We start from the raw sequence: 57,671 nt of genomic DNA on the forward strand, positions 1-57,671 counted from the left end.
GATTTCCGGCTCGAAGGCGGGTGCCCCCGGCCGGGGCCGCTTCTTCCAGGCGGCGTAGGGGCGCGCCAGGGTGCGCAGCGCCTTCAGCTTCCACTCGTACGGGTCGAGCCAGCTCTGCTCCGGCGCCAGCTCGCGCCCTTCCTCGGGCTGGACGACGAGGGAGACCTTGATGTTCGGGAGGATGCCGACGGCGAGCCCGGCCTTGCGGGCCGCGGTGTACTGGTAGGCCATGACGTCGCGCATCTCGTCGGGGTCGGGCGAGGGGAGGTGGGCGAGGTTGCTCCCGGCGAGGGGCCGGAAGATGCACACGGTCGGGAAGCCGCCGGCCGCGACGATCCGGTCGATGGCCCTCTTCGTCGACTCTGCCGGCTCGAGGCCCGCGATGATCTCGCCCGAGACGCGGCCCCGGCCGAGCTTGCCGGCGGTGTACTCGAGCGCCTCGAAGAAGGCGTCCTGTCCGACGGTCGTCGCCTTGCCCGGGCAGATCTCTTCGAACCACTTCTTGTCGAGGAGCTCGACGCAGAAGGAAAAGTGGTCGCACCCCAGCTCGATCAGCTCGTCGTACTCGTCCCAGCACTCCTTCAGGACGGGAACGGCCTGCATGCCGATGAATCCGCCGACGTTCCGGCGAATGGCCGAGACGAAGGGACGGGCCTGCACGAGACCGTGCATCGCTCTCTTTTTCGGGTCGTCCTCGAAGTGGTAGCCGGTGTTGAAGTGGGTGAAGGTGACGCCCGACTCCTCGCGCGCGACCTTCGCCACCTCGACGACGTCCTCGACCTTCTTGGCGAGCTCCTCGTTCTTGCCGACGTTCACGCCGGTCGTGCAGAACTGGCAGTTCGCGGAGGAGGGGGTGTTGTACCAGTACATGCAGGTCTCGGCGAAGTAGACGCCGAGGTAGGTCCCCTGCAGGACGCCGACGCGGGTCATCGGAACGCCCCGGCTCGTCGTTCGCGCGTACCAGGCGGGCGGGTCGGGAAGGCGGACCGGGTAGACGACGTCGGGATGGCGCCTGTCGCGGACGGCGAACGCGTCGCCCTGCCTCACGAGTGTGAGGGGCGAGGTGGCGACGAAGGGCTCGTCGAGCGGGACGTTGACCCAGATCCCCTGGCGGGGGCCGGGGATGACCAGCTCGAGGCCCGAGCCGAGCCCGGCGCGGGTGCGGGCGACCCGGCGCGCGTCCACTCCGGCCCGGGCGGTGTCGTCGACCAGGAGCCCCCTGCAGAAGAGCTCGACCTCGAGCTCCACGGGGTTCCAGGGGGTGTCGGGGCGGGTGCTCATCGGCCGATTCTCGCAGGGTCGGCGGGAGGGGGCCCGGGACACCCCGTCCGGGCCCGATCCGGCAGGGAAACCCGGCGTCCGATATCGTTCCGGGCCATGAGCGAGGCCCGCCTCCCCGAGTCGACCCGTCGCCCCCTCGGCAAGCTCCACGCGCCCGTCTCCCCCGTCGGGTTCGGGTGCTACCGCGTCGACGACCGGGTGCCGCGGCACCGCGAGGCGCTCCGCCTCGCCCTCCTCTCGGGGGTGAACCTCGTCGACACGTCGACGAACTACGGCGACGGCCACAGCGAGATCCTCGTGGGGAAGGTGCTGAAGGAGCTGGCCGCCTCGGGCGAGGTGGCGCGTGAAGACGTGGTCGTCGTCACGAAGGCGGGATACGTCCAGGGGCAGAACCTGCGCGAAGCGCACGAGCGCCGGAAGCTGGGCGACCCCTGGCGCGAGATGACCGAGTATTCGCGCGACTGCTGGCACTGCATCTCCCCGGAGTTCCTCGCCGACCAGCTCTCGGCCTCGCTCGGGCGGCTCGCGATGCCGCGCGTGGACCTCCTCCTCCTGCACAACCCCGAGTACTTCCTCTCGGACGCCGAGCACCGGAGGATGCCGCTCACCGAGGCGCGCGACACGTTCTACGACCGGATCGGCCGCGCCTTCGGGCAGCTCGAGAAGGAGGTCGCCGCGGGCCGGATCGGCGCCTACGGCATCTCCTCGAACACGTTCGTCGTCCCGCACGACAAGGCCGACGCGGTCGACCTCCTCCGCGTCCTCGAGCTCGCCGGCCCCGGTTTCGCCGCGATCCAGCTCCCGATGAACCCGGTGGAGCTGGGCGCCCGCGAGCCGATCCACACGGTCGACGGCCGCAGCGTCCTCGACGTGGCCCGCGAGCACGAGCTCGCCGTCCTCGTGAACCGGCCGCTGAACGGGTTCAAGCAGGGTCAGCTCCACCGTTTCGCGACGGTCGGGGCGCCGTTCGCGCCCGTCCCCTCGCCGTCCGCCGACGCGCTCGCACGCCTCCGGACGGCAGAGGAGGAGTTCGCGCAGGCGTTCGCGCCCCGCCTCTCCGTCGAGAACGGCGTCGCGCCGCCGGAGGAGCTGATCGCGATCTCGCCGCTCCTGGCCGAGTTCGAGAAGCGCGGCCTCGACCTCTCGACCTTCCGCGAGGTCTGGGACGACGTCGTCGAGCCGCGGCGGACCGAGCTCCTCGCGGAGCTGCGGGAGGTCTTCTCCCGCGACGCCGACTTCCGCCGCTGGGCCGACGGGTGGGACGCGGCGATCCTCGACGCGGCTTCTGGGGTGGTGGAGCGGTTGGCGCCGAGGGAGGAAGCGCGATTCGCCGAGCTCTCCGAGATCGTCACGAAGACGCTCCACGAGTCGCTCGAGGGAACCCTCTCGCAGCGGACGATCAAGGGGCTCCTCGACGTGCCGGGCGTGACGAGCGTGCTGCTCGGGATGCGGCGGCCCGAGTACGTGCGGGACGCCGTGAGGGCGTTCGGGGGGTAGGACCGGGGCGGAGAACGGGGACGGATGACCGGGGCGGGGCCGACTCCCGTCTCGTTCTTCCCGCGGGCGGGAGGATGGGGGGGGGGGGGGGGGGGGGGGGGGGGGGGGGGGGGGGGGGGGGGGGGGGGGGGGGGGGGGGGGGGGGGGGGGGGGGGGGGGGGGGCCGGGGGGGGGCGGGACACCCCCAACGGATCTGCCTGCGTCGAGATAGGCGGTGCGGCGCCGCGGATACGGTGCCAGGCGTGAAATCGTGTATTACATCGTCGGTGGGAGACGAAGTGCGGCATGCCGTCAAGGCAGGCGTCGATCTCGAGGGATGCACGCCCGCGCCGGCGAGAGCCAGCTCGCCGGGACCGGCCGACGGAGCCGGAGCCCCCGCCTGCACGGTCCGGGTAATCTCCGCCCACACCGGCGCGAGGTTCCACGAATGTCAGGCATGCTTTTCATCCTCTTCATCGAGTTCGTCGGCGGGTTCTTCGCCTGGATCGGCTTGAAGGGCATCGTGACGACCTGGGTCCGGCGCTGGACGTGGCTCCGGGTTGAGGGATTGGTCACCGGCTTCGAGAAGTCCCGAGCCCGGGCACCGCACTCGCTCTACCGCCCGTACTACCGCTACTTCGTCGAGGGAAAGAAGCACGTCGGCGTCTCGGACACGGGTTCGGCTTTCAAGCGGTACCGGGTCAGAGGTCCGATCCGGCTTCTCGTCAATCCGAAGAGCCCGGGAGAGTCGATGGTCCTCGATCTCGGAACCTGGCTGTTCTCGTGGGGGATCTTCCTGGTCGGACTGTTCCCGATGGCCGTTGGCGTCTGGCTCGCCATCGAGATCTTCACCGGGAAGGGGAAGGTAGCGCGAAAGCCAGGGAACCTCCGTGACCCGTTCCCCCGGGACTCGTGCCAGGCGTGAAATCGTGTATTACAGATCAAGATGCTCCCGGAGGGCGCCTGGCCCACGCCGGGGAAAGGATGAGTGCATGACCGCGAAACGACTCGCCCTGCTTCTCGCCTCCTTCACGATTGCCGGTTGCTCCTCGACGTCACCGCAGGGGCCCACGGCCGGCCTTCGGCAGCAGGTCGTCGAGACCGAGCGGGCCTTCGCCCGGACGATGGCCACGCGCGACCACGCCGCGTTCGTCTCGTTCCTTTCGAAGGAGGCCGTCTTCTTCTCGGGGCACACGCCCCTGCGTGGCGCCGAGGCGGTGGCCGCGTGGTGGAAGCGTTACTACGAGGGCTCTGCCGCCCCGTTCTCGTGGGAGCCCGAACAGGTCGAGGTCCTCGACTCGGGGACGCTGGCCCTCAGTTCCGGCCCTGTCCGCGACCCGGCAGGAACACTCGTCGGCACGTTCACCTCGATCTGGCGGCTGGAGAACGGGCGCTGGCGCATCGTCTTCGACAAGGGTAACGAGGCCTGCCCGAAGGCGCCGTGATCCGCCGCCGTGCGCGCTGTCGGTATCCGCCGGCGGCGCCGATACCGCCTATTTCGCGGGCGGGAGCCCCAGGCCCCAGTAGTTCTCCTCCATGAAGGGCCCGTAGTCCTTCTTCGTCACGGCGTTCAGGATCTGGGTGACGAGGCGGGTCGTCCCGAACTTCCAGGTGAGGTTCGACTGGAGGGTGGCGAGGAGGACGCGGAAACGCTCCTCGCCCAGGTCGCGGTGGAGGGCCTCGAGGAGGACCGGCCCCTTGGAGTAGAGGAGCGCGGTCCGATGCCGGGACGACGTGATGACGTCGTTCTTCGCGAAGGCCCGGTTCGCGAAGGGAATCGGCGCGACGTCGCGCGACTCGTTCGCGGCCCGCCGCCAGTGCGCGACGAGGCCCTTGTAGTCGCTCTTGCCGCGGAGGTCGCGGATGAGGAGCGCCGCCGACATCTCGGCGAACGACTCCGAGAGCCACTGCTCGTCGCCGCCCGGCATCTTCACGACGTGGCCCCACCACTGGTGGGCGATCTCGTGCGCGACGCGTTCGTTGATCCCCTGGGAGAAGAGCTGGTTCAGGTCACCCTGGATCGGGTTGAAGGCCTCCGTCGTGATGAACATGAAGGCCGGGGGGGCCTGTCCGAACCCGTACGAGTTGATCTCGACGATGTTGAACTCGTCGAACGGGAAGGGGCCGAGGAACGGGGTGTAGTACTCGATGCTCTTGCGCGCCAGACCGAGGAGCTTCTTGTACGCGCCGCGGTTCTCGCCGCCGTAGGAGGCGACGCGAATGGTGAGGCCGTCCTTCGTCTCCTCGTCCCACTCGTACTTGCCGGCGAGGACGACGAAGAACTGGACCGGCTTGTCGATCCGCGTCTCGAGGAGGTTGTAGTCCCCCTCCTCGACCCGGCGGACCGTCCGGCCCGGAGCGAGAGGCTTGAAGGGCTTCTTCACCTTCACCGTCGAATGCACCGTGTAGTACTGCCCCCCCATGTCGGGCTGCGGGAACCACGGTTCCGTGCCGAGCTCCCAGTAGTTGTCGCCGTTCGGACGGTGGAGGAGGTCCCCTTCGATCTCGAAGCGCACCTTCGCCGGCCTCCCGGGTGCGAGGGGTGTCCGCAGGGCCACGGCGACGGAATCGTCCCGGTGGTCGAATTCGAGGCGGTTGCCCTGCTCGTCGAGGACGGCCCCGAGCTTCAGGCGCCCCTTCTCCATCTGTCCGACGCCGTTCCAGCGCCTGAGGACGTCGTAGAGGTCGAGGAGGAGGACGCCGGGCGTTCCGCCTACTGGCTGAAACGTCTCCGTCACCGTCAGCGCCGCCTGCGTTCCCTCGGAGGCCGTGAGCGCGAGGTCGACGTCGGAGAGAATGAAGAGCGGGCGGAGCGGTTCCCGGCGGTCGCGGCCGACCGGCTGGTCGGAGAGCGTCACGAGGAACTTCCGGTCGTCGCCGGCCTCGGCGAGCCACCGACGACGGTCCGCCACGAGGAGCGACTCCGAGCGCGCCTCCACGCCGTCGAGGAGATAGACGAGGTCGTCCTTCCCGCCGCCGGCCTCGACGCGGACGTACGGGCTCGTCGGGGCGTCCCGGCGGGCGCGCGCGAAGAGCTGCGCGACGGGTCTCTGGGCGACGTTCCCGAAGCGCTTCCGGTGCTCGAGGAACTCGCCCGCGAGTGAGCCGCCGTCCGGCGCCTCCGGGAGGGCGGGGAGCGCCGTGCCCGACGCGAGCCAGAGCGCCCCGTCGAAGGCTTCCGACAGGAGAAGGCCCGGCCCGGCCTCCGTCACGTCGAGGCCTGTGTTCTTCTTCGCGTTGTAGCGGACGACCGGGTGCTCGACGGGGTCGTCCGAGAGGTACGCGACCGTTCCTTTTCCGGAAAGGAAGAGCCCGACCGGCTCGCTTCCGGCACGCACGACGGCCGCCCGGCCCTCTGTGAGCCGGAGCGTCAGGCGCCCCGACTTCAGCGCCAGGCCGCTCGCGGCACGGCTCGACGAGTCGATCGAGATCCCGTCCCACCGGTCCAGCAGCGCGCGGAAGGTCTCGGCCCTCGCGGGGAGAGCCGCGACGAGGATGATCAGGAGCGCCAGGGCGAAAGGTGTCCGGTTTCCAGGTTTCAACGAATCCTCCCCTGGGTCTGGCCGGGTGCGGCAGGCTATTGGGCGGGCGTTCGCGATCCGTCCCTCACGAAGCCGTCGAGGGAGAGGCCCTTCTCCGTCCGCCGGAAGAGGACGAGGTCGACCTCCGTCCACGGCACGATCGCCCTTCCGGCCGCCCAGGCGGCCGATTCGCGGGCGAGCGCCGCGTCGTCGAGGAGGAGGAGGCCGTCCCTCGCGAGACCCCGCGCCGCCAGGCCCGCGAGGACCTTCTCCCAGCCGGCGTCTCCGCCCGCGGGGGCTGGCGCGACGACGAGACCCGCGGCGTCGATCTCCTCGAGACCCCGCATGTGGGCGAGGTCTCCGACGTCGGCGAGCGCCGCCCCGAGAAGGCGCATGCCGTCGCCCGCAAACGACCGGGGCCGGACGAAGGCCAGGTCCGCGGTGAAGGGAGGGAGACCGCGCCCGCCGTGGACCGTCGCGCCGCGAAGGAGAAGCTCGACGAACCGGCCCCGGACGTTTCGCGGAAGCGCCTCGTACGAAGGCGCGTCGAGCGCCTCCTCCCCGCGGGCGAGGGCGTGGAGGGCCGACAGGAGAACGACGAAGTTGAGGCGGACGAGCCGCTCCTCCTCGCCGGGCCCCTGCCAGCCGCCGGTCTCGACGAGGACCGTCGGCGTTCCCCAGCGGGACATCGAGTCGCCGAAGGCGCGCTCGGTGTAGTCCGAGCCGTACCGGGCGACGCGCCCCGGGGCGAATACCGCGGCAACCCTGGCCATGTGCGCGGCAAGCCCCTTCTTGCGGGCGAGCGCCGGGCCGTCGGGCTCGCTCTCCGAGCTCGAGACGGCCAGGACGGCGAGCGCGACCTGCAGGCCCGCCTCCCCGGCCCCCACGAGCGGGCTCTGGTTGTGGAGATTGAAGCCCGCGCCGGGCCTGTGGCGCGCGCGGACCTCCCGCAGAAACCGCCCCTCGGGTGACTGGAGGCGGAGCGCGTCGCGATTGATGTCGATCCCCTGGGCGTTGCGCCGGTCGTTCCTCGCGGCGCCGTCGGGGTTGAGCATCGGGATCGCGAGGATGGTCAGCCGGGAGAGGAGCTGCCGGGTGGCCGGCTCGGCACGGGTAGCGACGAGATGCGAGAGGAGGTCGACGAGGGCGCAGGTGGCCGTCGGCTCGTCCCCGTGCATCTGGGACCAGAGAAGGACCTTCTCGGGACCGCTCCCGGTCGCCAGGAGGAGGATGGGTCGCCCCTCGGCCGACACGCCCTTCTCTTCGATCCGGACGAGACCCTCGCTCCGCGCGGCGAGCCGCTCCAGATCGGCCACGAGCGCTTCCGGCGCGTACGAGCCCGACGGGGGAGAGACGCGAGCCGGTGCCCAGGCCGCCTGGAGCGCTTCCGGCGGTGGGGCGGGCGCCTCGGACGGGGGAGGGGCGGCGGTGGCCAGGAGGGTGGCGAGGAGGAGCGCGCCCGGCATCCCCCGAAGGTACCAGCGAATCGGCCGGGAGGGGTACGGTCCGCCTTGACACTTCCGCGTCTAGTGGCAAGCTGCCCCTGCCCGTGACGGAAGGGAAAGTCGCCATCACCTGCCGTTCTGCAGGACCCGTCGAGGTGGTCTCTCTCTCGGGAACCCTCGACGCCTGGTCGGAGCCCGAGGTGCGTGAGGCGCTGAAGGAGGTCCTCGGCAGGGGGAGGGCGCGCCTCGTCCTCGACCTCCAGGCCCTCCGCCGGATCGACTCGTCCGGCCTGTCGGCGCTCCTCTCCGTTCTCAAGGCGGCCCGTGCGGCAGGAGGGGATGTCGTCCTCCTCTCGCCCTCGGCCACGGTCGCGTCGATTCTCCGGCTGACCCGGCTCGACCAGATCCTCGAGGCGTACGACGATGAAGGAACGGCCCTCGCGCGACTCTGGGCCTGAGGCGCCGAACCGGCGAACGGAGGAACGATGAACCTGACGATCGAGCCCCAGGAATCCTTCATCCTGGCCCGGATCGAGGACTCCCGCCTCGACGCGCTCTCCGCCCCCGACTTCAAGGCACGCATGACGGGCGCGCTCACGGGCGGCGCGCCCAAGATCGTCCTCGACCTGTCTCCGGTCGCCTTCATCGACAGCGCCGGCCTCGCGTCGATCCTCTCGCTCGTCAAGGGCCTCCCCGAGGGGGGCGAGCTCAGGATCGCGGGGACGCGAGACGCCGTGCGGGCCGTTTTCCGGCTCACGCGGCTCGACAAGGTCCTCCCGCTCCACGACACGCTCGAGGACGCGGTGGCGGCGATGGGGTCGAAGTGAGCGTCGCCGCCCCGCCGCTCGCCGCGACGGCGGAACAGCTGAAGGACGGCTCTGCGCTGGCACGTCGCCCACTCTCTCGGCAAGGCCTGGGAAGACGCCACCGAAGGCGACCTCTTCCAGGCCCTCGGCCTCGCCGTGAGGGACCTCGCGTGGGAACGCCTCCTCGCCACCGAGAAGCGCTACAAGGAGGCCGGTGCCCGGCGGGTCTACTACCTGTCGATGGAGTTCCTCATCGGACGCTCCCTCGGCGACTCGCTCCACAACCTCGGCATCTACGACGCGGTGCGGGAGGCGCTCGAGGGCCTCGGCCACGACTTCGACGAGGTGCGCGAGGAAGAGGTCGACGCCGGGCTCGGCAACGGCGGCCTCGGCCGCCTCGCGGCCTGCTTCCTCGACTCGCTCGCGACGCTCCACCTCCCCGGGTTCGGCTACGGCCTCTTCTACCAGTACGGCCTCTTCCGGCAGGAGATCGACAACGGCTACCAGAAGGAGCGGCCCGACCGCTGGCTCCACGCCGCGATGCCCTGGACGGTCGAGCGCCCCGAGGAGGCGGTCCTCGTCCCGGTCTACGGCCGCATCGTCGACACGATCGACCGCAAGAGCCAGTACAACCCGATGTGGATGGACTGGAAGATCCTCGTCGGCGTCCCGCACGAGATGCCGGTCGTCGGGTACGGAGGCGAGACGGTCAACGCGCTGCGTCTCTACTCGGCCCGCGCCTCCGACGACTTCGACATGGAGAACTTCAACTCGGGCGACTACGTCCAGGCGGTGCAGGAGGCCATCGGGTCGGAGACGATCTCGAAGGTCCTCTACCCCTCGGACAAGGTCCAGAAGGGCAAGGAGCTGCGGCTCCTGCAGGAGTACTTCTTCGTCGCCTGCGCGCTGCGCGACATCCTCCGGCGCTTCCTGCGCGAGGGACACTCCATCGACCGCTTCTCCGACAAGATCGCCATCCAGCTCAACGACACGCACCCCGCCCTCGCCGTCGCCGAGCTGATGCGCCTCTTCGTCGACGAGCACGACATCGTCTGGGAGCGGGCGTGGGAGATGACGGTCGCCACGCTCGGCTACACGAACCACACCCTTCTCCCCGAGGCGCTCGAGAAGTGGCCGCTGCCGCTCGTGGAGACGGTCCTCCCGCGGCACCTCCAGATCATCTACGAGGTGAACCGGCGCTTCCTCGACGAGGTCGCTCACCGCGCGCCCGGGGACCAGGAGATCCTCGCCCGCGTCTCGATGATCGAGGAGGGGGAGCCGAAGCAGGTGCGGATGGCGCAGCTGGCCGCCGCCGGGAGCCACTCGATCAACGGCGTCGCCGCGCTCCACTCGCGCCTCATCACCGAGAACCTCTTCCCCGACCTCTACCGCCTCCACCCGGAGCGGTTCAACAACAAGACGAACGGCGTCACGCCGCGGCGCTGGCTCCTGAAGTCGAACCCCGGCCTCGCCGCGCTCCTGACCGAGGTCGCCGGTCCGGGCTGGGTCACCGACTACGGCCTGCTGCGCGAGCCGCTCGACCGTCTCGCCGGGGACGCGGCCTTCCGGGAGCGATTCCGCGACGTGAAGCGGGAGAACAAGAAGCGCCTCGCGCGCGTCATCGCCGACCTGACCCGCGTAAAGGCCGATCCCGATTCGCTCTTCGACATCCAGATCAAGCGGATCCACCTCTACAAGAGGCAGCTCCTGAACGCCCTGCACGTCGTCCACCTCTACTTCCGGATCGTGGAGGACGGCATCGAGCCGAAGGCGCCGCGGACGTTCGTCTTCGCCGGGAAGGCGGCCCCGGGCTACTGGGTCGCCAAGCAGGTCATCAAGCTCATCCACTCGGTGGGCGAGCGGGTCAACCGCGACACGCGCGTGCGGGGCCTCCTCAAGTGCGTCTTCCTCCCCGACTACCGTGTCTCCCTCGCCGAACGGATCATCCCCGCCGCCGACCTCTCCGAGCAGATCTCCACCGCCGGCATGGAGGCCTCCGGGACCGGCAACATGAAGCTCTCGATGAACGGCGCGCTGACGATCGGGACGCTCGACGGCGCCAACGTCGAGATCATGGAAGAGGTGGGCGAGGAGAACATCTTCATCTTCGGGCACACGGCCGACGAGATCGAGGGACTGAAGGGCTCCGGCACGTACTCGGCCCGGCAGGTCTTCGAGACCGACCCCCGGGTGAAGCGGGTCCTCGATGCGTTCCAGACGCCCCTCTTCGCGCCGTTCGAGCCGGGGATCTTCTCGTGGCTCTTCGAGCACGTCGTCGAGAACCACGACCCCTACTTCCACCTCGCCGACTTCGACGCGTATGCCGCGGCGCAGGAGCGGGTGTCGTCGCAGTGGGCCGACCCGGCGGGCTGGACCCGCAAGGCGGTCCTCAACGTCGGCCGGATGGGCAAGTTCTCGTCCGACCGGACGATCCGGGAATACGCCCGCGACATCTGGAACCTGACGCCCGTCCCGCCAGGAGGGAACGCTCCGCGTTAGCGCGGGATTTCGAACCGGGGGGCGTTCAAGGCACAATCGGGTGCCCCGGAGGAGTCCCATGCCGAAACCGACGCCCCGCCGCCGCCCGGCGGCCGCTGCACCCGCCTCGAAAGCCCCCGCCGCCCCCGTGAAGCGGCCCATCGCTTCGAAGGCCCCCGCCGCCCCCGTGAAGCGGCCCGCCACCAAACGGCGGAAGCCCGTCGCCACGCCGGGGGTGCCGGCCGCCGCACCGAGAAAGGCCCCCGCGGCGCGGGCCGGGGAGCCGATCGCCGACTGGAGCCCCCAGGTGAATCCCGAGGGAGAGTTCCTCTGGAGGAGCTCTCCCTCGCGCTACATCGCCCGGATGAGCTCGGTGACGGGTCGCGAGGTCCTCCGCCCCATCGAGCCCGACGAGCTCCTCATCCAGGCCCACCGCGACAAGAACCCGCTCGAGGTGACCGCCCAGTTCCTGGCGAGCCGCCTCATCCAGGTGACCGGCAACGAGGACTCCGTCCGCGACGCGATGAAGAAGCTCAACGAGCTGGGAGTCCGGATGGCCGGCAGGCTGGGGCAGGTGACCGGCTCGAAGGCGATCGAGCGGGGCGCGCGGCAGGCGATCGGCGTCGTCGATCGCGAGTTCTTCTTCCAGTTCCGGGAGGCGACACGCCTGTCCGAGCGGGAGGTCAAGGCCCGGATCGCCCGGCTCAAGGACGACGCCCGCGCGGCGCTCGCGGCCCGTGGGCGCAGCCCCGGACTGCGCGTCCTCCTCACGGGCGCGACGGGATTCCTCGGCCAGGAGATCCTCGCCCAGGCCGCGTCCGACAGGCGGATCGCCGAGATCGTCTCGGTCGTGAGACCCCAGACGGTGCGGGACCCGAAGACGAAGGAAGTGGTCCGGATCCTGTCGCCCACCGACCGGGGCCTCCTCCTCCTCTCCCGCATCGGCATCGGCGGACGCGCCGCGCGGAAGTTCCGGTTCATCGACGGCGACATCGAGAAGCCGTTTCTCGGGATCGGCGAGAAGGACCTGGCGACCCTCGAGAAGACGGTCACGCACGTCATCCACTGCGCGGCCTCCGTCTCCTTCGACGACACCTACGAGAGCTCCTTCAGGGCGAACGTGCTCGGCTGCAAGAACGCCCTCGCCTTCTCCCTCCGCCTCCAGCGGGCGAAGGGATCGAGGTTCATCCTCCACGTCGCCATCGAGACCTCCTACATCCACGGCCGCAAGAAGCGGTCGATGGCGCAGGAGAACGCGCTCGTCTTCCCCAAGAACTTCTACAACAACTTCTACGAGCTGACGAAGGCGATGGCCTCGATGGAGACCGACCAGCACATGGTCGTGGACGGCCTCCGCGTCGTCCAGCTCCTCCCCGCCATCGTCATCGGCGACTCGCGCACCGGCAACAACCGGGGCGACACGAAGGTCGTCAACGCCCCCGTGAACGCCTTCGGGCGCGCGCAGGAGGCGCTCGACGCGCTGAAGTCGACGCCGTTCGGCGAGTCGAAGGCCGCGGCCATCGCCTCCGTCGCGATGGTCTTCCCCGCCGACCGCTCCGCCGAGCTGAACCTCGTCACCGTGGACCGGGTCGTCGAGGGGATCCTCGCCGCCCTGACACGCCCCGAGGCGATCGGCGAGCGGGTCCACCTCGCGACGGACAACCGGATCCGGACCGAGGAGATCATCAAGGTCGAGAAGGAAGAGCTCGGCGTGAACGTGCGCCTCACCGACCCGACCCTCTTCCGCAACGTGACCCTCCCCCTCATCACGACGATCCTGAAGAAGGCGAACGAGCCGCGGCTCGCGAACGCGCTCGAGAAGCTCGGGACGATCTTCGGCGGCTACGGGGAATGGGGTCAGCCCATCCACAGCGTCGGCAACGACGTGCGGGTCCTCGGCCTTCCCCTGCGGCGGCCCAACACCTACTACGCGTTCCGGATGCTCTGCCGGCACAACAAGCTCGTACAGGAGTTCGGGAAGGTGAAGGACCCCGACGAGATCGCCCGCCGCGAACGGGTCTGGACCGACGCGCTCGCGCGGATCGAGAAGGAATCGGGCCGGCAGGCCGCCTCTCTGGAAGCCGAGGAGTTTCGGAGACGGATCGCCGAGGTCCTCGACCTGAGGGCGTTCCAGCTCAAGTAACGCGGAGCTTGAGGCCGAGAGGGCTCGGGATCCGGCGGGGCCTCGCCGGCGGTCCGCCGTGCCGGCGCGTCAGGGTCCCATCCCCTCCGAGACGAGCTGCCATCCCGCCCACGCGACCTTCCAGCGCCCCTCCTGTGGGACGAGGTTCATCTCGAACTTCACTTTCGCCGTGCGCGGGAGCATCGCGTCGAGCGTCCCGATCTTCCTCGGAGCGCCGTCGAACGTCGCGGTGAACGTCGCCCTTGCGAGATCGGGCTTTCGGTCGATCTGGACGTCGGAGAACGACGCGGAGATCCGCTCGTACGCCGCGAAGTAGCGGCGGATCGTCAGGAGAGCCGCGGCGCGGTCGGCATGCTCGGCGTCGGTGTAGGCCGCCGCGAGGACCTCTCCCGCGGCGTCGGCGTCGCGGTCGTCGGCCGCCGCGGCAAGGGAGTCGATCGCCGCTCGAACGGGGTCCGCCTCCTTTCGGCAGGAGAGGAGAGGGACGAGGAGGAGGCGACGAGGAGCACCCGCTGGAGTCGTTTCATGGCTTTCCTTCTTCGGCCCCGACGTGGGGCGTGGCCGTCCGCGAGAGAAGGATGGCCGAAAGGAGGCCCGCGAGGAAGGTCCCCGCCCAGAGCGTCGGCCCGCCCCAGGTTTCGAGGATGGCCGTTCCCGCCCACGGCCCGATCGCGAAGGCGAGGTTGAAGGCCATCATGTAGAGGCCCATGTACTCGCCCCGCCGCGCCTCCGGCGCGAGGTCCGCGACGGCCGCGTTCAGCCCGGGAAAGAGAACGATCTCGCCGAACGTCCAGACGACGACCGACACGACGACCATCCCCGGCGCGTGGGCGAAGGCGAGGAGGCCGAAGCCCGCGCCCGTCAGGACGGAGCCGAGCGCGAGGGTCTTCCCCGTCGGCCAGCGGGCCATCGCCGCGTTGAGCGGGACCTCGAAGGCGACGACGAGGAGCGTGTTGAGCGTGGCGAGGAGGCCGTACGAGGCTTCCGAGAACCCGAGGTCGCGGACGAGAAAGAGGGCCATAGCGGCGACGTGCTGGAAGAAGACGACGGCCACCGGCAGGACGCCGAGGAGGAGCACGAGGAGGCGGCGATCGCGGTGCGCCGGGCGGCTTTCGGGCCTCGCAGCGGCGGGCGTCTCCGCCGCGTGCACGCGGTCCGGCCGTCCCGCCTTCGCGAGGATCGCCGCGGCGGCGAGAGACGTCAGGCCGTCGGCGATGAAGAGCGCGCCGTACGACCAGGTCGCCAGGAACCCGCCGAGCGCCGGCCCGAGGCTCATGCCGAGGTTGATCGCGAGGCGGTTCACGGCGAAGGCGGTCTTGCGCTGCTCGGGGCCGACGGCCGACGCGATCGCCGCGAGGCTGGCGGGGCGGAAGACCTCAGAGATCACGGCCCAGAGAACCGTCGCGACCGCGACGGCGAGCGGCGTCCGCGCGACGGGAAAGGCGAGGAGGACGAGGCCCGACAGGAGGAGCGAGGCCGTCATCATGCGGTGCGTCCCGACCCGGTCGCAGAGGTGCCCCGCGAAGGGGGCCGTGACGAGGGCCGTCGCGCCGTACAGGGCGACGATCGCCCCGGCTGACGAGGGCGAGAGGCCCAGGTCACGCGTCAGGTACAGGAGGAGGAATGGCAGGACCATCGTCCCCGCCCGGTTCACGAGGGTCGCGGCACACTGGACCCAGACCGCGCGTGGAAGGGCGCGGAGGTCGGCGCGGAGCGACACGGCGGGAGATTAGGCCATGAAGGCCGTGCCGACGCGGAAGGCGACGAAGGCGCCGACCCAGGCGAGGACGCCCATGTAGGTGAACTGCACGATGGGCCAGGTCCAGCCGCCGGTCTCGCGTTTGACGACCGCGATCGTCGACATGCACTGCATGGCGAACGCGAAGAAGACGAGGAGGGCGACCGCGCCCGCCGGCGTCAGGTCGTGCCGGAGCGCCTCCTGCAGGCTCGCGCCCGTCTCGTCGCCTTCGATGCCGTAGATCGTCCCGAGCGTGCCGACGATGACCTCGCGGGCCGCCAGGGAGGTGACGAGGCCGATGCCGATCTTCCAGTTGAAGCCGAGCGGCGCGATGACCGGCTCCACGGTCCGCCCGATCGTCCCCGCGAAGCTCTCGGCGATCTGGGGAGCCGTGCCGTCTTTCAGCGGGACGTGGGCGAGGACCCAGAGGGCGATCGACATGCCGAGGATCACCGTTCCCGCGCGGCGCAGGAAAACCTTGGCCCTGTCGAGGAGACGGAGGCCGAGACCGCGGAACGTCGGCGCCCGGTAGGGCGGCATCTCGAGGACGAACGGGGTCCGTTCGCTCTGCAGGACCGACGACTTCAGGGCGCGTGCCGTGGCGACGGCCGCGACGAAGCCGAGGAGGTAGAGGCCGAGGAGCGCCGCCGCGCGGGTGCCGAGGAAGGGCCCGAGGAGAGGCTTCTCCGGCAGGAACGCCGCGATGATGAGCGTGTAGACGGGAAGCCGCGCCGAGCAGGTCATGAACGGCGCGATGAGGATCGTCGCGATCCGGTCCCGCTTGTTCTCGATCGTCCGCGTCGCCATGATCGCCGGCACGGCGCAGGCGTAGGCCGAGAGGAGCGGGATGAACGACTTCCCCTGCAGGCCGACCTTCGCCATGGTCCGGTCGGCGATGAGCGCCGCGCGCGCGAGGTAGCCCGAGTCTTCCAGCACGCCGATGAAGAGGAAGAGCAGCAGGATCTGCGGGAGGAAGACCAGGACCGACCCGACTCCCGCCCAGACGCCTTCGACGAGGAGCTGACGGAGGACACCGGCGGGAAGGACCGTGCCGAGCCACGCGCCGGAGGCTCCGACGGCCTGGTCGACGAGGTCCATGAGGGGCGTGGCGGCGCTGAAGATCGTCTGGAAGACGGCGACGACGACCACGAGGAACGTCAGCGGGCCGACGACCGGGTGAAGGAAGACGCCGTCGAGGCGTCGTGTCCAGATTGGAGGCGCCGGGGCCTGGTACTTCGCCGCCTCGCCGAGGCGCGCGGCCCACTCGCGGCAGCGGGGGATGTCGGAGAGGACGGGAAGGAGGTCCATCGGGCGCGGGATGCCGATGCGGCCGCGCAGGAACTGCAGGACCGTGTCGTACCCCTCGCCGCTGGCCGCGCTGATGAGGGCCACCGGCGCGCCGAGGCGCTGGGCGAGAGCCTCGGCCTCCACGTCGCCGCCGCGCTTCTCCAGCTCGTCCGCCATGTTCAGGACGACGAGGGTCGGCAATCCCAGGGCGAGGATCGGCGCGGCCAGGACGAGGTGACGGCCGAGGTTCGTGACGTCGAGGATGAGGAGGATCGTGTCGGGCTTCGGAACCCCGGGCATCCGCCCCATCAGGACGTCGTGCGTCACCTGCTCGTCTTCCGAGCGCGGCGTGAGGCTGTAGACGCCGGGGAGATCGATGATGTCGAGCTCGGCCGCGTCCTCCATCCTCAGCTTCCCGAGGTGCTGCTCGACGGTGACGCCCGGGAAGTTCGCGACCTTCTGGCGGAGCCCGGTGAGGCGGTTGAAGAGGGTCGACTTGCCGGAGTTGGGGGGGCCGACGACCGCCACCACGCGCGCGGGGCGGGGGCCCGCGGCGGGCAGGGCGTTCGCTCCGGGCGGTGTGCCCGTGAGCGCCGGGAGGCCGTCCGGGGTCGTCACGACGGGCTCGCGGCGCCTTTCTTGGCGGCCGGACGAAGATGGAGGCAGGCGGCGGTCTCGCAGCGCAGGGCCACCTCGGTGCCGTCGACGCGGAAGACCCGTGGATCCCCGCCCGGCGCGCGGAACGAGGCGGCGATCCGGCTCCCGGGAAGGAACCCGAGCTCCATCAGCCGCTGTGAGATGTCCGCGGGCAGGTCGATCCGGTCGAGAACGGCCTCCTCTCCCTTTCGCAGGTCGAGGAGTGTGGCGGGGTGTCGTGTGTGAGGCATGTTCAGGGCCGGCGAGAGATGAAACCCGATCTCAGCCACCGGGCAGCATGCGCTCACTGCGGCGGCACGTCAAGATGCGGGACCACCGTCGCGGGGCCGGTCTGCCGGCCCCGCGACGCAGGGACTACTTCTTCGGGGCGGCGGCCTTCGCCACGATGTCGAGGAGCTCGACGTCGAAGATGAGCGTCGCGCCCGGCTTGATCTTCGGGGGCGAGCCGGCGTCGCCGTACGCGAGAGCCGACGGGCAGACGAGCTGGGCCTTGCCGCCCTTCTTCATGAGCTGGACACCCTCCTGCCAGCAGGGGATCACGCCGCCGAGCGTGAATTCGGCGGGCTGGCCGCGCTGGATGGAGCTGTCGAAGACGGTGCCGTCGATGAGCTTGCCGGTGTAGTGGACCTTCACCGTGTCGCTCGGCACGGGGTTGGGCCCGCTGCCGGCCGCGATCTCGGTGTAGACGAGGCCGGAGGGCTTCTTCTGGGCCCCCTTGTCCGCGGCCGCCTTCGCGAGGTATGCCTCGGAGGCCACCTTCTCCTTCGCGGCCACGGCGCCGACGCGTCCCTGCGCAAAGGCCTGGATCTTCGGGCCGAACTCCTCGAGCGAGACCTTCTTGTCCTTGCCGAGGGCTTCGTCGGTCAGCCCGATCTTCAGCATTTCGAGGTCGGTCGCCGAAAGCTCGAGACCGGCGAGGTTGCGGCCCATGACGATTCCCATGGCGTAGAGGGTCTTCTCGTCGTCGGTCTTCGGCTCGACGGCGGCGCGGGGGCGGCTGCCGGAGCGGTTGCGCCGGCGTCCTTCTGGCACCCGGCGAGGAGCAGGGCGAGAGCGAAGGCCGGAACGGCCGACGTGCGGTTGCGGAACATCGAGGACTCCTTTCTAGTGGGCTCGGGGTCCGCAAGAGAAAGCCCGAACGGGCCGCCCGCGGGCGAGCGTCGGCGGATGCTACGCGGAATAGGGCTCGGCGTGAATTCAGGTTTCTCGCGAAAGAACGAACGGTCGTGCTATTTTATGGCCATGGGAAAGGGCGACACGACCCGGGAGGCCATTCTCCGGCACGCCGTCGGGCTCGCGAGCCGTGTCGGTCTCTCGGGTCTCTCGATCGGGCGCCTCGCCCAGGAGCTCGACCTCTCCAAGAGCGGGCTCTTTTCACACTTTCACTCCAAGGAAGCGCTCCAGATCCAGGTCCTCGAGTACGGCGGCGCGCGCTTCGTCGAGAACGTGGTGAAGCCGGCCCTCGAGGCCCCGCGCGGCACCCTGCGCATCCAGGGACTCTTCGACCGCTGGCTGGCCTGGTCGCAGTCGGACCCCTTGTCGGGCGGGTGTTTCTTCATTGCCATGGCGACCGACCTCGACGGACGCCCCGGGCCGAGCCGCGACCTTCTGGTGAAGCTCCAGCAGGCCTGGATGGACTTCCTCGCCGACCTGGTGAGGTCGGTCGTCCGGGAAGGCCAGTTCCGGCCCGAAACGGACCCCGAGCAGTTCGCCAACGACATGTACGGCGTGATGCTCGCCTACCACCACGCCTCCCGCCTCCTGGACGACCCGGCCGCCGAGACCCGCGCCCGCCGCGCCCTCGGCGCGCTGGTGGACGCCTGCCGCACGGCGGATTCCTGAAAGGACACCCATGAGCGCCGAACTGCCCGACCCCGGGATCCGGTCGAACGTCCCCGCGCGCAAGCGGTTCCGCTTCGCCCTCCCGTTCTTCCGCCGGGCGGGCGGGACGCCCCCCGCGACACCCCGGGTTCCCCGGCGCGTCGCGTGCGCGCGGGCGGGCTGCACGAACACCGTCCTGGACGAGTGGGAGGAATCGGGCCTCCTCTGCGGCGAGTGCGCGCTCGAGGAGGACCTCTGCGATCGCGAGGCCCGCTGGGACCGGATGTACCCTGGCCGCTGAGCCCGCCCCCCCTCGCCAGCCGCCCTCGTTCCTGACACACTTCCGCCCTCTCGACCGGATTTCGAAGCGAAGGGTGCCCGGGCCAGGCCCGCGGCCAGGGAGGGTCAATGAACGTCAACTGGGACCAGATCCTGCAATCCGTCACGCAGACGGCCACGAACGTCGGCCTGAAGCTCCTCGGGGCGCTGGCCGTATTCATCGTCGGCCGCTACCTCATTCATCTCGCGGTGCGGCTCGTTTCGGCCGCGCTCGAGAAGCAGAAGATCGACCCGACGATCCTCCGGTACGTCGCCTCGATCATCAACGTCGCGCTGAACATCCTCCTCGTCGTCGCGATCCTGGGCTACTTCGGCGTCGAGACGACGTCGTTCGCGGCGCTCGTCGCCGGCCTCGGCCTCGCGGTCGGCGCGGCGTGGGCGGGCCTCCTCTCCAACTTCGCGGCGGGCGTCTTCGTCATCGTCCTCCGGCCGTTCAAGGTGGGCGACTTCATCCAGGCCGGCGGAGTCACCGGGACGGTCGTGAGGATCGGCCTCTTCGCCACCGAGATCCTGACCCCCGACAACGTCCACACGATCGTCGGGAACGCGAAGGTCTTCGGCGACAACATCATGAATTACTCCGCCTCGGAGTACCGGCGCGTCGACCGGACGGCCCAGCTCGCGCACGGCGTCGACCCCGCCGACGCGGTCGCCCGGCTGAAGACCCGCCTCGCCGCGATCCCGAACGTCAACGCCACGCCCGCGCCCGACGTCGAGATCCTCGACTTCAACCCGATGGGCCCGGTCCTCGCCGTGCGCCCCTACACGCACACCGACCACTACTGGCAGGTCTACTTCGACACGAACCGCGTCATCAAGGAGGAGTTCGGGGCCGCCGGCTACCCGGTCCCCGAGCAGCACCTGGTGCTGCGGCAGGTGGCCGCGAAGGCCTGATCGTCCCCTCGCGACCGGGGCGGGCGTCAGCCGGCCCCGGTCGTGCAGCGCCAACCGGCGGCGAGCCTGCTATCGTCCGCCGCCCGCATGATCTCCTTCTCGAAAGTCTCCAAGCAGTACGGCCGGCAGATCCTCTTCGTCGACGCCTCGTTCCAGCTCAACCCGGGCGAGAAGGCGGGGCTCGTCGGCCCGAACGGCGCCGGCAAGACCACCGTCTTCCGGATGATCACCGGGGAGGAGCACCCCGACGACGGGGACGTCTCCGTCCCGAAGAAGCTCTCCATCGGCTACTTCCGCCAGGACGTCGAGGAGATGTCGGGGCGGTCGGTGCTCGAGGAGGCGATCGCCGGGAGCGGCCGGCTCGGCGACCTGCACCACGAGCTGATGGACCTCGAGCACGCCCTCTCCGACCCGGAGCGCGCCGACGAGATGGAGAAGGTCCTCGAGCGCTACGGCGAGGTGCAGCACGAGTACCAGCAGCGGGGCGGGTACGAGCTCGAGGCGAAGGCGAAGGAGATCCTCCAGGGGCTCGGCTTCCCCGACGAGGTGGTCGACGGCGACGTCGGGGCCCTCTCGGGCGGCTGGAAGATGCGCGTGGCGATGGCCCGCATCCTCCTCGGCAGGCCCGACGTCCTCCTGATGGACGAGCCGACGAACCACCTCGACATCGAGTCGATCCTCTGGCTCGAGCGGTTCCTCCACGACTACCCCGGCGCGCTCCTGATGACGAGCCACGACCGCGACTTCATGAACCGCGTCGTCGACCGGATCGTGGAGGTGGACGGCGGCGAGATCTTCACCTGGACCGGCGACTACGACTTCTACGAGCGCGAGCGGGGCCTGCGCGAGGCGCAGCGCGAGGCCTCCTACGCGCGGCAGCAGGCGATGTTCGCCAAGGAGCAGCGCTTCATCGAGCGCTTCTCGACCCACGCGGCCAAGGCCGCCCAGGTGCAGAGCCGCGTGAAGAAGCTCGAGAAGATCGAGCAGCTCGAGCTCCCCCGCCGCCGCAAGGTCGTGCGGTTCGACTTCCGGCAGCCGCCGCGCTCGGGCGACGACGTCGTCGCGCTCGCCGGGGTCGGAAAGCGCTACGGCTCCCGCGTCGTCTACGACGGCTTCGACTTTCTCGTCCGGCGCGGCGAGCGCTGGTGCGTCATGGGACGAAACGGGGCGGGCAAGTCGACGCTCCTGAAGATGGTGTCGGGGGCGCTATCCCCCGACTCGGGGACCGTCAAGCTCGGCGCCTCGCTCAAGCTCGGCTACTTCGCCCAGCAGTCGCTCGACCTCCTCGACCCCACGCTGACGGTGATCGAGCAGCTCCAGAAGGACTTCGCGATGGAGGGGCTCGGCGTCCTCCGGACCCTGGCCGGGGCGTTCCAGTTTTCCGGGGACGACATCGACAAGCCGGTGCGCGTCCTTTCGGGGGGCGAGAAGTCGCGGCTGGTCCTGGCGCGGATGCTCTTCGACCCGCCGAACTTCCTCGTCCTGGACGAGCCGACGAACCACCTCGACCTCGCCACGAAGGAGATGCTCGTGGAGGCGCTCCACGGCTTCGAGGGGACGATGCTCTTCGTCTCCCACGACCGGACGTTCCTCCGGGGCCTGGCGAACCGGGTCCTGGAGATCGGCGGCGAGGACGGCTCGGGCCGGCCCGTGACGTACGACGGCTCCTACGAGGAGTACGTCTCGCGGTCGGGGCACGAGGCGCCGGGCGTCCACGCGTAGGAAGACCCACACTCGGGCCAGTGGACCGTCCCGGTCCAGAGCGGGACGGAGACGTCGATCAACCCCGGGCGAGGCGAGGTTCGCTTCGTGATCACGCCACCTCGACGACGGTCTTTATCCCCGCGGGGGGTGTCAGGACCGCCTCGACCGCCCCGTCGAACGGGACCCGGGCCGTCACGAGGGCGTGGACCGCCTCTGGGAAACGCTCGACGAAGACGCCGAGGTCCGCGACGGCGGCTTCGAAGTCCGAGCGGCCCGCGTTGACCGTGCCGACGACGACCTGGTTCTTGAGGACGAGGTTGCGCATGATGAGGTTCGCGTCGATCTCGAGCGGCCCCCGTCGGCCCGGCACGCCGGTGAAGATGAAGGCGCCGTTCGTCCCGAGGACGCTCATCACCTCGAACGAGACCTGCGCCGCGCCCGTCGCCTCGTAGACGAGGGAAATGCCGCCGACCATCTCCGCCAGGTCCGCCGGCGTGTGCCGGTCGGAGGAGACGAAGCGCGCGCCCATCGCCGTCACGACCTCGGCGTTCGGCGAGCCGGCCTCGCCCTTCGAGTAGACCCACGTCTCCCAGCCGAGCGCGACGAGCTTCATCGCGCCGAGGAGCCCGACCGGCCCCGCTCCGAGGACGACGGCGCGCTGAAAGCCGGTCGACCGCGCCAGCTCGCCCGGCACGCGCCCGAGGAGGATCGCGGCCTGCGCGGCCCCCTTTTCGGCGATCGTGAGCGGCTCGACGAGGACCCCGACGTCGCGCAGCGAGGCCGGCACCTTCACGAAGTAGCGCTCCTCGTCCGCGACGAGCCCGGCCATGAACCCGTGCAGTCCCTTGATGCCGCGCTCCGTGAAGTCGCCGCTCGTGCAGAAGTCCTGCCGGCCGTCGTGGCAGGGGCGGCACCAGAGCCGCGCGCAGGGGCGGCGGACCATCGGGACGACCAGGTCGCCGGTGGCGAGCCCGGTCACGTCCGGCCCCGTCTCGACGACCTCGGCGAGGCACTCGTGCCCGAGGACGATGTGGGGCGAGCCCTCGGGGACCTCGCCGTAGAGGAAGGACGCGATCTCCCGGTCGGTCCCGCAGACGCCGACCGAGAGGACGCGAGCGAGGACGCCGGACGGGCCGAGCGGCCCCGGCGCCGGGACGTCGAGGATCGAGACGGTCCGATCACCGGGACGAACGGCGAGCGCTTTCATTTGCGGCGGATTCTGTCCGACGGACGGACGGAACGGAAGACGGCGGTGCGCGGGCGAGGCCCTCGGCGAGGGGACCGCTGGCAGGGCCCCACCGCGCTTCGACCTTCTCCCCGGCGTGTAAGCTCGGCCCATGGGCGACCCGCGCGTCTACTTCGCCGCCGAGCGGACTCTCCTCGCCTGGATCCGGACCGGGCTCACGGTCATGGCCTTCGGGTTCCTGGTGGCGCGCTTCGGCCTCTTCCTGCGGCTCGTGACGCTCCAGCTCGGCGCCGAGGCGCACGCGCCCAGGCTCGCGCCGCTCTCGAACGTGATCGGCATCGTCCTCGTCCTGGCCGGCTCGGCGTCGATCCTCCTCGCCACGCGAGAGCACCGCGCGTTCCTGCGGACGCTCCCCGAGGCCGACCGCCCCGCCGGGCGCGACGGCCGCCTGCACGAGGGGCTCGCAACGCTCCTCGGCATTCTGGGCATCCTGCTGACGGTCTATCTCGTCCTCTAGCCGCGCAGCCGGGCGGGGGGGAGCCCCCCCCGCCCGGCTCGACATCCGCAGGCCTAGAAGACGTAGCGCGCCGCGAACTGGAAGGTTCGCGGGCGGTAGCTGACCTGGAGACCCGTGAGCGCGCCGAACGTCGAGGCCGCCCAGTCGTTCGACGGGGTGCCGAACTGGGCGCGGTTGAAGACGTTGTAGATCTCCGCGCGGAGGACCAGCTGGTGGTCCTCCCACGGGAGGAAGACCGTCTTGTAGAGACCGAGGTCGAGGTTCAGGAGGCTGTCCATCCGGAACTGGTTGCGTCGGACCAGGTCGTCGACCGAGTCCTCGGGGGTCGCGCGGCGGAAGGCCCCGGACGGGAGCGCGTTCTTCGCCGTGCCCGGGTCATCGACCTCGGCCCCGAGAACGCCCGGATCGATGACGATGGGCCGGTCTTCCTGGAAGCCGTCCCAGTCGATGTCGTCGGTCGCGCTGTCGACGACCGAGAACGGGGTCCCGCTGGCGTAGCGGAAGGTCGCGGCGATCTTCCAGCCGCCGAGGAGCTGCCCGACGACGTCGCGCTGGCCCCTGTAGAAGGGGAGGTCGTAGCTTCCGAGGACGGTCAGTCTGTGCCGCGTGTCGAAGCGCGAGTAGCCGTAGGCGAAGTTGTCGTTCGGCCCGGTGATGTTCGTGTCCCCGGCGCCGAGGTTCGTGGCGTCCGAGCCGGTGTCGAGAGTCTTGCCGTACGTGTACGACAGCTGCCCCGAGAAGTCGCGCGTGAAGCGCTTCTGGAGCTCGATCTGGAAGGCGTTGTAGTTCGAGTAGTTGTCGTTCGAGATCATCAGGTTCTGCCCGTAACGGGGGTCGGGCCGGCGCTCGTTGGTCCGCGGGGCCCGGAGGCTGATCTCGTTGCTCGCGATCGGGACCGGGACGGGGCAGGCCGCGTTCACCGTGAGCCCGGGGAGAAAGCCCGTTCCCGCGCATCTCCAGTCGGCCGCGACCCTGTCGATCAGGACGCCCCTCAGGTCGGGGAACCCCGCCGCCGGCGCGTTGAACGGGCTGTTGACCACGACGATTCCCCCCTGGGCCGGGGTGATCGCGAGGTTCGTCGGCGTGTACTTCAGGAGGTCCTCGCCGTGGTTGCCGACGTAGCTCAGCCGCATCGTCGTGTCCCACCCCAGCTTCCGCTCGAAGCTGAGGTTCCACTGCCACACCTGCGGCATCGCGAGCTGGGGATCGACCTCGAGGATCGTGATGCGCGTCGTCGGCGTCGCCCCGGGGGTGAAGACGTAGCCATTCGACGGGTCCGAGACGTTCAGCTGGTTCGTGTAGGAGAGAAGGGCGGCGTTCGGCGGGTTGAAGCGGAGGTTCGCCCCGCTCTGAGAGAAGATCGACTGGAAGATCCGGCCGTGGTAGATGCCGAAGCCGCCGCGAATCGACGCGTTGCCCGGCCCCCCGGTGAGGGCCCCGAGGAACCCCCCGGAGGTCTTCGGCACCCAGGCGAACGCGACGCGCGGGTCGACGTATGCGTTGTCCTCGTACCCGTAGACGACCCGGTCCTCCTTCTCGGTCGGCGTCGCCACGTACTCGAATCGCGCGCCGAGGGAGAGGCTCAGCGTGTCGGCGACCTGCCACTGGTCCTCGGCGTAGAGGTTGTACTCGTTGATCTGGTTCTCGAGAAAGAAGTTGCCGTACCCCTTCTGGTACGTCGAGACGCAGCCGTCGACCATGGCCGCGTAGGGCGTCGCGTACGTCGTGCCGCCGCAGGCGGCACGGAACGTCCAGAAGCCGCGCGAGAAGTTGTCGGCGACGTCGTCCAGCTCCTGGAGCCTCACGTCGACCCCCGCCTTGACGTAGTGGCGGCTCCCGAACGTGCCGTAGAGGTTGTAGACGAACTGGTTGTCCGTCTGGTGCCGGTTGATCGGGTAGGACCCGGCGTTGCCCAGGATCGTTCCCGAGACCGGTGATCCGGTGAAGCGGACGATCGGCGTGTCGTTTCCGGCGGCGATGTCGACGTTCGTCGAGCGTAGCCCGAGGCCGTAGCGGAACTCGCCCGAGAAGGCGCCGCCGAAGACCTGCGTCCACGTGAGGCCGACGTTCACCTGCTTGTGGTTCTGGAGGGCGTTCTCACCCTGGATGATGTCCTCGGTCTCGCGGATGTTCCGCGTGTACTGGTAGCGCGCGGTGAGGTGGTGCGCGGAGGCGGGGTCGTAGTCGAGCCGCGCCGAGTAGTCCTCGTCGGGCCAGTCGATCTGCTGGAGCGTCGCGAAGGTCCTGTTGCTCCGCGGGTCGTTGGGGACCGCGCCCTGCGGGTAGCGGCCGAGGATTCCCTCGATCCAGGCCCGGTTCGCGGGGGTGTCGTTCCCGCGGGTCAGGCGCGGCAGCGCCAGCTCCGCCGGGGTGAAGAGGTCGCGCGCGTAGTTCTGCTGCCCGGCGTAGTCGATGCGGTCGAGGCTGACGAAGCCGAAGAGCTTGTTCTGCAGGATGGGGAACCCGGCGACGAAGCCCCACTCGTTCCTGTGGTTCTTCGGCTTCGGCGTGGTCTGCGAGAAGTAGCTCTTCTCGTTCCACTCGCCGTTCTGGAAGTAGCCGAAGAGCTCGCCGTTGACCGTGTTCGTCCCCGACTTCGTCTGGACGAGGACGACGGCGCCGTAGCCGCGCCCGAACTCGGCGCTGTAGCTGTTCGTCAGGACCTGGAACTCCTTGATCGTGGCGAGTGAGACCCCCTGCCGGTTCTGGTTCTCGGAGGAGTCGTCGTTGTTCACGCCGTTGATCTGGAACGTCGCCCCGCGCGTCCCCGTCCCGTTGAAGTTGATCGACGAGCCGGAGGAGAGCGTCGGGTTGTTCTGGCCGGACGCCGGGTTCTCCTGGAAGCCCGTGAAGGTCTCTGCGAGGGAGAGGAAGCTCCCCTGGCTGAGCGAGGGCTTGTCCTGGATCTGCTCCGCGGTCAGCGAGCCCTTGATCTCGGCGTTGACGGTATTGATCTGCTGCGTCTCGGCGACGACCTCGATGTCGGCCGTGACTCTCTGGGTGAGGGAGAAGTTCGCGGTGGCGGTGCTGTTGAGCGAGACTTCGACCCGGTCTCGCGCGACGGTGCCGAACCCCGCGAGCGCCGCCGTGACCCGGTAGGTCCCGATCTGGAGGAGGGGCGCGGTGTAGGCGCCCCTGCTGTTCGTGACGACCCGGCGCTCCTGGCCGGTGTCGCGGTTCCGGACGGTGACCGTCGCCCCCGGCAACGGGCCGCCCGACGTGTCGGTCACCGTGCCCTGGAGCGTCCCGGCGACGGTCTGGGCCTCGACAGCGGTGGAGATGGTCAGGAAGGGGACGAGGAACACGAGGGCGACCGCGACCCTGAGGTACCGGTTACGCATTGATCCTCCTGTTGGCCTGGGATTCTCCACCCTTCGCGGAAGGGATACGAGGATCATTTCGTGCAGGTGACCCGCGGCCGCACCACTTGACGCGCGCAACCGCCCGACCGATCGTCTCCGCCGACCCCTGCGGAGGTAACCGAATGGCCACCCCCCCGATCGTCCGTTTCCTCGCCGCTTCGCTTCTGCTCCCGTGGCCCGCGGCCGCACAGGCGCCCGCCACGCCCGTCGCCGTGACGAAGGAGGCCAAGGAGGCTCCTTCTCCCGAGGCGCTTTCGCGCGACCCGCGCGTCGTCCAGGCGCTCACCCTCCTGGAGACGTGGGCGGGCGCCGAGCAGGCCTACCGACGGCTCCCGGGAGTGTCGATGGCCGTCGTCCACGACCAGCAGCTCCTCTGGAGCCGCGGCTTCGGGGACGCGCACGTCGAGACGAAGGCGCCCGCCACGCCGTCGACGATGTACTCGATCTGCTCCATCTCGAAGCTCTTCACGAGCGTCGCGGTGATGCAGCAGCGCGACGCGGGGCGGCTGCGCCTCGACGACCCCGTCGCCAGGCACCTCCCGTGGTTCTCCATCGGCGGGATGCCCGAAGGGGCGGAGCCGGTGACGCTCTTCGGCCTCCTGACGCACTCGTCCGGCCTTCCCCGCGAATCGGACATCCCCTACTGGACCGGCCCGGCGTATCCCTTCCCGCCCGTGGAGAAAGTCCGCGAGAGATTGCCGCAGCAGGAGATGCTCTACCGCCCGGAGACGTTCTTCCAGTACTCGAACCTCGGCCTGACGCTCGCGGGCGAGGTCGCGGCGGCGGCCGCCGGCAAGCCGTACTCCGCGCTGATCCGATCGAGCGTCCTCGACCCTCTCGGAATGAAGGACACCGAGACGGAGCACCTCGACCGGCACCGGGGCGGGCGGCTCGCCTCGGGGTACACGGCGGTTCGGCGGGACGGCACCCGCGAGAGGGTGCCGCCCTACGAGGTGCGTGGCATCGCACCGGCCGCAGGCTTCACCTCGACGGTCGAGGACCTCGGCCGCTTCGCCTCCTGGCAGTTCCGCCTTCTCTCGACCCGGAAAACCGAGGTGCTCGACGTCGACACGCTCCGCGAGATGCAGCGCGTCCAGTTCCTGGACCCGGGCTGGAAGACGAGCTGGGGGCTCGGCTTCCAGGTCTGGCGCAGCGGGGAGAAGACGTTCGTCGGGCACAACGGCTATTGCCCCGGCTACCAGAGCCAGCTCCTCGTCCAGACGGCCGAGAAGATGGCGACCGTGTTCATGACGAACACGAACGGGATCGACGCGCAGAAGTACGCCCAGACGGCCTACGACGTCGTCGCCCCCGCGGTGAAGAAGGCGATCGACGACCCGAAGGGGGCGAAGGCGCACGTCGCCGCGTTCGCGCGCTACGCCGGCCGCTACGACAACTGGCTCGCGGGCGAAGCGCACGTCTTCCCGTGGGACGACGGCCTCGCGCTCCTGCCGATCCCCTCGGAGAAGCCGCTCGAGGCGCTCGTGAAGCTGAGCCCCGCGGGCGAGCACCGCTTCCGGCGGCTCCGCGACGACGGAGAGCTCGGCGAGGAGATCCGCTTCGAGGTCGACGCGACGGGCGCCGTCACCCGCCTCTGGCGCCACAGCAACGCAATGGCGCGGGCGGACGGGGCAGGATCGCGATAGGGAGGCACGGCCGCGGCGGACCACCGGGCCGCCTCCGTCCCGATTCGGACGCGCCCGGACGAGAGGCCGGGGTCCATACTGTTTCCGACGTGCGGCCGGCCCGGCGAATCGCCCGGGCCCGTGGACAGGTTACCCCGGAGGATTCTGCGTTGAGAAGAAGCCGTTCTTCGAAGGGGCCGTCGGGATCGCCCGCCCCTCCGAAGCCTCCGAAGACCCCCGCGAGACCGACCCCGGGCGAGGCTCGTGCGGGCACGCCGTTCCCGGTGGTGGGCGTTGGCGCCTCCGCCGGCGGGCTCGAGGCGCTCGAGGAGCTCCTGCGCAACGTCCCGGAGGGAAGCGGGATGGCGTGGGTCGTCGTCCAGCACCTCGACCCGACGCACAAGGGGATGCTCCCCGAGCTCCTGCAGCGCGCCACGTCGATGAAGGTCGTCCAGGTGCGCGACCGGATGCGGGTCAAGCCCGGCTGCGTCTACGTGATCCCGCCCAACCGGGACATGTCGCTCCTCCACGGCGCGCTCCACCTCTTCGAGCCGACGGCTCCGCGGGGCCTCCGGCTCCCGATCGACTTCCTCTTCCGGTCGCTCGCCGCCGACCAGAACGAGCGGAGCATCGGCGTCGTCCTCTCGGGAATGGGCGCCGACGGCACGCAGGGGCTCCGCGCCATCAAGGAGGCCGCCGGGCTCGTCCTCGTCCAGGAGCCGTCCTCCGCGAAGTTCGACGCCATGCCGCGGAGCGCGATCGCGGCGGGTCTCGCCGACGTCGTGGCGCCCGTCCAGGAGCTGCCGCAGCGGATCCTCTCCTACGTCCGGCACGCGCCCCTCCACGTCAGGGCGGCGCCCGTCCTGCCGGATGGCGATCGGAGCGCCCTGGAGAAGGTCGCCATCGTCCTGCGCGCCCGGACCGGGCACGACTTCTCTCTCTACAAGAGCAGCACCGTCCTGCGCCGGATCGAGCGGCGGATGGGAATCCACCAGATCGACCGGATCGCCACCTACGTCCAGTACCTCCAGAAGAACCCGCAGGAAGTGCAGCTCCTCTTCCGGGAGCTCCTGATCGGGGTCACGAGCTTCTTCCGCGATCCGGCCGCGTGGGACCAGCTCCGGGACGAGCTCCTTCCCCCGCTCCTGGCCAGCCGCCCCCAGCGGAGCGTCCTGCGCGCCTGGAGCGCCGGCTGTTCGACCGGGGAGGAGGCGTTCTCCCTCGCCATCGTCTTCCGGGAAGCGGCCGAGAAGGTCGCGCCCCAGGCGGGCCTGAAGCTCCAGGTCTTCGCCACCGATCTCGACACCGACGCGATCGCCCGCGCCCGCCAGGCCCTCTTTCCGCCCGGCATCGCGACCAGCGTGTCCGCCGGCCGCCTGAAGCGGTTCTTCGTCCAGGAGGAAGGCGGCTCGTACCGGATCGGCAAGGAGATCCGCGAGATGGTGACGTTCGCGACCCAGAACGTCCTCATGGACCCGCCGTTCACGAAGCTGGACCTCCTCCTCTGCCGGAACCTTCTCATCTACCTCGGGCCGGAGCTCCAGAAGAGGCTGCTGCCGCTCTTCCACTACTCGCTGAACCCGGGCGGCCTCCTCTTCCTCGGCGCCGCCGAAACGGCCGGCGGACAGCCGGGCCTCTTCACGCCCCTCCCCGGAAAGACGCGGCTCTACCGCAGGGGGGAGGTCCTCGTCCCGCTCGCGGCGATGCCGTTCCCGGCCTCGCGTCCCGGCGACCGGAAAGGAGCACCCGTTCCGATGACGGTGACGAAGCCCGTCCCCGACCTCCAGGCGCTCGCGGACCAGGTCCTGCTCCAGCGCTTCGCGCCGGCGGCCGTCCTCGTCAACGGCGAGGGCGACATCCTCTTCATCAGCGGGCGGACGGGGAGGTACCTCGAGCCCGCCGCGGGGAAGGCGAACTGGAACGTCTTCGCCATGGCTCGCGAGGGGCTCCGGCAGGAGCTTCCCGAGATCTTCCATCGGGCCGTCAGCGCCGGGCGGGTCGTCCACCGGCGCGGGCTCCACCTGGCGGCCGGGGAAGGGGAACCCCTGGTCGACGTCCTCGCCCAGGCGCTCACCGAGCCCGAGGCGCTGCGCGGGACCGTGATGATCGTCTTCTCCGACGTCGCCGCGCCGCCCGGACCGCCGGAAGGCCCCGGGCGCAAGGCGGGTTCGTCACGGAGCCCGCAGACGGCGGTGCTCCAGCGCGAGCTCGACGAGGCGCGCGGGGCGCTGCATTCCCTCCGCAGCGAGATGCACGCGATGCACGAGGAGATGCAGACGGCGCAGGAGGAGCTCAAGTCCGCCAACGAAGAGCTCCAGTCGACGAACGAGGAGCTGCAGTCGACGAACGAGGAGCTGACGACCGCCAAGGAGGAGATGCAGTCGATGAACGAGGAGCTCCAGACCGTCAACGCGGAGCAGGCCGCGCGGATGGAGGAGCTGACGCGGGCGAGCGACGACATGAAGAACCTCCTCAACGGGACCGACATCGCCACCGTCTTCCTCGACGGCGAGCTCAGGGTCCGGAGGTTCACGACGGGCGCGACCCGCCTCTTCAAGCTGATCCCGGGAGACGTCGGCCGCCCGCTCACGGACGTGGTCAACGTCCTCGTCGACCTGGACCTCGCGCGGGAGGCCCGCGAGGTGCTGCGGACCCTGGTCTTTTCCCAGAAGCAGGTCGCGGCCGAGGGCGGGGATGGTTCGAGGTCCGGGTCCTGCCGTACCGGACCGTGGACAACCGGATCGACGGCGTCGTCATGACGTTCGTCGACATCACCCAGACCAAGACGCTCGAGGCCGAGCTGCGCCGGGCGGCGCCCGGCGACGCCGCCCGGCAAGGCGCGAGCCGCGACGGGGGGAGCCGGTGAGACCGGGGCATCCTCCCTCCGGCAACGACGCCGGACAGCTCCGCGCCCGGGCCGAGGAGCGTGTCCGGGCGCGGGAAGAGGCGGCCTCTCTGCGCACCGAGAACGAGGCGGACGCCCTGAGGCTCCTCCACGAGCTCCAGGTGCACCAGGTCGAGCTGGAGCTCCAGAACTCCGAGCTGCAGAGGACCCGCGACGAGGTGGAAGCCGCGCTGGAGAGGTACACCGACCTCTACGACTTCGCCCCGGTGGGCTACTTCACCCTCGCCCGGGACGGCGGCATCTACTCGGCCAACCTGGCGGGAGCGGACCTCGTCGGCGTCCCGCGCGCCCGCCTGCTCGGACGCCGGTTCGGGACGTTCCTTCCGCTCGCGGAACGCCCCGGCTTCGACGCTTTCCTCACCCGGACGCTCGCAGACACGCAGCGGGAGTCGTGCGAGGTGACGCTGGAGCCGGCCGGTGGCGGCAGGCGCGTCGTCCGGATCGAGGCGACGGCGTCGCCGTCGGGGAAGGAGTGCCGGGCCGCGGTCCTCGACGTGACCGCGCTCAAGGCGGCGGAAGCCCAGGTCCGCCGGGTGAGCGAAGGGCTCGAGCGGACGGTGGCGGAACGGACGGCCGAGCTCGAGGCGGCCAACGCCGAGCTGGAGGCGTTCGTGCAGAGCGTCTCGCACGACCTGCGGGCCCCCGTCCGCACGATCTCGGGCTTCTCGCGGATCCTCGCGGAGGACTTCGGCAAGCAGCTTCCTCCGGTCGCAGCGGATCACCTGCGGAGGATCCACGACGGCGCGCATCGGATGGGGGCCCTCATCGACGACCTCCTCCGCCTCTCGCGCATCGGGAAGGTGGAGCTCGAGATCACGACGGTCGATCTCGCCGGCCCGTGCCGCGAGATCCTCGACGAGCTGGCCGCCGGCTCGCCGGACCGCCGGGTCGAGACCGTCGTCGCCGCGTCGATTCCCGTCCACGGGGACGCCGGGCTCCTGCGCGTGATGCTCCGGAACCTCCTCGAGAACGCCTGGAAGTTCACGGCGGCGGAAACCGCCGCGCGGATCGAGGTCTCCTCCCGCCTCGGCGCGGACGGCCAGAGGGAGACGGACTTCAGCGACAACGGCGCCGGTTTCGACATGACCCTCGCCGGAAAGCTGTTCGTCCCCTTCCAGCGGCTCCACACCGCGGAGGAGTTCGCCGGGACAGGGATCGGCCTCGCCATCGTCGACCGGATCGTCCGCCGCCACGGAGGCTCCATCAACGCCGAGAGCGTCGAGGGCGCGGGCGCGGTGTTTTCCGTCCGGCTGCCGGCGCCCCGGGAGGAGGGTCCGTGACCGGCGCGGCGATCCTCGTGGCGTCAGCTTACCGCCGAGCGTGACCCCGATCGCCCGAGGGACCTCGTGGACGCGTTCGTGAACCTCGTCCACGGTAGCGCCCCGGTGTAACTCCTTCCGTACGGGATGAACCGGTTACGAAGGGGCGGGCGACCGTTCTCGGGAGCGTGGCCTTTGCCGGCACGTACCGGGACGCGGGCGTCGTGGCACACCCGTTGCTGAGAGTCTCGGGAGGAGCACACGATGTCGATCGCCAAGGTCACCGAGATCACCTCCACGTCACCCACCAGCTTCGAGGACGCCCTCCAGAAGGGCCTCGCCCGGGCGAGCAAGACGCTCCGCCAGATACGGAGCGCCTGGATCAAGGAGCAGCAGGTTCGCGTGGAGAACGGGAAGATCACCGAGTACCAGGTGAACATGATGGTCACCTTCGTCCTGGAGGACTAGCCCCCGACCGGGGCGCGGGCCCTCGGGGCCGCCTTGCGGCGGCCCGACGGGAAGGCCCGCGCCTCGACCAGCCTCGTGCGGTGCCGCTTCCTACCGCGCGCGCGCGAAGTCGATGAAGCCGCGCTCGACGTCGGTCGACAGGAGAGTGACCGCCACCTTGTCTCCAACGTCGAGACCGGCCTGGCCGCGCTCGACCCGGCCCTCGACCGGGGGCGAGAAGATCCTCACCCAGGTCCCCTTCTCGCTGGCCCCGGTGACGACCCCGTCGAAGCGGTCGCCGATCCGCGTGGAGAGGAGGAGCGCCGCCGCCGACTTGCGCAGGTGCCTCTCGACCTTGTTGGCGTCGTTCTCCTTCTCCGTGCAGTGCCTCGCCAGCTCGTCGAGAGCGGCGGCCGTGTAGGGAGAGGGCGAGCCGGCCACCGCCGCCTTCAGCAGCCGCTGCGTGAGGAGGTCGGGGTAGCGGCGGTTCGGCGCGGTGGAGTGCGTGTAGTCCTTCACGGCGAGGCCGAAGTGCCCGGGGGCGTCCTCGCCCGGCCTTTCGGCCACGTACGCACCGGCCCCCATGAGCTTGACGATCACGAGGGAAAGGTCCGGGAAGCGGAGAGGGTCGGCCTTCCGGCGCTTCGCGAGGAAGAGGGCGAGCGCGCGGCTGTCGGGCTCCGGCCCAAGCGCCTCGCCGTACTCGGCCGCAACCGCGACGATCCGCGCCCAGCGCGCCGGCTCCCGCACCACGCGGCGGAGGGAGGGAAAGCCCTTCTCCTCGAGGAAGCGTGCCGTGGCGCCGTTCGCGGCCACCATCAGGTTCTCGATGAGCTCCTTGGACCGGCTCGGTTCCTGCGGCGCGAGGTCGACGAGCTTGTCCCCGTCGAAGACGGGGCGCGACTCGGTCGACTGCAGGACGAGCGCACCCTCCGCGAACCGCACCGCCTTCAGCGCCTGCGCCGCCTCGTCCTGCATCCGGACCTGCTCCTCCATCCCCGGAGTCCTGCCGATCCGCTCCGGCACCGGCCCTTCGCCGTCCAGCCAGGCCGCGACCGCGTCGTAGGTGAGGCGGGCGCGGTTCCTCACGCGGGCGCGGGTCACGCTCGAGCTCGCGACGGCCCCGGAGGGCTCGACGACCATCTCGACGACGAGCGCGAGGCGCTCCCCGTCCTCGTTCAGCGAGGTCAGGTCGTAGGAGAGCCGCTCGGGGAGCATCGGGAACGTGCCGCCCGCCGTGTAGATCGACGTCGTGTTCGTCCGGGCGTGGCCGTCCGTCGCCGAGCCGTCGCGGACGAGCGCGTCGACGTCCGCGATCGCGACGAAGAGCCTGATCGCTCCCCCGGGGAGCCTCTCGGCGGCCGAGACCTGGTCGAGGTCGCGCGAGTCGTCGTTGTCGATCGAGAACCAGGGAAGCCCGGTCAGGTCCCGGACGTCTCCGTCTTTCCCTGCCGCGTGCGGGTCGAGCGCGTCCACCTCGGCGAGGACGTCCGGCTCGAAGTCGGGGGCGAACCCGCGCTCGAGCATGGCCCGGTGCGCGATGGCGGCGAGGTCGTGGCGGTGGCTGGCGGAGTGCGGACTCATGGCAGCAGTATGCGGTGCGGGCGGACCGAGCGGCCGGGCGGAACGCACCTTGCGTACGGAGAGGTCGGGCGCGCCTCGCTTCCAGGGCGAGATGGCGCGTACCGCATAATTTTCCGGGTTCCCGGCAACCGGCTGCGTCCGCCGGGGCGGGACCAACCGACGCAAAGGAGTGAAACCGATGGGCAAGAAGATCGGACTGGGATGCCTGGGCCTCGGCCTCGTGGCGGTGCTCTTCATCGCGATATTCGGAGTCTCGGCGTACAACGGCCTCGTGTCGCTCGACCAGGCGGTGCAGGCCCAGTGGGCGCAGGTGGAGAACGCCTACCAGCGGCGCGCGGACCTCATCCCGAACCTCGTGGAGACCGTGAAGGGCGCCGCCGCGTTCGAAAAGGACACCTTCACGGCCGTGACCGAGGCGCGCTCGAAGGTCGGGCAGGTCAACGCCGCCGGCATCGCGAACGACCCCGCGGCCTTCGCGAAGTTCCAGCAGGCGCAGGACGGCCTCTCGTCCGCGCTGTCACGCCTCATGGTCGTCGTGGAAAAGTACCCCGACCTCAAGGCCACGCAGAACTTCCGCGACCTGCAGGCGCAGCTCGAGGGGACGGAAAACCGCATCGCCGTCGAGCGGATGCGCTTCAACGAGACGGCCCAGGCCTTCAACACGAAGCGGATGAGCTTCCCCACCGTGGTGATCGCCGGGTTCTTCGGAAGCCGGTTCAACGAGAAGGTCTACTTCAAGGCGCAGGCCGGCGCCGACACCGCGCCGGCGGTGAAGTTCTAGAACCCGGGAAAGAGCGGGCGGGCTCTGCCCGGCGACCCGCTCGCGGGACACGATGAAACGACTCCTCGCCGGATTGCTGCTCCTCGCGGCGTCCCTGGCCGCCCTCGCGGCCGAGGCGCCGCTGCCGGCGCCGCCGGCACGCTGGGCGACGGACGAGGCGGGGTTCCTCTCGGCCGGCGGGCTCGCCCGCCTGGACGCGCGGCTGGAGGGTTTCGAGCGCGCCACCGGCAGCCAGGTCCTCGTCTGGATCGGCGAAACGACGGGTCCGACGCCTGTCGAAGACTGGGCCGTGAGGACCTTCGCCGCCTGGAAGGTCGGGCGGAAGGGCCTCGACGACGGCCTCGTCGTCTTCGTCCTCGCGAAGGACAGGAAGATCCGGATCGAGGTGGGCTACGGGCTGGAGGAGAAGGTCCCCGACGCCGTCGCCTCCCGCGTCATCCGCGAGGTCATCGCGCCGCGCATCCAGGCCGGCGATCCGGACGGAGCGCTCGACGCCGGAGTCGGCGCGCTCCTCGGCACGATCCGACCCGACCTCGCCGGAGAAGGCGCGGCGCCGTCCTCCGGCGGGCCCGAGCGGCCCGCGCGCCGGCTCACGCCCCTCCAGCTCGTCTTCGCGGGTCTCCTCGTCGTGGGGTTCCTCGTCCTCCTCGTGACGAACCCCGGCCTCGCGTTCTACCTCCTCGTCAGCATCCTCTCCGGTGGCCGGGGGGAGGGGGGGGCGGCGGCGGCGGATACTCGGGCGGCGGCGGGCGTTCCGGCGGCGGCGGCGCGACGGGAGGATGGTGAGGTCCCGATGCTGAGACGGCAGCTGCGGCAGCGGATCGACGAAGAGGCGGTGAAGGCCGCCATCGTGGAGGCCGAGCGCGGCACCACGGGCGAGATCCGGGTCTCCGTCTCGACCTTCTTCTGGGGCGACGTGAGGAAGACCGCCGAGAGAAGCTTCGAGCGCCTCGGCATGACCGCCACCGCCCGCCGCAACGGCGTCCTCTTCTTCCTCGTCCCCTCGCGCCGGAAGTTCGCCGTCCTGGGCGACGCGGGGATTCACGACAAGGTCGGGCAGGGGTTCTGGGACGCCATCACCGCCGCGGTCGAAGGCCGATTCCGGAAGGGCGACTTCACCGGCGGCCTCGTCCTCGGCATCGCCGAGGCGGGACGCGTCCTCGCGCTCCACTTTCCGCGGGAGGACGCCAACCCCAACGAGCTTTCGGACGACGTGGACTTCGGGGAGTAGGCGGCGTCCCCCCCTTACCTCCGGGTCCCGACCGTCGCCCTGAGCAGCCGGAGCCGCAGGTCCAGCTCCTCCGGCGTCATGTGGGCGTATTTCGCGGGGAGAAGGCGGCGGCTCGAGGCCTCGAAGACGGCGAGGAGCTCCATGTACTCGAGCAGCTCGGCGTCGCGCGAGGGGAAGTAGTCGGCGGCGGCCTTCTCGAAGTGGGCCGCGGTGACGGAGGCGTCGCCTCCCGACTCGCGGGCCGCGTCGTCGTTCGCCATCAGGACGACCGCCTCGACGTCGGCGTTGCTGTAGCCGACGAGCTTCGCGGAGAAGGTGTCGCGGATCGTCGAGAGGTCGACGTCCGACTTCAACCGGTTCTTCTTCACGAGCGCCTTCGCGACCGCCTCGACCTCGGGCGGCGTCTGCGAGTAGAGGAACGGGATCTTCCGGTCGAGCCGCCCGGCGCGCTTCAGGTCGACGTCCAGCTTGTCGGGGCGGTTCGTCATGACGAGGAAGAGGATCCGGCCCCGGTTCGAGGTGTCGGACATGAACTCCTTGATCCGCGCGATGACGCGGCTCGAGGTGCCTCCGTCCCCTTCGCCGTCCGTGTTTCCGAACGCCCGGTCCCCCTCGTCGATGATGACGACGACCTGCCCGATCGCCTTGATGACGGTCAGGATCCGCTCGAGGTTCCCCTCCGTCGCCCCGACCCACTTGGAACGGAAGTTCTTCAGCTTGATCGTCGGGAGGCCGCACTCCTTCGCGAACGCCTCGGCGACGAAGGTCTTGCCGGTCCCCATCGGGCCGGTGAAGAGCATCCCCATCGGGACGCGGCTCCGGCGCCCCTCGCGGATGTTGTCGGCGAGGACGAGGAGGTCCTTCTTCACCTCCTCCATTCCGCCGACGACCGAGAAGTCGTGCTGCGGCTCGACGAACTCGACGAGGCCGAAGCACTCCCGCTCGAGGATCTCGCGCTTCCTGCGCGAGATGAGGCGGTCGACCTCCTTGCGGGCCCGGTCGGCGGCGTCCGCGGCGGCCGTGGCGGCCGGGTCGGCGGCGCCGGGGGCGAGGAGGGCGCGGATCTCGTCGCGCGTCAGGCCCGAGGTGAGCTGCGAGAGCTTCTTCGCCCGCTCGGCGGCGTCGGCGGCGGTGCCGAGGAGGCCTGCGATGAAGGCCTCCCGCTCGGAGCGGTCCTCCTCGGCGGGCGGCGGCGGCGCGAGGATCGCCTCGATCTGGAGGAGCTTCAGCCCGGCGGTCAGGTCTGCGTAGCGCTCGGCCTCCTTCTCGGTGAGGCGGGAGTCGACGATCCGGGCCGCCGCGCGGCGGGTCTCGCGGTCCGGCATCGGGACGTCGACGACGGCGACCTTCGGGTTCGAGACGAGCTTCGGGGAGAGCTCGGCGAGGTTCTCGGCGACGAGGAGGACGACGTTGTCCTGCTTCTCGATCTGCGGGAGGAACGACCAGCGATGGAGCGTGACGATGGAGGCGCGGTCGAGGTCCCCCTGGAACGACGCGTCCCCCGCCGGGGCGATCGTCTCGGCGTACTCGACGACGACGCCCACCTTCCGCGACGTGACGAGGAGCCGTTCCAGCCCCCCGAGGGCCTTCTCGCGCGGCGCCTCGCGCATCAGCTCGGCCTGCGCCTCCGCCTCCTTCGCCTTCTTCACGAAGCGGACGCCGGTCGCCAGGTTGTAGACCGCGATCGTGTCTCTCACGTCCTTCCAGAAGACCTCGGTGAGGAACTCGGTCAGCGGCTTGAGCGCGCCGTCGACGAGGACGAGGTCGTGGACGTTTCCGTGGAGGATGAAGAGGACCGCCTCGTTGCGCAGGTAGCGGCGGCGGAGGTCTTCGGCCCAGGAAGGGAGGACGCGGGCGTCGGCCATTCGAAGCTCCTTGGTCAGAACGGGGCGAGACCAGGGGGGGGGCGGGGGGGGGGGGGGGGGGGGCGGGAGGGGGGCCCCGCGGGGGGGGGGGCGCCCCCCCCCCGGGGGGGGGGGGGGGGGGGGGCGGGCCCGGGGCCCCGGGGGGGGGGGGGGCCCGCGGCCCGCGGCGGGCGGGGGGGGGGGGGGGGGGGGGGGGGGCCCCGCCCCCGCGGGGGGGGCGCGGGCGGCCGCGGCCCCCCCGGGGGGGGGGGGGGGGGGGGGGGGGGGGGGGGGGGGGGGGCCCCCCCCCCGGGCGGGGGGGGGGGGGGGGGCCGCCGGGGCCCCGGGGGGCGGGGGGGGGGGGGGGGGGGGGCGGGGGGGCGCCCGGGCCCCCGCGGGTGGGGGGGAAGGGGCGCGGAGGCGCTCGCCCGACGGAGCGGGGCCCGCGTTCACGGGTTCGAGAGGCCGGAGGACTCCAGGAGCGCCTCCGTGTCGCGGGCCGACTGCTTGATCGCCTCCACGCCCTCGAGCAGCTCGTCGAGCTGCCCGGAGAGCTCCTTCGGCGACTGCATGGTGACGATCTGGTCGGCGATGAGCTGGAACGAGTTCTCGATGAGGTCGAGCTGACCGCGGGCGACGCCGAGGTAGCGCTGGATCTCGCGCATCCGCTCCTGGCGCTTGACGACGATCGCGAGGTTCTTCTGGGAGATCTCCGTCCGCTGGTCCCCGGGCTCTCCCCGGCGGACCTCGGCCGCGTAGCGGTCCACGTCGCGCTCCAGCGCCCGCTCGTCGACCGAGTCGAGGTAGGCCCGGTAGCGCCAGCAGGTGAGCGCCATCTCGACGAACGCGTCGACGAGACGGTCGGTCTTCACGAGCTCGCCCCGCAGGAGCTCGCCGGAGAAGGTCGGGTTGTGCGAGGCGAGCGACTCGATCTCCTTCCGGCGCACGACGAGGGCCTCGACCCGCTCGCGGTCGCCCTCGGGCAGGACCCCGATCTTCTTCCGCCGCTCCTCCGCCTCGATCGCCTCCCTCAGCTTCGCGAAGCGGGGGTCCCACAGGAGGTGCCGGAGCCGCTTGCTGTCCGGGGCCCAGAGGAGCCAGAGCACCTCGAGGCCGACGGCGCCGAGGATCGGGAGCGGGTTGAGCGTCAGGACCGAGGCGGCGGCCGCTCCGCCGAGGAGCGAGAGGTTGTAGGGGTTGAGGAACGCGGCCTTGACGTACGACTGCTGACCGAACGCCGCGTCGGACGCCTTCCCCTTCAGGAAGCCGATCGCCGACTCCGCCGCCGCGTCACGGATGGCCGGCGAGACGCCCGAGCGGGCGGCGGGGCGCTGCACCGTGGCGGCCTTCGGTCGGGTGACCTGCTGCTCGGCCACGGCGCGCCCGTCCTACGCCGCCGGCTGCGGGGCGTAGAGCATGTCGAGGAGCCTCTTCTCGATCGCCCGGAACGCGTCCGACGACTTCAGGTGGACGTCGCGCTCGGCGAAGCTCGGGATGTCGACCCGGTGGAGGATGCGTGCGGGCCTCGAGGAGAGGACGTAGCAGGTGTCGGCGAGGTAGACCGCCTCGGAGACGTCGTGCGTGACGAAGAGGATCGTGTTGTCCTCGATCCGCGAGACGTCGAGGAGGAGCCCCTGCATTCCCCAGCGCGTCATCGGGTCGAGCGCCCCGAACGGCTCGTCCATCAGGACGACGCGCGGCTTGTTGACGAGCGTCCGCGCGATGGCGACCCGCTGCTTCATTCCTCCCGAGAGGTCCTTCGGGAAGCGCCCCGCGAAGTCGAGGAGGCCGACTTCCTTCAGGACCTCGCGCGCCCGCTCGCCGCGCTCTTTCGGCGCGATCCCCTGGAGCTTCAGGCCGTACTCGACGTTCTCCTGCACCGTGAGCCAGCCGAACGAGGTGTAGGCCTGGAAGACCATCCCCCGGTCCCGCCCCGGCTCGCCGATCGGCTGCCCGTCGAGGAGGACCCTTCCCTTCGTCGGCGGGAGGAGGCCGGCCACGGCCTTGAGGATCGTCGACTTGCCGCACCCGGAGGGACCGAGGAAGACGACGATCTCGCCCGCTCCCGGCTTGTCGACGATGTCGAAGGAGACGTCGCGGACCGCCTCGGTCTTCTCGCCACCGCGGCCGATGTAGGTGACCGAGACGTCCTGGACCGAGAGGCGGTGCGCGGCCGCCGGCGCGGTCGCGCTCACGACGACGCCTCGCGCCAGCGGAAGAGGAGCCGGGAAGTGGTCGAGATGAGGAGATCGGTCAGGAGGCCGATCCCCCCGATGACGAGGAGGCCCGCGAACGACCACGACGCCTTCTGGTGCGTCCGGGCCAGCTCGACCATGTAGCCGAGACCGTGCTCGGGGTTCACCGCCTCGGCGAGGATGACGTAGGTCCACGAGATCGCGTTCATGACGCGGAACGAGTCGAAGATCTCGGGCGCGGCGGCCGGGAGGAGGACGGTCCGGATCACCTGCCCGCGCGAGGCGCCGAGCGTCAGCGCCGTCTGGACGTACTCCTCGGGAACGGCGCGGATCGCCGTCACCACGACGGGGAGGAGGTAGACGAACACGCCGAGGAAGAGGAACGCGATCTTCTGCTTCTCGTAGATGCCGAACCAGAGGATGAGGAGCGGGATGAACGCCGAGATCGGCATGTAGCGCAGCGGCGACACGATCGGCTCGAAGAGCCGGTTCACCGGAGTGAAGGCGCCCATGAGGATTCCGAGCGGCAGGGCTACGGCTGATGCCAGAAGGAAGGCGAGCGCGATCCGCCGCGTCGAGACGAGGATCGCCTGCAGGAGGTCGTACTGGAGGAAGAGCTGCAGCGTTCCCTTCACGACCTCGGTCGGAGAGGGGAGGAAGTCGGGAGGCGCGAGCCCCCCGTAGCTGAGGACGCACCAGACGGCGAGGACGAGCGCCGGCATGACGAAGCCGAGGACGAGCGCCGTCGCCTTCGGCAACGGCGCCCGGAGCGCGAAGAGGCCTCGAGTACTCAACTCAGTTCGTCGCCAGGACGACCTTGATGTCGGTCCGGCGGTTGAGCTGGCGGCCGGCCTCGGTGGTGTTGTCGGCGACCGGGTTCGCCGAGCCCTTCCCGATCGTCTGGAAGCGGCTCGCCTCGATGTTCGGGAAGTTCTTCAGGACGTAGTTCCTCACCGCGAGGGCGCGCCGCTCCGACAGGAGCATGTTCGCCGAGGACTTCCCGGTGGCGTCGGTGTTCCCCTCGACGCGCAGGTAGGTGTTCCCGAACGAGGTCATCGTCTCGCCGAGGGCGTCGAGGACGAAGTACGAGCCGCCCATGATCTCGTCGCTGTTGGGCGTGAAGTGGATCTGGATCTGCTTGTTGATGATCGCCCGGTCCGAGGCCGACGGGGCCTTGGCGGCGACCTTCGGCTCCTCGACCTTCTGCGTCTGGTAGGCGGAGGCCAGCGCGCCGAGGAACCGGGTATCGGCCCACTCCTTCGCGTTGACCGGCTTGGTGACGAGCCCCTTCTTCCGCCAGATGACGAACGCCGTGTCGAAGAGGGTGTCGTAGTGCGCCTTGCCGCCGGTCAGCCCGTAGAACTGGGCGTTGTCGGCGTACGGGGTGAGCTTGAGGCCCGAGAGCATCCCCGAGACGGTCTCCTCGTCGAGCTTCAGCGCCTTGCCGACGACGTTGTACGAGGCGGCGGGGTCGGCCTTCATCATCTCGATCCCGTCGAACCAGCCGTGGACGAAGTCGCGGACGGTCTCGGGGTATGCGTCGATCAGGTCCTGCCGGGCACAGAGGGTGTCGGCGATGATGTTCGTGGCGGCGGCCGTGGAGACGAGGACGTGCGCCTCGTCTCCGCGCGCCTCGACGGCGGAGGAGAGGTCCGGCTCCCAGGTGACGGCCGCGTCGACCTGCCGCGCCTTGAACATGGCGGCGGCGGCGGGGGCGTCCTGCGTGAAGACGATCGCCTTCTCGACGGCGGCCCGGTCCTCGGGGGTCAGGCCCGACTGCGAGAGGAGGTAGAGGAGGAGGAAGTGGGACGGGGTGAACTGCGTGCAGGCGACTTTCCTGCCCTTGAGGCCTTCGATCGAGGTGATCGAGGCGAGGGAGACGATGCCGTCTCCGCCGCGGGACCAGTCCTGCAGGAGGATCGACTTCGCCTTCGCGTTCTGCTCGGCCAGGATCGACGCCTCGCGCGCCCAGTTGTCCACCGTGTTCCACATGATGTCGATGTCGCCCTTGCGGAACGCGGCGAGCTTGGCCGCCGGGTCCTCGAGGAGGACGAACTTCACGTCGAGGCCGTACTTCTTCGTGTAGCCCGAGGCCGGGGAGGGGTCCATGCCGGCGTTGAAGACGACGCCCGGCGCGTGGCCCGCCCAGGTGTTGATGCCGACGACGAGCGGCCGGCCGAGCTTGCCGGCCCCGCCGAGCGCCGCGCCCGTGACGCCCTCGGAGCCCTTGCCGCGCTCGGCGTCGGCCGGGGCGTTCTTCAGGGCGTCGAAGTCGGCCGCGTCGACGCCCGCGTTCCTGTCGGCGGCGGCGCCCTTCTCGGCGCCGGCCCACTTGCGGACGGTGTCGCCCTTGTAGTGCCAGAAGGCGTATCCGAGGACGCCGAGAACGACGACGGTGACGAAGAGTTTCGCGAACGGGGTGAGCTTCATGTCCTTCTCCCTGACGGGGCGGAGGACGGGCGGCCCGCGTTCGGTCCGTCCGATCCCCCACCGTCGGAAACGCGGCCGGCCCCGGTTCCGGGGCCGGCACGCATCACATCGTTTTCTGTCCCTGCGCCGCCTGCGCGGCGGCCCTCTTCGCCTTCAGCTCCGCGAGCTGCTGCTTGGCCTGAACGTCTCCCGCCTGGGTCTTCAGCGCCGCGAGGCGCCCGTCGAGCGAGGTCTCGGAGAGCTCCTTGCCGAGGTTCGCGGCGGCGACCGTCGTCTTGATGTGGTCGCGGACGTTCTCGAGCGCCTTCACCTCGGCGTCGACCGAGAGGCCGTCGAGCTGCTCCTGGATCTTGAGGCGGGCCTGCGCCGACTGCATCCGGGCGAGCATCGTGTCGCGCTCGGCCTTGAGCTTCTTGATCTCGCCCTGCACCTGCAGCAGCGAGGTCTTTGCCGACTCGGCGTCCTTGGAAGCGGTGTCCATGTCGGCCCGCATCTCGGTGATGTCGGCCTCGAGCTGGTTCTTCTTCTGGATCAGGATGACGGCGAGGTCGTCCTGCCCCGTCTCGACGGCCGCGTTCAGCTCGGCCTCGGTCTGGGCCAGCTCGCGCGTCGCCTTCTTGAGGCGCTCGTCGATGTCCTCGCGGCGCCGGATGATGGACGCGGTCGCCGTCTTGAGCTTCGTGTACTTCTCCACCATCGAGTTGATGGCGTTCTCGTAGGCGATCTCCGGGTGCTCCTTCTCGACGTCCGAGATCCAGATCGAGAGGAACCCTTTCCAGAGGTTGCCGATCCGCGCGAAGAAACCGACGTTGGCCATTCTTCAGTCCTTCCTCTCGGGCGCGGGCGCCGGCTCGATGAGCCGGGGAGATTCCTTGACCACCCGCGCCACCTCCTCCTGCCCGAAGAACTCGAGGACCTTCTGGACCTCCAGCTTCTTCGAGTTACAGCTCGTCTGTACGGACGCCTGCTCCTGCAGTTTCCGGTCGAGGATCTGCCGCACCTCGGCGATCTTCTGCTCGTAGTCGGCGACGAGGGCCTGGACCTCGCGGGCCGTGGACGCCGTGTCGGACGCCGTCTTCCTGAGGTACGCCTCGAGCGCCTGGATCGACTCGACCCCCGCCTCGATGATCTTGTCCACCGGGACCCCGAACGCCTTGAGCGAGGCCTCGACGATCTGCTTCCTCACGGCCGGGTCGGTCCCCGGCGGGAGGCTGCCGAGGAGCGCCTGGGCCTTGGCGAAGAGGTCCCGCTCGGAGGCATCGACCCCCGCCGCGTCGAGGACGCCGTCGAAGTCGACCTGCCCTCCCACGGCCCGCGGGGGCTCCGTGACGAAGGCGACGGACGGCGGCCCGGGCGGTGCGGGCGCGGCCGGATCCCCCTCCGACGGGAGGGCTTCCGGATCCGCGGGGGCGAGGGAATCCTCCCCCCCTTCCTTCACGACGAACCAGCCGAGGACGGTGGAGCCCCAGTTTTTCTTTTCACTCATAAAGGATTCCGAATTCGGGATCTTATCAAGCGGCCCGGCCGGGAATCGCTCCCGGTGCGCGCCGTCGTAAAGTCGGCAGCGGGATGAAGGCCGGGCACTACCACCGTTCGATCGGCGACCTGAAGCAGCGGCTCTCCGCTGCGGTGCCGCACGAGACCCTGAAAAGGCTGCACGGGAAGGACCCCGTCCTCCACTTCGCCGTCGTCTTCCGCCAGGCGCTCGTCTTCGCGGGAGCCTTCGCCGCTGGCTGGAGCGTGGAGAGCCTCTGGGTCCGGATTCCGGCCGCGGTGGTCCTCGGGTTCTGCGTCTTCGACGGGACGATCCTCCTCCACGAGGTCGTCCACCGGGCGGTGTTTCGCAACGACCGCCCCCTCGCCCACCGCCTCCTGGGCCTTCTCTACGCCCTTCCGTCGGGGATCTCGCCCACGCAGTTCACCCGCTGGCACCTCGACCACCACGCCGAGCTCGGCTCGGCAGACGACGACCCGAAGCGGGCCCACCTCTCGCCGAAGAAGAACGCGCGCTGGCTGAAGCTCCTCTACGCCACGCCCGCCCTCTTCCCCATCTACTTCCGGGCGGCGCGGCGGGAGACGGCCTCCTACCCGGAGGCGCTGCGCCGGACGATCGCCCTCGAGCGGCTGGCCGCCACCGGCCTCCACCTCGGCGTGGCGGCCGCGATCGGCTTCCTGGGCGGCTGGGAGCGGCTCGTCTGGCTCTGGGCCGTCCCGGTCTTTCTCGTCTTCCCCCCCGCCTTCACTCTGAACCGGCTCGGCCAGCACTACGACGTCGTCCCCCACGAGCCGGCGAAGTGGGGTACGCGGATGGCCCGCTCGCGCTTCTGGGACGTCGTCTACCTCTGGTCGAGCTACCACCTCGAGCACCACTACTTCCCCACGGTCCCCTTCTACCGCCTCCGGGAGCTGAACGCCGCGCTGACCCCGTTCTTCGAGCGCGAGGGGGTGCGCGAGAGGCGGTACCGGGAGCTTCTGCTCGACTGGTTCGTCAGGAACCGGGCGCCCCACACCGACTGGAGCGCCGAGACCCGGCCCGCGCATTCCGGGGCGCCCAGGGGGTAGCCCGCGTCCCTGGCTGCCCCTTGGGGCAGCGCATTCGCGGGCTCTCCGTAATACACTTCCCGACTCCCTTATGTCGGAAAACCGCGGCCAGATTCTCGTCGTCGACGATGAGCCCTTCGCCAGGACGGTGGTCCGACGGATGCTCGAGCTCGACGGCTGGTCCGTCCTCGAGGCCCGCACGACGAAGGAGGCCGGCGCCCTGCTCTCGCAGGGCCCCGAGCCCGTCGCTCTCCTGCTCGACGTCCTCCTCGAGGGCGAGAGCGGCCTCGAGTTCCTCGAGCGCTCCCGGGAGGCCGGGCTCCTCGTCCCGGTCATCGTCATGACGTCGATGGAGGACGTCGAGACGGCCGTGAGGGCGATGAAGGGGGGCGCCTACGACTTCCTCGTCAAGCCGGTGACGCCCGAGCGGCTCCGCACCGCCATCCAGCACGCAGAGGAGCGCCGCGCCCTTCTCTCCGAGAACCGGGACCTGCGGAAACGCGTGCGGCAGGAGGCCTTCGGCCGGACGCTCGTCGGAGAGAGCCCGGCGATGAAGGCCCTCTTCGCGGAGATGGAGCGGGTGGTCGAGACCGACATCGCCGTGTGCCTCCTCGGGGAGACGGGAACGGGCAAGGAGCTCGTCGCCCGGTGGCTCCACGAGAGCGGGCCCCGGGCGAAGGGGCCCTTCGTCGACATCAACTGCGCGGCCATCCCGGAGACGCTCATCGAGAGCGAGCTCTTCGGGCACGAGAAGGGGGCCTTCACCGGGGCCGCCGGCCGTCACAGGGGAAAGCTCGAGCAGGCGGACGGCGGCACGCTCTTCCTCGACGAGCTCGGGGAGATGGCCCACCCGACGCAGGCCCGCCTCCTGCGCGTCCTTCAGGAGAAGACCCTCGTGCGGGTCGGCGGGAGCGAGACCGTTCCGTACAACGCCCGGCTCATCTCGGCGACGCAGCGCGACCTGACGGCCGCCGTACAGGAGGGGCGCTTCCGCGAGGACCTCTACTTCCGGGTCGTCGTCTATCCGCTCCGCCTTCCCCCGCTCCGGGAGCGGACGGAGGACATCCCCCTCCTCGTCCACCACTTCGTCCGGATCTTCCGGGCGAGCACGGGACGCGCCGTGGAGGGGGTCACGCCCGAAGCGCTCGTCACCCTCGAGGCCTACGCCTGGCCGGGCAACGTGCGCGAGCTCCAGAACGCCGTCTTCCGCGCCGTCGTCTCGGCTCGCGGGCCGTTCCTGACGACCGCCGACTTCCCCGACCTTTCCCCCGACCGGGTCCCGCGGTACCTGCCGCGTCCCTACCCGCCCCGATCCGACGACCCTGTGCCTGCTGGCGCCGCTGCGCCCGTGGCGGCTCCGGGCCTGGACACCTCTCACCGGCTCGTCACGATGGAGGACCACGAGAGGGCCGCCATCCAGCAGGCGCTCGACCTCTCGAACGGGAGCGTGCGCGCCGCGGCCGACCGGCTCCAGGTCGCGCGCTCGACGCTCTACCGGCGTATCCGGGCGCTCGGCCTGTCCGCCGCCTCCTGACCGTCCCGGGCGACGGACGGGGCCCCCGGGCCGCTCTGCTACTCTCCCCTTCCGTTCGGGGCGGCTCTCCCGCGCCCACTTCCCGACCCGAGGATGCCGATGGCGACCGAAGTCTCGACCCCGCCCCAGACGCCGTTCCACGGCCTGTCGCCGGACGATCTCGTCCGGGCGTACCGGATTGCGCTCACCGCCCGTCGGCTCGACGATCGGGAGATCCAGCTCAAGAGGCAGAACCGGATCTTCTTCCAGATCAGCGGCGCGGGGCACGAGGCGGTCCAGGTCGCCGCGGCCCTCCTGATGAAGCCGGGGGTCGACTGGCTCTTCCCCTACTACCGGGACCGTGCGCTCTGTCTCGGCCTCGGCGTCACCCCTCTGGAGATGCTCCTCACGGCCGTCGGCGCGAAGGCGGGCGAGGCCTCGGCGGGGCGGCAGATGCCCTCCCACTGGGGCTCGCGGCGGCTGAACATCTTCACGACCTCCTCGCCCACGGCCTCGGAGTGCCTGCCAGGCGTCGGCGTCGCCGAGGCGGGGCGATTCCTCGCCCGGCCCGAATCGCGGGGATTCCTCGCCGCCACGTCGGGCTTCGGCAAGGACGAGGTCTCCGTCGTCACGATCGGCGAGGGGTCGACCTCCGAGGGTGAGTTCTGGGAGGCGCTGAACGCCGCCACCACCCGCAAGCTCCCGGTCCTCTTCCTCGTCGAGGACAACAAGTTCGCCATCTCGACCCCGGTCGAGGTGAACACGCCGGGCGGGTCGATCTCGAAGGTCGTCCGCGGCTACCCCGGGCTGTTCCTCGCCGAGACGGACGGCTGCGACTTCCTCGCCTCCTACGACGCGCTGAAGTGGGCCTTCGCCTACTGCCGCGAGCGGAAGGGGCCGGCCCTCGTCCACGCCCACGTCGTCCGCCCCTACTCGCACTCCCTTTCCGACGACGACCGGCTCTACCGGACGGAAGAGGAGCGGAAGAAGGACGCCGAGCTCGACCCGCTGGGGCGGATGGAGACGCTCCTCCTGAAGCACGGCCTCCTCGACGCGGCCGGCCTCGAGGCCCTGAAGGCCGAGGTCGAAGCGGAGCTGATCGCCGCCACGGACACGGCGCTCGCGAGCCCGCAGCCCGATGCCGGCGAGCTCTTCTCGCACGTCTTCTCGCCCGACGCCGACCCGGCGTCCGCGGCCTTCGACACGGAGGCCTCCCCCGCCTTCTCCGGGAACCCGACGACGATGGTCGACCTGATCAACGCCGCGCTGAAGGACGAGATGCGGCGCGACGGACGCGTCGTCGTCTGGGGCCAGGACGTGGCCGACGCGACCCGCGAGGAGGTCCTCGCCGAGTGCAAGGGAAAGGGCGGCGTCTTCAAGGTCACCTCGGGCCTGCAGAAAGCCTTCGGCGGCGACCGGGTCTTCAACGCGCCGCTCGCCGAGGCGACGATCGTCGGAACGGCTCTCGGCTGGGCCGCGCGCGGCCTGAAGCCCGTCGTCGAGATCCAGTTCTTCGACTACATCTGGCCCGCCATGCAGCAGCTGCGCGACGAGCTCGCGACGGTGCGCTGGCGCTCGGGCGGCACGTGGAAGTGCCCCGTCGTCGTCCGCGTCGCCATCGGCGGCTACCTCACCGGCGGCGGGCCGTACCACTCGCAGTCCGGCGAGGTCGCGTTCACCCACATTCCCGGGTTGCGCGTCGTCTACCCCTCGAACGCCCTCGACGCCAACGGTCTCCTGCGCACCGCCATCCGGTGCGACGACCCGGTCCTCTTCCTCGAGCACAAGCACCTCTACCGCCAGACGCACAACAAGGGCGCGAACCCGGGGCCGGACTACATGGTCCCGTTCGGGAAGGCGAAGACCGTGCGGCCGGGCCGCGACGCGACGCTCGTCACCTACGGAGCCACCGTCTTCCGGAGCGTCGTGGCGGCGCGGAAGATCGCCGAGGACTCGGGGAAGGAGGTCGAGGTGATCGACCTGCGCTCCCTCGCCCCCTACGACTTCGGTGCGATCGCCGAGAGCGTGAAGCGGACGAGCCGCCTCCTCGTCGTCCACGAGGACTGGCAGACCCACGGCTTCGGGGCCGAGGTGGCCGCGCGGGCGGCCGACGAGCTCTTCGAGCGGCTCGACGCGCCGGTGCGGCGCGTGGGCGCGAAGGACGTCTTCTGCGGCTATGCGCCGCAGCTGGAGGACGCCACGCTCCCGCAGAGCGCGGACATCGAGCAGGCCCTGCGGGACCTCCTCGCATACTGACGTGAGGCGGGCGCTCCCGGCCCTGGCCCTGGCCGCGCTCTTCGCCGCCTTCTTCGCCGCCGGCTCCTTCTTCGCCGACCCGATCGGCCTCGTCGCCTCCGCCGCGGCCCTGCGCTTCCGGTCGGCCGGGGCGCTCTCGACGCTCGTTCCCGGCCCCGGCGGCGCGCGCCTGCACGCCTGGGAGCTGGGTCCGCGGTCGGCCGAGGTGCCGGTCGTCCTCCTCCACGGCCTCGGCGCCGCCTCGCACTACTGGGTGAACACGGCGATCGACCTGGCGCGCTCGGGGCGGACGGTCATCGTCCCGGACGCCCCCGGCTCGGGGAAGAGCGCCCCCCCCGCGCCCGGGAGCGGCTGGGGAATCCCGGGCCGCGTCGCCGCCGTGTCGGCGCTTCTCGACGCCCTGCGATTCCGGAAGGTCGACCTGGTCGGCCACTCCCTCGGCGGCTGGACCGCCGGGGCGTTCGCCCTCGCCGAGCCGCACCGGGTCAGGCGTCTCGTCCTCGTCGACTCGGCCGGTTTCACGAAGCTCGATCCGGACGCGGAGCGCGCGCTGCGGCAAAGCCTGACGCCCGGGGACCGCGCGGGAGCCCGGCGTCTCTACGATCTCCTCTTCCTGCGCAAGCCGGTCCCGGCCTGGGGGTTCCTCGTCGACGCCCTCGGCCGCACCTACCGCCAGGAGAACGTCGCTGCGACCGTGGCGGCCCTCGAGGAGAAGGACGGCCTCCTCGGTCGCGAGTCTCTCTTCCCGCCCGGGACCGTCTTCATCCACGGAGCCCGGGACGCGGTCTGCCTCCTCTCCGACGCCCGGGAGGCGTTCGCGCTGGTGCCGAAGGGAAGGCTCTTCGTCGTCCGCGGGACCGGGCACGACGTCCCCCTCGAGGCTCCGCGTCTCTTTCACGAGACGCTCCGCCGCGCGCTCGAGGAGCGCCGGCCGGAGTAGAGGGGGCTCAGGGCGTCGGGAGGACGAACCCGTCGGGGCCCGTGACGCGCAGCACCGCGCCCGGCGCGCGGACGCGGACCGTCAGCGCGTGTCGTCCCGCCTCCAGGCGCGCCGTCAGGGCGCCTGCCGGGCGGGACGCCCCGAAGACGACTCCTCCGTCGAGCTGCACGTCCACGCCGCCGCGGCTCGAGAACGTGTAGAGACCTTCCTCCGGGACGGGGAAGCTCCCCTCTGCGGACGCGGGTATCCGCGGGAAGCCCTCGAGGTAGCTGCGCGCACTCTGGGCGGCGCGCCCGGCCGGGACTCGCCAGAGGGTCCAGCCCGGCTGGCCCGGGAGAACGCCTCCCGAGGCGATCGCGACCGCCCCGAGGACGCGGGGCGTCGACGAGCGTTCCGGCGTCGCCGCGTCCGCGAAAAGAACGTCCCGCGAAGGGACGAAACGAAGCTCGGCGAGTCCCGTCCCCTGCCGGATCGCGGGCGCCGCGCTCCGCGGTTCCTGGAGAAGCGCGTCGACGACGAAAGCATTCCGGGCCGCCGCGGGAGCGAGGAGGACGTCGGCCGGACCGCCGGACGAGATCTCGGCCCTCACCGCGTCGGCGAGGTCCCTCTCGGGACCGCCGAAGGCGCCGTAGAGGCGGGGCGAGGAGAGCCACCGAAGGAAGCCGGCGGCGTCGAGGAGGGCGGAGGCGACGAGGACGAGGGCGAGCGCGGTCGTGGCGAACGGCCTTCGGGCGGGGGCCGGGAGCTCGACGACGCGTTCTGCGCCGAGGGCGGCCAGGACGACGAGGAAGGGGGCGGCGAGTGAGGTCCGGAACGCGTTCGCGGCATCCTCGACGGCCAGGAGGCTCGCGACGAGAAGGAGCCCGGCGATCACCGCGAGAAAGCGGGCAGGTTTCCGGCGGCGCAGCCCGTCGACGGCCCCGAAGAGCGCGAGGCCGGTGACGGCGGCGGGGAGGACCGGGCGCTTCGGATCGCCGTGCCTTTCGTTCGGATCGCCCCCGATCGTGAACAGCTTCGCGTAGGAGACGGCGTTCCGGGAAAGCGCGGAGACATGGGACGAGCCGTCCCGCGAGGCGGAAAGCTCGCGCGTCCGGGCGAGAGCGCGCTCCGGATGGCTCGCGTAGTGGACCGCCAGCGGCGCCGTCGCGAGAGCCCAGGCGGCGCATCCGGCGACGGCGACACGGAGAGGCCGCCGATCCGTTCCCCCGACGCCGCCGCGGCGCCAGGCGTCGGCCAGGACGAGGAGCGGCAGGGGCAGGAGCGCCCAGGCCGCGGGGTAACCCCAGGCCGAGACGCCGAGAAGGGTGCCTGCGACGACGGCCCAGCCCCGGGAGTCACGGCGCGCGGCCCGGAGGGCGGCCGCCGCTGCGAGGACGACGAGCGCCGAGGTCGCGACCGCGAGCCATCCCCATCGCCCCGTCGAGAGCAGCCAGGACGAGGTCGAGAGAAGGAGGGCCGCAGAGAGGAACGGGAACGCACGGCCCGCGGAGGCCTGAGCGGCGATCGCGACCGCCCCGAGCAGAAGGAGCAGGGCGGGCCCGATCGAAATCGCACGGACCGAGGCGATGCCCCCCCCCGCAGCCCGATCGATGGCCGAGATGGCTCGGAGGGCCGCATTCGTAATCCAGAAGTTCACGAACCCGGCATCCGGAGGCTGGAGCGGCGAAGTCCCGGCGAGGGTCGCCCCGCTCGCCGCAGCGCCCCGTGCGGCGCGGAGCGCGAGCGCCTCGTCGATCCAGGGCCCGGGCGGGGCATCGCTCCAGCGGAAGAGCCGGAGCGCGAACCCGAGGGCCAGCAGCGCCAGGAGCGTCGCACCGAGCGCCGCCCGCCGCACCGGCTCCGTCACTGGGGCCCTCCGGGCTCGAACGTCGTCACGACGGGAATGCTCGTCCCCTGGGTGAAGCGCTCGTCGAACGCCTCCGCCAGGACGCGTCCGTCCATGTCGCGCGCGATCGGCTCTCCCGCCAGGACGAGGAGGGTCGGCGCGAGGTCGACGATATCGGCAGAGGTGAGTCTCACGTTCGCACGGATGCCGGAACCCCAGAAGACGAGGAATCCGTCGTCCCCCGCGTCCGGGGATGCGGCCGGCGCGCTCCCGCCCAGGAGGTCGACGAGTGCGGAGAGGGGTGGTGCGGGGCCGAAGCCGGAGGGGGAGAAGACGCACAGGGTCCGGTCGCGTCCTTCCCGCTCGAGGAGGTCGCCGAGGGTGTCGTCGAGGAAGCGGTAGTAGGCGAGGAGCGCCTTTTCCGCCAGGTCGGCGTCGCGCCGCAGGGGACCGAAGTACCGCCGCGGGTCCGCGGACGGGCCCCAGACCCGCGCCGGACCGGCGAGCCCCGACAGGACGAGGGCCGAAACGCTTCCCGGGCCGGTCGGGACCGCGGCCAGGGTCGCGCCGACGATGCCGAGATCGCGCGCCGCTCCGTCGCCCGCGCCGGCCCGGCGCCGCTCTTCTTCGGGCAGGCCTGCCGGCTCGAGGGCGCGCGCGAGGGACCTGTCGAGGTTCCCCGCGTCCAGCAGGAGGAGCCGTGCACGGGCCGCCGGCGCCGCGGGCAGGGCGGAGCTTTCCGGCGCGCCACCGCCGAAGAACTCCTCCGTCGCCCAGAGGACCAGCCCCTCCCGGGGCGGCCCGGACGCAGGCCAGCCGAGGACGGCAGCCTCGTGCCGGCGCTGGGCGAGGACTTCCCAGAACGCCAGGCTTCGCCGCCCGGGCGTGCTCCCGGGCAGGGGCAGGGGCCGGGCGAAGGGGAGGGGGAACGGTCCCGCGAGACCGGGCAGGCGCGGGCGGAGTCGGAGGACCCCGACGGGCGTCCGGACCGGATTCCCGGAGACGACGCCGTGCTTCCTGGGGAACTTCCCCGTCGCCGCCGTCGTCCAGAGGGCCGCCCGGTCGTGCGGGACGAGGGTGCCGAGCGGCCCGCCTGCGCCCTCTTCGAGCAGGCGCGCGAAGACGGGGAGCGTTCCTTCGGAGACGGCGCGGGAGAGCAGCTCCCAGGAGACACCCTCGAGGCCGACGACGAGGAGGCTTCGCGTCGCGGTCCTCGGGATCACCTGCGGGGACGCGAGGGGCCCTCGCTCCGGACTGCGGCGCCCGAGGAACGGCACGGCCGACAGGAGCGCGACCGGACAGAGGAGGAGCGCGGTCGCCGTGCGCCCCCGCGGACGGGCCCGCGCGGCGAAGAGAAGGGCGAGCGCCGAAACGGCCCCGGCGATCGAGACGCCGACGAGGATCCTGCGGGTGTCGTTACCGAGGAAGAGGTAGTGGATCCGCCGCTGCTCCTCTGCGAAGGCGGCGAGGAGGAGGAGGAGGAGCGCCGACGCTCCCCAGAACCCGGGAGAGGGAGACCCCGGCTCCTTCACGAAGAAGCCGAACGGGACGAGGACGAGCGCGCCGGCGAGGCCGCAGCCGGCGAGGAGCCTCAGCACCGGGACCGGGGCCAGCAGCTGCGGGTTCAGAGCGAGAAGGACGTTCCCGAAGGCGACGCCCGCGATCGCGCCGAGGAGCGCGGGGTGGCTGCGGCGGAGGGCCTCGCTCATAATCCGCGTCCGCGAGTCTCGCCGTCTTCAGCATGGTGGTCAACGAAGCCCTCCGCATCCTCCGCACCGTCCGCTACGACGCGGCCCATTTCTCCGTGTTTCTGCAGGCCGGGTCGATCGCCGCGGCCGCGAAGCCGGGGCAGTTCGTCATGGTGCAGGCCGGCGACGGCCTGAGGCCCTACCTGCGCCGCGCCTTCTCCGTCGCCGACGTGACGACGGTGGCGGGCGTCCCCGGCTTCGAGCTCGTCGTGAGGGCCGTCGGGGTGGGCACGGAGGCTCTCGGACGCTTCGCCGAAGGGACGCCGATCCCGGTCCTCGGGCCGCTCGGAGTGCCGTTTCCGATCGACGACCTGAAGCAGTCCGACCGCGTGGCCCTCGTGGCGGGAGGAATCGGCCTGGCGCCGCTCGTCCTCCTCTCCCGGCGGCTCGCCGAGCGCGGGATCCCCGCCGATCTCTTCTACGGCGGGCGGAACGAGAGCGAGGTGCTCAAGCGTCCCGACTTCGAGCGCTTCCTCGGCGCCCACCGCTGCCGCTACGCCACCGACGACGGCTCTCTCGGCAAGAAGGGGCGCGTCACGGACATCCTCGGCTCGGCCCTCGAGGCGGGAACGACCTACCGCCGGGTCTACGCCTGCGGCCCCCTGCCGATGTTCCGGACGCTGGCGGCGATGCTGGAGTCGGCCGGCGTCGAGGGCTCCTTCGCGCTCGAGTCGGAGATGGCCTGCGGTTTCGGGGTCTGCCTCGGCTGCGTCCTGCCGGGCCGCGACGGGCGATTCCACACGATCTGCACGGAGGGGCCCTGTCTCCCCCCGACGGCCATCGACTGGGGCCGCGTGTGAGGAGGGCCGCGCGATGAGCGTCGACCTCTCCGTCCACCTCGGCCGCCTCCTGCTGAGGAATCCGATCGCCACGGCGTCCGGAACCTTCGGGTACGGGCTCGAGTTCGCCGAGTTCGTCGACCTCGGCGCGCTCGGCGCGATCTCCGTCAAGGGGCTGTCGCTGCGCCCCTGCCTCGGGAACCCGCCGCCGCGCATCTGCGAGACCGACGCGGGAATGCTGAATGCCATCGGCCTCCAGAACGTCGGCATCGAAGAGTTCCTCGACGGCAAGCTCCCGAAGCTCGTCGAGAAGGGCGCCACCGTGATCGCGAACGTCTGGGGCGACACGGAGGCCGAGTACCGCGCCGTCGTCGAGCGGATCGGTGACGACCCGCGCGTGGCGGCCGTCGAGCTGAACGTCTCCTGCCCGAACGTCGTGAAGGGAGGGATGGTCTTCGGCAACGACCCCGCGGCGCTTCACGCGCTCGTCGCCGCCGTCCGCTCCGCGACGCGCCTGCCCCTCGTCGTGAAGCTCTCGCCGAACGTGACCGACGTCGTCACGGCGGCGAAGGCGGCCGTCGACGGCGGGGCCGACGTCCTCTCCCTCATCAACACGCTCGTCGGCCTCTCGATCGACGTCGAGACGCGCGAGCCGAAGATCGGCTTCACGACGGGTGGTCTCTCCGGGCCCGCCATCCGTCCCGTCGCCCTCCGGATGGTCTGGGAGGTCCGCAGGGCGCTGCCGAACGTCCCGATCTTCGGGATCGGGGGCATCGAGACGGTCGAGCACGTCCTCGAGTTCCTGATCGCCGGCGCGAACGCCGTCCAGGTCGGCACGGCCAACTTCCGCGATCCGGGCGTCTGCGGCCGCCTCGTCCGCGACCTCGAGCTCTGGTGCGAGCGGCACGGCGTGTCGCGCGTGGCCGACCTGAGCGGGACCCTCAAGACGCGGCCGCGGCCGGAGAAGGCCTATGCCTGACGGCCGGCAGCGGATCGCCGTGGCCCTCGACGCCTCCGAGAGGGGCCGGATCCTGGAGCTGGCGCGCCTGGTCGCACCGGAGTCGGGCGTTCTCAAGATCGGCCTCGAGGCGTTCTGCGCCCACGGCCCCTCCCTCGTGGCCGAGGTGGCCGCGATCGCGCCGGTCTTCCTCGACCTGAAGCTCCACGACATCCCGAACACGGTCGGCGGCGCCGCGGCCGCGGCCGCGCGGACGGGAGCCTCGATCCTGAACGTCCACGCCGGCGGGGGACGCGAGATGATGCGCGTCGCGGGAGAGAGGGCTCGCGAAGCCGCTTCGGCGGCCGGCCGGACCGCCCCGAAGGTGATCGCCGTGACGGTCCTGACGTCGCTCGACGCCGCGGCCCTCGCCGAGGTCGGCTTCGAGGGATCCCCGGGGACGGTGGCTCTGCGGCTCGCGGTCCTGGCGAAGGAATCGGGGCTCGACGGTGTCGTCTGTTCCCCCGAGGAGATCGCCGCCATCCGCGCCGCGTGCGGTCCGGAGTTCCTCCTCGTCGTGCCCGGCATCCGGCCCGCGGGGAGCGCCGCCGCCGACCAGAAGCGGATCGCGACGCCCGGCTCCGCTGCGACGGCAGGGGCCGACCTCCTCGTGATCGGGCGCCCGATCACGGGCGCGGCCGACCCCGCGGCCGCCGCGCGCGAGATCGCGCGCGAGATCGCCATCGGTCTCGCCGGCCGAAGCTAGTCGACCGGGATCTTCGTGTAGCGGGCCGAACCGCGCTGCTTCTCGGCGGCGCGCTCGGCGAAGGCGATCTCCTCGTCGAGGAAGTCGCGCAGGGCGCGCAGGAGCTCGATTCCCGAGGTCGTCGCCCGGGAGGCCGAGTCCGCGTGCCCCCGCCGCGCCAGCTCGAACGCGAAGCGGGTCACGAGGTCTCCGACGGGCTTCAGGATGCAGCCGTCCTTCCCGCACGGGATCCCTGCGAATCCCGCCGCGAAGTCCGCGGTCTTGCTCGCCGGCCGTGCGCCGGTGGCACCCTTCGGCGCTTCGGGGGTCGGATCGAACCCGGGGCCGAAGTCGTTCTCGAGGCCGTCCCCGGCCTTGGAGCCCCGCTTCTTCCGGCGCTCAGCCACGCCCGGCCTCCTCTCTGGCCGGCTCGAAGCGGACCGTCAGGCGCCCCGCCTCGACCTTGGCCTTCGTCGGGACGTGGCCCGAAAGCGTCCGCGGAATCGGGATGTGGTGCCGGAAGTTCCCGAGGGTGACGATCAGGTCACCCGAGGCGACGGCCAGCTCGACGTCCTCGCGCTCGACGAAGGGGAGCTCGAGCGTGAGCAGGTAGTGGCCGGCCTTCTTCTGGTACTTGTACGGGGCCGTCGTCCGGAAGGAGGCGGCCGGGTCGATCGCGGCGAACAGATCGCCGCCGAGCCTGGCGAGGTCCGCCAGCCCGACGACCTGGTCGTCCTTCAGCGGGACGGTCCAGATCGGAACCGGGTCGAAGTAGCGCTTCGCTTCCGAGAGGAACTGCGCCTGCGTCCTGCGCCACTTGTCGAAGAAGTGGTCCTCGAGCCCCTCCGGGAGAAGACGGTTCACGATCACGGCGTCGACCGTGAAGCCGTAGAGGCCGAAGTACATGAAGGCGCGCTGCGTCTCTCGCATGACGATCTTCTCGGCGTTCGTCACGAGCCGGACGGTCGTCGTCTTCGGGTCTTTCAGCAGGGCGTCGACGCCGTCCAGCTTCTCGGCGAGGGCCTGGACGTTGTCGAAGTAGCGCTCCGGCGGGAGGGGAACGCCCGTCATCTTCTCGGCCACCGGACGGGCGACCTTCAGGATCGACCGCTCGATCCGGAAGAGCTTCTTCATGTACCAGTCGAGCGTCGGAGGGAGGGAGACGAACCGGAGCGACTCCCCGGTCGGCGCGCAGTCGAGGATCAGGACGTCGTACGCCTGCTCGCGGGCGTAGCGGTTGACGTAGAGGAGGGCCGAGACCTCCTCCATCCCCGGGAAGATGGCGAGCTCCTCCGCGAGGACCTCCTCCACGCCGGTGACGGCGAGGAGCGTCGCGATGTAGCCGGAAATGTCCTGCCAGTGCCGGCCGATCTCCTCGGTGACGTCGACCTCCTGGATCCAGAGGTTCTCCGCGACCGCGACCGGGACTCC

General features: G+C 70.9%; 46 protein-coding genes and 1 pseudogene (2 of these 47 running past the window's edge). 26 read left to right on the forward strand and 21 right to left on the reverse strand.

Features of this window, described 5'->3' with window-relative positions:
* Nucleotides 1–1,281 carry the 5' portion of a hypothetical protein gene (locus IPN03_06670; GenBank protein MBK9373409.1) on the reverse strand. Its footprint begins 27 nt before the window's first position, so 1,281 of the gene's 1,308 nt are visible here — the first part of the coding sequence; the start codon lies at nt 1,279–1,281; its stop codon lies beyond the left edge, outside the window.
* Nucleotides 1,282–1,377: 96 nt separating this feature from the next.
* Here IPN03_06670 and IPN03_06675 point away from each other — a divergent pair, with 96 nt between their 5' ends.
* The 3 genes from IPN03_06675 (at nt 1,378) to IPN03_06685 (ending at nt 4,202) form a co-directional block, all read left to right on the forward strand.
* On the forward strand, nt 1,378–2,778 hold the full coding sequence (locus tag IPN03_06675) for an aldo/keto reductase (GenBank protein ID MBK9373410.1): 1,401 nt from the start codon (nt 1,378–1,380) through the stop codon (nt 2,776–2,778).
* Between the two features lie 436 nt (nt 2,779–3,214).
* Nucleotides 3,215–3,682 (forward strand): DUF3592 domain-containing protein, encoded by a 468-nt coding sequence (locus IPN03_06680; GenBank protein MBK9373411.1) that lies wholly within the window; start codon nt 3,215–3,217, stop codon nt 3,680–3,682.
* A gap of 67 nt (nt 3,683–3,749) precedes the next feature.
* Entirely contained in the window at nt 3,750–4,202 is a 453-nt protein-coding gene (locus IPN03_06685) for a nuclear transport factor 2 family protein (protein MBK9373412.1), read from the forward strand.
* A gap of 48 nt (nt 4,203–4,250) precedes the next feature.
* Here the strand turns inward: IPN03_06685 and IPN03_06690 are convergent, their stop codons facing one another.
* Both IPN03_06690 and IPN03_06695 read right to left on the reverse strand, forming a co-directional pair.
* Nucleotides 4,251–6,299 (reverse strand): hypothetical protein, encoded by a 2,049-nt coding sequence (locus tag IPN03_06690; protein MBK9373413.1) that lies wholly within the window; start codon nt 6,297–6,299, stop codon nt 4,251–4,253.
* Between the two features lie 35 nt (nt 6,300–6,334).
* Nucleotides 6,335–7,744 carry a peptidase M14 gene (locus tag IPN03_06695; protein ID MBK9373414.1) on the reverse strand — a complete coding sequence of 470 codons (1,410 nt, stop codon included), beginning with the start codon at nt 7,742–7,744 and terminating at the stop codon, nt 6,335–6,337.
* A 104-nt stretch (nt 7,745–7,848) separates the two neighbouring features.
* Here IPN03_06695 and IPN03_06700 point away from each other — a divergent pair, with 104 nt between their 5' ends.
* From IPN03_06700 to IPN03_06720, 5 genes are all read left to right on the forward strand, one after another.
* The gene (locus IPN03_06700) at nt 7,849–8,181 is read left to right on the forward strand and encodes an STAS domain-containing protein (GenBank protein MBK9373415.1); all 333 of its coding nucleotides are present in this window, start codon (nt 7,849–7,851) and stop codon (nt 8,179–8,181) included.
* A 27-nt stretch (nt 8,182–8,208) separates the two neighbouring features.
* A complete protein-coding gene (locus IPN03_06705) occupies nt 8,209–8,550 on the forward strand; it encodes an STAS domain-containing protein (GenBank protein MBK9373416.1) in 342 nt (113 codons plus the stop codon).
* Nucleotides 8,551–8,601: 51 nt separating this feature from the next.
* Nucleotides 8,602–11,028, forward strand: a complete 2,427-nt coding sequence (locus IPN03_06710) for a glycogen/starch/alpha-glucan phosphorylase (protein MBK9373417.1) — start codon at nt 8,602–8,604, stop codon at nt 11,026–11,028.
* A gap of 58 nt (nt 11,029–11,086) precedes the next feature.
* Nucleotides 11,087–13,150 carry an SDR family oxidoreductase gene (locus tag IPN03_06715; GenBank protein MBK9373418.1) on the forward strand — a complete coding sequence of 688 codons (2,064 nt, stop codon included), beginning with the start codon at nt 11,087–11,089 and terminating at the stop codon, nt 13,148–13,150.
* A gap of 169 nt (nt 13,151–13,319) precedes the next feature.
* Nucleotides 13,320–13,466: a hypothetical protein gene (locus IPN03_06720; protein ID MBK9373419.1), complete on the forward strand. Its 147-nt coding sequence runs from the start codon at nt 13,320–13,322 to the stop codon at nt 13,464–13,466.
* Between the two features lie 207 nt (nt 13,467–13,673).
* Here the strand turns inward: IPN03_06720 and IPN03_06725 are convergent, their stop codons facing one another.
* The 4 genes from IPN03_06725 to IPN03_06740 all read right to left on the reverse strand — a co-directional run bounded on the left by IPN03_06725 (nt 13,674) and on the right by IPN03_06740 (nt 17,864).
* Nucleotides 13,674–14,870 carry an MFS transporter gene (locus tag IPN03_06725; protein MBK9373420.1) on the reverse strand — a complete coding sequence of 399 codons (1,197 nt, stop codon included), beginning with the start codon at nt 14,868–14,870 and terminating at the stop codon, nt 13,674–13,676.
* A gap of 9 nt (nt 14,871–14,879) precedes the next feature.
* The gene (gene feoB / locus IPN03_06730; protein ID MBK9373421.1) at nt 14,880–16,736 is read right to left on the reverse strand and encodes a ferrous iron transport protein B; all 1,857 of its coding nucleotides are present in this window, start codon (nt 16,734–16,736) and stop codon (nt 14,880–14,882) included.
* A gap of 53 nt (nt 16,737–16,789) precedes the next feature.
* The gene (locus tag IPN03_06735) at nt 16,790–17,062 is read right to left on the reverse strand and encodes a ferrous iron transport protein A (GenBank protein MBK9373422.1); all 273 of its coding nucleotides are present in this window, start codon (nt 17,060–17,062) and stop codon (nt 16,790–16,792) included.
* A gap of 124 nt (nt 17,063–17,186) precedes the next feature.
* The gene (locus tag IPN03_06740; GenBank protein MBK9373423.1) at nt 17,187–17,864 is read right to left on the reverse strand and encodes an FKBP-type peptidyl-prolyl cis-trans isomerase; all 678 of its coding nucleotides are present in this window, start codon (nt 17,862–17,864) and stop codon (nt 17,187–17,189) included.
* A gap of 210 nt (nt 17,865–18,074) precedes the next feature.
* Between IPN03_06740 and IPN03_06745 the strand changes: the two genes are divergently transcribed.
* The 4 genes from IPN03_06745 to IPN03_06760 all read left to right on the forward strand — a co-directional run bounded on the left by IPN03_06745 (nt 18,075) and on the right by IPN03_06760 (nt 21,608).
* Nucleotides 18,075–18,674, forward strand: a complete 600-nt coding sequence (locus IPN03_06745; protein ID MBK9373424.1) for a TetR/AcrR family transcriptional regulator — start codon at nt 18,075–18,077, stop codon at nt 18,672–18,674.
* Nucleotides 18,675–18,684: 10 nt separating this feature from the next.
* Nucleotides 18,685–18,954 carry a hypothetical protein gene (locus tag IPN03_06750; GenBank protein MBK9373425.1) on the forward strand — a complete coding sequence of 90 codons (270 nt, stop codon included), beginning with the start codon at nt 18,685–18,687 and terminating at the stop codon, nt 18,952–18,954.
* 107 nt (nt 18,955–19,061) lie between these two features.
* The gene (locus IPN03_06755) at nt 19,062–19,886 is read left to right on the forward strand and encodes a mechanosensitive ion channel family protein (GenBank protein ID MBK9373426.1); all 825 of its coding nucleotides are present in this window, start codon (nt 19,062–19,064) and stop codon (nt 19,884–19,886) included.
* Between the two features lie 87 nt (nt 19,887–19,973).
* Nucleotides 19,974–21,608 carry an ABC-F family ATP-binding cassette domain-containing protein gene (locus IPN03_06760; GenBank protein MBK9373427.1) on the forward strand — a complete coding sequence of 545 codons (1,635 nt, stop codon included), beginning with the start codon at nt 19,974–19,976 and terminating at the stop codon, nt 21,606–21,608.
* A 91-nt stretch (nt 21,609–21,699) separates the two neighbouring features.
* Here the strand turns inward: IPN03_06760 and IPN03_06765 are convergent, their stop codons facing one another.
* Complete coding sequence (locus IPN03_06765) at nt 21,700–22,797, reverse strand: glucose 1-dehydrogenase (GenBank protein ID MBK9373428.1); 1,098 nt, start codon at nt 22,795–22,797, stop codon at nt 21,700–21,702.
* A gap of 130 nt (nt 22,798–22,927) precedes the next feature.
* On the opposite strand from IPN03_06765, the gene IPN03_06770 reads away from it, so the two are divergent.
* Nucleotides 22,928–23,293, forward strand: coding sequence for a DUF202 domain-containing protein (locus tag IPN03_06770; protein MBK9373429.1), 366 nt, complete (start codon nt 22,928–22,930; stop codon nt 23,291–23,293).
* 53 nt (nt 23,294–23,346) lie between these two features.
* On the opposite strand, the gene IPN03_06775 is transcribed toward IPN03_06770, so the two are convergent.
* Nucleotides 23,347–26,634, reverse strand: a complete 3,288-nt coding sequence (locus IPN03_06775) for a TonB-dependent receptor (protein ID MBK9373430.1) — start codon at nt 26,632–26,634, stop codon at nt 23,347–23,349.
* Between the two features lie 143 nt (nt 26,635–26,777).
* Here IPN03_06775 and IPN03_06780 point away from each other — a divergent pair, with 143 nt between their 5' ends.
* From IPN03_06780 to IPN03_06795, 4 genes and pseudogenes are all read left to right on the forward strand, one after another.
* A complete protein-coding gene (locus tag IPN03_06780; GenBank protein MBK9373431.1) occupies nt 26,778–28,301 on the forward strand; it encodes a beta-lactamase family protein in 1,524 nt (507 codons plus the stop codon).
* A gap of 341 nt (nt 28,302–28,642) precedes the next feature.
* Nucleotides 28,643–31,146 (forward strand): annotated as a pseudogene (locus IPN03_06785) (PAS domain-containing protein).
* Nucleotides 31,143–32,465: a PAS domain-containing protein gene (locus IPN03_06790; protein MBK9373432.1), complete on the forward strand. Its 1,323-nt coding sequence runs from the start codon at nt 31,143–31,145 to the stop codon at nt 32,463–32,465. Before IPN03_06785 ends, IPN03_06790 begins: the two are co-directional and overlap by 4 nt.
* Nucleotides 32,466–32,708: 243 nt before the next feature.
* Nucleotides 32,709–32,912 (forward strand): dodecin domain-containing protein, encoded by a 204-nt coding sequence (locus IPN03_06795; protein MBK9373433.1) that lies wholly within the window; start codon nt 32,709–32,711, stop codon nt 32,910–32,912.
* A gap of 90 nt (nt 32,913–33,002) precedes the next feature.
* Here the strand turns inward: IPN03_06795 and IPN03_06800 are convergent, their stop codons facing one another.
* On the reverse strand, nt 33,003–34,475 hold the full coding sequence (locus tag IPN03_06800; GenBank protein ID MBK9373434.1) for an RNB domain-containing ribonuclease: 1,473 nt from the start codon (nt 34,473–34,475) through the stop codon (nt 33,003–33,005).
* 178 nt (nt 34,476–34,653) lie between these two features.
* On the opposite strand from IPN03_06800, the gene IPN03_06805 reads away from it, so the two are divergent.
* The gene (locus IPN03_06805; GenBank protein ID MBK9373435.1) at nt 34,654–35,256 is read left to right on the forward strand and encodes a LemA family protein; all 603 of its coding nucleotides are present in this window, start codon (nt 34,654–34,656) and stop codon (nt 35,254–35,256) included.
* Nucleotides 35,257–35,308: 52 nt separating this feature from the next.
* Nucleotides 35,309–36,487, forward strand: coding sequence for a TPM domain-containing protein (locus IPN03_06810; protein MBK9373436.1), 1,179 nt, complete (start codon nt 35,309–35,311; stop codon nt 36,485–36,487).
* Between the two features lie 14 nt (nt 36,488–36,501).
* Here the strand turns inward: IPN03_06810 and IPN03_06815 are convergent, their stop codons facing one another.
* The 7 genes from IPN03_06815 to IPN03_06845 all read right to left on the reverse strand — a co-directional run bounded on the left by IPN03_06815 (nt 36,502) and on the right by IPN03_06845 (nt 44,442).
* Complete coding sequence (locus tag IPN03_06815) at nt 36,502–38,352, reverse strand: ATP-binding protein (protein MBK9373437.1); 1,851 nt, start codon at nt 38,350–38,352, stop codon at nt 36,502–36,504.
* 428 nt (nt 38,353–38,780) lie between these two features.
* A complete protein-coding gene (locus IPN03_06820; protein MBK9373438.1) occupies nt 38,781–39,707 on the reverse strand; it encodes a hypothetical protein in 927 nt (308 codons plus the stop codon).
* Between the two features lie 12 nt (nt 39,708–39,719).
* The gene (locus IPN03_06825) at nt 39,720–40,526 is read right to left on the reverse strand and encodes an ABC transporter ATP-binding protein (protein ID MBK9373439.1); all 807 of its coding nucleotides are present in this window, start codon (nt 40,524–40,526) and stop codon (nt 39,720–39,722) included.
* Nucleotides 40,523–41,320: an ABC transporter permease gene (locus tag IPN03_06830; protein MBK9373440.1), complete on the reverse strand. Its 798-nt coding sequence runs from the start codon at nt 41,318–41,320 to the stop codon at nt 40,523–40,525. Before IPN03_06830 ends, IPN03_06825 begins: the two co-directional genes overlap by 4 nt.
* Before the next feature lies 1 nt (nt 41,321).
* Nucleotides 41,322–42,956, reverse strand: a complete 1,635-nt coding sequence (locus tag IPN03_06835) for an OmpA family protein (protein MBK9373441.1) — start codon at nt 42,954–42,956, stop codon at nt 41,322–41,324.
* 103 nt (nt 42,957–43,059) lie between these two features.
* Nucleotides 43,060–43,773 (reverse strand): PspA/IM30 family protein, encoded by a 714-nt coding sequence (locus IPN03_06840; GenBank protein MBK9373442.1) that lies wholly within the window; start codon nt 43,771–43,773, stop codon nt 43,060–43,062.
* A 3-nt stretch (nt 43,774–43,776) separates the two neighbouring features.
* Complete coding sequence (locus IPN03_06845; GenBank protein ID MBK9373443.1) at nt 43,777–44,442, reverse strand: hypothetical protein; 666 nt, start codon at nt 44,440–44,442, stop codon at nt 43,777–43,779.
* Between the two features lie 83 nt (nt 44,443–44,525).
* Between IPN03_06845 and IPN03_06850 the strand changes: the two genes are divergently transcribed.
* From IPN03_06850 to IPN03_06865, 4 genes are all read left to right on the forward strand, one after another.
* Nucleotides 44,526–45,518 carry a fatty acid desaturase gene (locus tag IPN03_06850; GenBank protein ID MBK9373444.1) on the forward strand — a complete coding sequence of 331 codons (993 nt, stop codon included), beginning with the start codon at nt 44,526–44,528 and terminating at the stop codon, nt 45,516–45,518.
* 70 nt (nt 45,519–45,588) lie between these two features.
* The gene (locus IPN03_06855; protein MBK9373445.1) at nt 45,589–47,031 is read left to right on the forward strand and encodes a sigma-54-dependent Fis family transcriptional regulator; all 1,443 of its coding nucleotides are present in this window, start codon (nt 45,589–45,591) and stop codon (nt 47,029–47,031) included.
* A gap of 93 nt (nt 47,032–47,124) precedes the next feature.
* The gene (locus IPN03_06860; GenBank protein ID MBK9373446.1) at nt 47,125–49,266 is read left to right on the forward strand and encodes a dehydrogenase E1 component subunit alpha/beta; all 2,142 of its coding nucleotides are present in this window, start codon (nt 47,125–47,127) and stop codon (nt 49,264–49,266) included.
* Between the two features lies 1 nt (nt 49,267).
* A complete protein-coding gene (locus IPN03_06865; protein ID MBK9373447.1) occupies nt 49,268–50,206 on the forward strand; it encodes an alpha/beta hydrolase in 939 nt (312 codons plus the stop codon).
* A 7-nt stretch (nt 50,207–50,213) separates the two neighbouring features.
* Here the strand turns inward: IPN03_06865 and IPN03_06870 are convergent, their stop codons facing one another.
* Nucleotides 50,214–52,052 carry a hypothetical protein gene (locus tag IPN03_06870; protein MBK9373448.1) on the reverse strand — a complete coding sequence of 613 codons (1,839 nt, stop codon included), beginning with the start codon at nt 52,050–52,052 and terminating at the stop codon, nt 50,214–50,216.
* A complete protein-coding gene (locus IPN03_06875) occupies nt 52,049–53,740 on the reverse strand; it encodes an alkaline phosphatase family protein (protein MBK9373449.1) in 1,692 nt (563 codons plus the stop codon). The genes IPN03_06870 and IPN03_06875 overlap by 4 nt, the downstream gene beginning before the upstream one ends.
* Nucleotides 53,741–53,772: 32 nt before the next feature.
* Between IPN03_06875 and IPN03_06880 the strand changes: the two genes are divergently transcribed.
* From IPN03_06880 to pyrF, 3 genes are read left to right on the forward strand one after another with little or no spacing between them, the layout of a single operon-like run.
* The gene (locus tag IPN03_06880) at nt 53,773–54,579 is read left to right on the forward strand and encodes a dihydroorotate dehydrogenase electron transfer subunit (GenBank protein MBK9373450.1); all 807 of its coding nucleotides are present in this window, start codon (nt 53,773–53,775) and stop codon (nt 54,577–54,579) included.
* 13 nt (nt 54,580–54,592) lie between these two features.
* Complete coding sequence (locus IPN03_06885) at nt 54,593–55,537, forward strand: dihydroorotate dehydrogenase (protein ID MBK9373451.1); 945 nt, start codon at nt 54,593–54,595, stop codon at nt 55,535–55,537.
* Nucleotides 55,530–56,261 (forward strand): orotidine-5'-phosphate decarboxylase, encoded by a 732-nt coding sequence (pyrF, locus tag IPN03_06890; GenBank protein ID MBK9373452.1) that lies wholly within the window; start codon nt 55,530–55,532, stop codon nt 56,259–56,261. The genes IPN03_06885 and pyrF overlap by 8 nt, the downstream gene beginning before the upstream one ends.
* On the opposite strand, the gene IPN03_06895 is transcribed toward pyrF, so the two are convergent.
* Complete coding sequence (locus IPN03_06895; protein MBK9373453.1) at nt 56,258–56,647, reverse strand: hypothetical protein; 390 nt, start codon at nt 56,645–56,647, stop codon at nt 56,258–56,260. The genes pyrF and IPN03_06895 overlap by 4 nt on opposite strands.
* Nucleotides 56,640–57,671 carry the 3' portion of an ArsA family ATPase gene (locus tag IPN03_06900; GenBank protein MBK9373454.1) on the reverse strand. 174 nt of this gene lie beyond the right edge of the window, so 1,032 of the gene's 1,206 nt are visible here — the last part of the coding sequence; its start codon lies off the right edge, out of view; its stop codon occupies nt 56,640–56,642. The genes IPN03_06895 and IPN03_06900 overlap by 8 nt, the downstream gene beginning before the upstream one ends.

This window comes from Holophagales bacterium, assembly GCA_016719485.1.
Taxonomy (GTDB): Bacteria; Acidobacteriota; Thermoanaerobaculia; order UBA5066; family UBA5066; genus UBA5066.

Excerpts from the sequence above, each read along its gene's own strand:
- IPN03_06840 (MBK9373442.1), bottom strand. The coding sequence starts at position 43,773 with ATGGCCAACGTCGGTTTCTTCGCGCGGATCGGCAACCTCTGGAAAGGG.
- IPN03_06860 (MBK9373446.1), top strand. The coding sequence starts at position 47,125 with ATGCCGATGGCGACCGAAGTCTCGACCCCGCCCCAGACGCCGTTCCAC.
- IPN03_06875 (MBK9373449.1), bottom strand. The coding sequence starts at position 53,740 with ATGAGCGAGGCCCTCCGCCGCAGCCACCCCGCGCTCCTCGGCGCGATC.
- IPN03_06800 (MBK9373434.1), bottom strand. The coding sequence starts at position 34,475 with ATGAGTCCGCACTCCGCCAGCCACCGCCACGACCTCGCCGCCATCGCG.
- IPN03_06680 (MBK9373411.1), top strand. The coding sequence starts at position 3,215 with ATGCTTTTCATCCTCTTCATCGAGTTCGTCGGCGGGTTCTTCGCCTGG.
- IPN03_06810 (MBK9373436.1), top strand. The coding sequence starts at position 35,309 with ATGAAACGACTCCTCGCCGGATTGCTGCTCCTCGCGGCGTCCCTGGCC.
- IPN03_06675 (MBK9373410.1), top strand. The coding sequence starts at position 1,378 with ATGAGCGAGGCCCGCCTCCCCGAGTCGACCCGTCGCCCCCTCGGCAAG.
- IPN03_06885 (MBK9373451.1), top strand. The coding sequence starts at position 54,593 with ATGAGCGTCGACCTCTCCGTCCACCTCGGCCGCCTCCTGCTGAGGAAT.
- IPN03_06805 (MBK9373435.1), top strand. The coding sequence starts at position 34,654 with ATGGGCAAGAAGATCGGACTGGGATGCCTGGGCCTCGGCCTCGTGGCG.
- IPN03_06815 (MBK9373437.1), bottom strand. The coding sequence starts at position 38,352 with ATGGCCGACGCCCGCGTCCTCCCTTCCTGGGCCGAAGACCTCCGCCGC.
- IPN03_06780 (MBK9373431.1), top strand. The coding sequence starts at position 26,778 with ATGGCCACCCCCCCGATCGTCCGTTTCCTCGCCGCTTCGCTTCTGCTC.
- IPN03_06850 (MBK9373444.1), top strand. The coding sequence starts at position 44,526 with ATGAAGGCCGGGCACTACCACCGTTCGATCGGCGACCTGAAGCAGCGG.
- IPN03_06845 (MBK9373443.1), bottom strand. The coding sequence starts at position 44,442 with ATGAGTGAAAAGAAAAACTGGGGCTCCACCGTCCTCGGCTGGTTCGTC.
- IPN03_06775 (MBK9373430.1), bottom strand. The coding sequence starts at position 26,634 with ATGCGTAACCGGTACCTCAGGGTCGCGGTCGCCCTCGTGTTCCTCGTC.
- IPN03_06795 (MBK9373433.1), top strand. The coding sequence starts at position 32,709 with ATGTCGATCGCCAAGGTCACCGAGATCACCTCCACGTCACCCACCAGC.
- IPN03_06770 (MBK9373429.1), top strand. The coding sequence starts at position 22,928 with ATGGGCGACCCGCGCGTCTACTTCGCCGCCGAGCGGACTCTCCTCGCC.
- IPN03_06880 (MBK9373450.1), top strand. The coding sequence starts at position 53,773 with ATGGTGGTCAACGAAGCCCTCCGCATCCTCCGCACCGTCCGCTACGAC.
- IPN03_06760 (MBK9373427.1), top strand. The coding sequence starts at position 19,974 with ATGATCTCCTTCTCGAAAGTCTCCAAGCAGTACGGCCGGCAGATCCTC.
- IPN03_06685 (MBK9373412.1), top strand. The coding sequence starts at position 3,750 with ATGACCGCGAAACGACTCGCCCTGCTTCTCGCCTCCTTCACGATTGCC.
- IPN03_06715 (MBK9373418.1), top strand. The coding sequence starts at position 11,087 with ATGCCGAAACCGACGCCCCGCCGCCGCCCGGCGGCCGCTGCACCCGCC.
- IPN03_06750 (MBK9373425.1), top strand. The coding sequence starts at position 18,685 with ATGAGCGCCGAACTGCCCGACCCCGGGATCCGGTCGAACGTCCCCGCG.
- IPN03_06765 (MBK9373428.1), bottom strand. The coding sequence starts at position 22,797 with ATGAAAGCGCTCGCCGTTCGTCCCGGTGATCGGACCGTCTCGATCCTC.
- IPN03_06755 (MBK9373426.1), top strand. The coding sequence starts at position 19,062 with ATGAACGTCAACTGGGACCAGATCCTGCAATCCGTCACGCAGACGGCC.
- pyrF (MBK9373452.1), top strand. The coding sequence starts at position 55,530 with ATGCCTGACGGCCGGCAGCGGATCGCCGTGGCCCTCGACGCCTCCGAG.
- IPN03_06735 (MBK9373422.1), bottom strand. The coding sequence starts at position 17,062 with ATGCCTCACACACGACACCCCGCCACACTCCTCGACCTGCGAAAGGGA.
- IPN03_06705 (MBK9373416.1), top strand. The coding sequence starts at position 8,209 with ATGAACCTGACGATCGAGCCCCAGGAATCCTTCATCCTGGCCCGGATC.
- IPN03_06695 (MBK9373414.1), bottom strand. The coding sequence starts at position 7,744 with ATGCCGGGCGCGCTCCTCCTCGCCACCCTCCTGGCCACCGCCGCCCCT.
- IPN03_06745 (MBK9373424.1), top strand. The coding sequence starts at position 18,075 with ATGGGAAAGGGCGACACGACCCGGGAGGCCATTCTCCGGCACGCCGTC.
- IPN03_06835 (MBK9373441.1), bottom strand. The coding sequence starts at position 42,956 with ATGAAGCTCACCCCGTTCGCGAAACTCTTCGTCACCGTCGTCGTTCTC.
- IPN03_06855 (MBK9373445.1), top strand. The coding sequence starts at position 45,589 with ATGTCGGAAAACCGCGGCCAGATTCTCGTCGTCGACGATGAGCCCTTC.